The sequence below is a fragment of the Roseobacter weihaiensis genome, assembly GCF_020622345.1.
Taxonomy (GTDB): Bacteria; Pseudomonadota; Alphaproteobacteria; order Rhodobacterales; family Rhodobacteraceae; genus Roseobacter; species Roseobacter weihaiensis.
In genome coordinates, this window is sequence record NZ_JACNMO010000032.1 from 1 (window position 1) to 55,366 (window position 55,366).

General features: G+C 61.0%; 49 protein-coding genes and 2 pseudogenes. 26 read left to right on the forward strand and 25 right to left on the reverse strand.

Going from position 1 to position 55,366, the window contains the following annotated elements:
* Positions 1–13: 13 nt before the first annotated feature.
* A complete protein-coding gene (locus H7847_RS27270; RefSeq protein WP_227271952.1) occupies positions 14–112 on the forward strand; it encodes a transposase in 99 nt (32 codons plus the stop codon).
* A 216-nt stretch (positions 113–328) separates the two neighbouring features.
* The gene (locus H7847_RS23375; RefSeq protein ID WP_227271906.1) at positions 329–2,125 is read left to right on the forward strand and encodes a rhamnan synthesis F family protein; all 1,797 of its coding nucleotides are present in this window, start codon (positions 329–331) and stop codon (positions 2,123–2,125) included.
* Between the two features lie 15 nt (positions 2,126–2,140).
* On the opposite strand, the gene H7847_RS23380 is transcribed toward H7847_RS23375, so the two are convergent.
* A complete protein-coding gene (locus H7847_RS23380) occupies positions 2,141–3,076 on the reverse strand; it encodes a glycosyltransferase family 8 protein (RefSeq protein ID WP_227271907.1) in 936 nt (311 codons plus the stop codon).
* Positions 3,077–3,353: 277 nt separating this feature from the next.
* Here H7847_RS23380 and H7847_RS27275 point away from each other — a divergent pair.
* Positions 3,354–3,479 (forward strand): annotated as a pseudogene (locus H7847_RS27275) (transposase); the annotation flags it as partial.
* Between the two features lie 32 nt (positions 3,480–3,511).
* On the opposite strand, the gene H7847_RS23385 reads toward H7847_RS27275, so the two are convergent.
* Positions 3,512–4,231: a helix-turn-helix transcriptional regulator gene (locus tag H7847_RS23385; protein ID WP_227271908.1), complete on the reverse strand. Its 720-nt coding sequence runs from the start codon at positions 4,229–4,231 to the stop codon at positions 3,512–3,514.
* An 87-nt stretch (positions 4,232–4,318) separates the two neighbouring features.
* Between H7847_RS23385 and H7847_RS23390 the strand changes: the two genes are divergently transcribed.
* The 3 genes from H7847_RS23390 (at position 4,319) to H7847_RS23400 (ending at position 7,665) form a co-directional block, all read left to right on the forward strand.
* Positions 4,319–4,714 (forward strand): RidA family protein, encoded by a 396-nt coding sequence (locus H7847_RS23390; RefSeq protein ID WP_227271909.1) that lies wholly within the window; start codon positions 4,319–4,321, stop codon positions 4,712–4,714.
* 341 nt (positions 4,715–5,055) lie between these two features.
* Positions 5,056–6,777: an AMP-binding protein gene (locus H7847_RS23395; RefSeq protein ID WP_227271910.1), complete on the forward strand. Its 1,722-nt coding sequence runs from the start codon at positions 5,056–5,058 to the stop codon at positions 6,775–6,777.
* Positions 6,778–6,783: 6 nt separating this feature from the next.
* Positions 6,784–7,665, forward strand: coding sequence for a bile acid:sodium symporter family protein (locus tag H7847_RS23400; RefSeq protein ID WP_227271911.1), 882 nt, complete (start codon positions 6,784–6,786; stop codon positions 7,663–7,665).
* Between the two features lie 98 nt (positions 7,666–7,763).
* On the opposite strand, the gene H7847_RS23405 is transcribed toward H7847_RS23400, so the two are convergent.
* Genes H7847_RS23405 through H7847_RS23470 form a run of 14 tightly spaced genes read right to left on the reverse strand, consistent with a single transcriptional unit; the run spans position 7,764 to position 26,461 of the window.
* Positions 7,764–8,858 carry a polysaccharide biosynthesis/export family protein gene (locus H7847_RS23405; RefSeq protein WP_227271912.1) on the reverse strand — a complete coding sequence of 365 codons (1,095 nt, stop codon included), beginning with the start codon at positions 8,856–8,858 and terminating at the stop codon, positions 7,764–7,766.
* Positions 8,859–8,905: 47 nt separating this feature from the next.
* Positions 8,906–10,372, reverse strand: a complete 1,467-nt coding sequence (gene tagF, locus H7847_RS23410; RefSeq protein WP_227271913.1) for a type VI secretion system-associated protein TagF — start codon at positions 10,370–10,372, stop codon at positions 8,906–8,908.
* Between the two features lie 11 nt (positions 10,373–10,383).
* Positions 10,384–13,839 (reverse strand): type VI secretion system membrane subunit TssM, encoded by a 3,456-nt coding sequence (gene tssM, locus H7847_RS23415; protein ID WP_227271914.1) that lies wholly within the window; start codon positions 13,837–13,839, stop codon positions 10,384–10,386.
* Entirely contained in the window at positions 13,836–15,314 is a 1,479-nt protein-coding gene (icmH, locus tag H7847_RS23420) for a type IVB secretion system protein IcmH/DotU (RefSeq protein ID WP_227271915.1), read from the reverse strand. The genes tssM and icmH overlap by 4 nt, the downstream gene beginning before the upstream one ends.
* Entirely contained in the window at positions 15,311–16,645 is a 1,335-nt protein-coding gene (gene tssK / locus H7847_RS23425; protein ID WP_227271916.1) for a type VI secretion system baseplate subunit TssK, read from the reverse strand. The genes icmH and tssK overlap by 4 nt, the downstream gene beginning before the upstream one ends.
* Positions 16,642–17,892, reverse strand: coding sequence for a type VI secretion system-associated FHA domain protein (locus H7847_RS23430; protein WP_227271917.1), 1,251 nt, complete (start codon positions 17,890–17,892; stop codon positions 16,642–16,644). The genes tssK and H7847_RS23430 overlap by 4 nt, the downstream gene beginning before the upstream one ends.
* Positions 17,882–18,907 carry a type VI secretion system baseplate subunit TssG gene (tssG, locus tag H7847_RS23435; protein WP_227271918.1) on the reverse strand — a complete coding sequence of 342 codons (1,026 nt, stop codon included), beginning with the start codon at positions 18,905–18,907 and terminating at the stop codon, positions 17,882–17,884. Before tssG ends, H7847_RS23430 begins: the two co-directional genes overlap by 11 nt.
* Positions 18,904–20,679, reverse strand: a complete 1,776-nt coding sequence (gene tssF, locus H7847_RS23440) for a type VI secretion system baseplate subunit TssF (RefSeq protein ID WP_227271919.1) — start codon at positions 20,677–20,679, stop codon at positions 18,904–18,906. The genes tssG and tssF overlap by 4 nt, the downstream gene beginning before the upstream one ends.
* Positions 20,676–21,185 carry a type VI secretion system baseplate subunit TssE gene (gene tssE / locus H7847_RS23445; RefSeq protein WP_227271920.1) on the reverse strand — a complete coding sequence of 170 codons (510 nt, stop codon included), beginning with the start codon at positions 21,183–21,185 and terminating at the stop codon, positions 20,676–20,678. Before tssE ends, tssF begins: the two co-directional genes overlap by 4 nt.
* Positions 21,178–21,981, reverse strand: a complete 804-nt coding sequence (locus tag H7847_RS23450; protein ID WP_227271921.1) for a type VI secretion system accessory protein TagJ — start codon at positions 21,979–21,981, stop codon at positions 21,178–21,180. The genes tssE and H7847_RS23450 overlap by 8 nt, the downstream gene beginning before the upstream one ends.
* Positions 21,978–23,396, reverse strand: a complete 1,419-nt coding sequence (gene tssC, locus H7847_RS23455) for a type VI secretion system contractile sheath large subunit (protein ID WP_227271922.1) — start codon at positions 23,394–23,396, stop codon at positions 21,978–21,980. Before tssC (H7847_RS23455) ends, H7847_RS23450 begins: the two co-directional genes overlap by 4 nt.
* A gap of 1 nt (position 23,397) precedes the next feature.
* Positions 23,398–24,876, reverse strand: a complete 1,479-nt coding sequence (gene tssC, locus H7847_RS23460) for a type VI secretion system contractile sheath large subunit (protein WP_227271923.1) — start codon at positions 24,874–24,876, stop codon at positions 23,398–23,400.
* A complete protein-coding gene (gene tssB / locus H7847_RS23465; RefSeq protein ID WP_227271924.1) occupies positions 24,876–25,379 on the reverse strand; it encodes a type VI secretion system contractile sheath small subunit in 504 nt (167 codons plus the stop codon). The genes tssC (H7847_RS23460) and tssB overlap by 1 nt, the downstream gene beginning before the upstream one ends.
* A 47-nt stretch (positions 25,380–25,426) precedes the next feature.
* Positions 25,427–26,461, reverse strand: coding sequence for a type VI secretion system protein TssA (locus H7847_RS23470; RefSeq protein WP_227271925.1), 1,035 nt, complete (start codon positions 26,459–26,461; stop codon positions 25,427–25,429).
* A gap of 233 nt (positions 26,462–26,694) precedes the next feature.
* On the opposite strand from H7847_RS23470, the gene tssH reads away from it, so the two are divergent.
* The 11 genes from tssH to H7847_RS23525 all read left to right on the forward strand — a co-directional run bounded on the left by tssH (position 26,695) and on the right by H7847_RS23525 (position 38,385).
* Positions 26,695–29,283, forward strand: a complete 2,589-nt coding sequence (tssH, locus tag H7847_RS23475; RefSeq protein WP_227271953.1) for a type VI secretion system ATPase TssH — start codon at positions 26,695–26,697, stop codon at positions 29,281–29,283.
* A gap of 81 nt (positions 29,284–29,364) precedes the next feature.
* Entirely contained in the window at positions 29,365–29,841 is a 477-nt protein-coding gene (locus tag H7847_RS23480; RefSeq protein ID WP_227271926.1) for an Hcp family type VI secretion system effector, read from the forward strand.
* A gap of 43 nt (positions 29,842–29,884) precedes the next feature.
* The gene (locus tag H7847_RS23485; protein ID WP_227271927.1) at positions 29,885–30,685 is read left to right on the forward strand and encodes a hypothetical protein; all 801 of its coding nucleotides are present in this window, start codon (positions 29,885–29,887) and stop codon (positions 30,683–30,685) included.
* A gap of 97 nt (positions 30,686–30,782) precedes the next feature.
* Positions 30,783–31,382: a DUF4123 domain-containing protein gene (locus tag H7847_RS23490; RefSeq protein WP_227271928.1), complete on the forward strand. Its 600-nt coding sequence runs from the start codon at positions 30,783–30,785 to the stop codon at positions 31,380–31,382.
* Positions 31,382–32,203 carry a low molecular weight phosphatase family protein gene (locus H7847_RS23495; protein WP_227271929.1) on the forward strand — a complete coding sequence of 274 codons (822 nt, stop codon included), beginning with the start codon at positions 31,382–31,384 and terminating at the stop codon, positions 32,201–32,203. Before H7847_RS23490 ends, H7847_RS23495 begins: the two co-directional genes overlap by 1 nt.
* A gap of 1 nt (position 32,204) precedes the next feature.
* Complete coding sequence (locus tag H7847_RS23500; RefSeq protein ID WP_227271930.1) at positions 32,205–33,428, forward strand: HNH/endonuclease VII fold toxin-2 domain-containing protein; 1,224 nt, start codon at positions 32,205–32,207, stop codon at positions 33,426–33,428.
* 9 nt (positions 33,429–33,437) lie between these two features.
* A complete protein-coding gene (locus H7847_RS23505) occupies positions 33,438–34,535 on the forward strand; it encodes a hypothetical protein (RefSeq protein ID WP_227271931.1) in 1,098 nt (365 codons plus the stop codon).
* A gap of 31 nt (positions 34,536–34,566) precedes the next feature.
* Positions 34,567–36,906 (forward strand): type VI secretion system Vgr family protein, encoded by a 2,340-nt coding sequence (locus H7847_RS23510; protein WP_227271932.1) that lies wholly within the window; start codon positions 34,567–34,569, stop codon positions 36,904–36,906.
* Between the two features lie 52 nt (positions 36,907–36,958).
* Entirely contained in the window at positions 36,959–37,420 is a 462-nt protein-coding gene (locus tag H7847_RS23515) for a hypothetical protein (protein ID WP_227271933.1), read from the forward strand.
* 81 nt (positions 37,421–37,501) lie between these two features.
* Positions 37,502–37,786 carry a PAAR domain-containing protein gene (locus H7847_RS23520; RefSeq protein ID WP_227271934.1) on the forward strand — a complete coding sequence of 95 codons (285 nt, stop codon included), beginning with the start codon at positions 37,502–37,504 and terminating at the stop codon, positions 37,784–37,786.
* Positions 37,786–38,385: a DUF4123 domain-containing protein gene (locus H7847_RS23525; RefSeq protein WP_227271935.1), complete on the forward strand. Its 600-nt coding sequence runs from the start codon at positions 37,786–37,788 to the stop codon at positions 38,383–38,385. Before H7847_RS23520 ends, H7847_RS23525 begins: the two co-directional genes overlap by 1 nt.
* A gap of 80 nt (positions 38,386–38,465) precedes the next feature.
* On the opposite strand, the gene H7847_RS23530 is transcribed toward H7847_RS23525, so the two are convergent.
* The 6 genes and pseudogenes from H7847_RS23530 to H7847_RS23555 all read right to left on the reverse strand — a co-directional run bounded on the left by H7847_RS23530 (position 38,466) and on the right by H7847_RS23555 (position 43,555).
* Positions 38,466–38,723 (reverse strand): hypothetical protein, encoded by a 258-nt coding sequence (locus H7847_RS23530; RefSeq protein ID WP_227271936.1) that lies wholly within the window; start codon positions 38,721–38,723, stop codon positions 38,466–38,468.
* A gap of 2 nt (positions 38,724–38,725) precedes the next feature.
* Positions 38,726–39,097 carry a hypothetical protein gene (locus tag H7847_RS23535; RefSeq protein WP_227271937.1) on the reverse strand — a complete coding sequence of 124 codons (372 nt, stop codon included), beginning with the start codon at positions 39,095–39,097 and terminating at the stop codon, positions 38,726–38,728.
* Complete coding sequence (locus tag H7847_RS23540; RefSeq protein WP_227271938.1) at positions 39,084–39,635, reverse strand: hydrolase; 552 nt, start codon at positions 39,633–39,635, stop codon at positions 39,084–39,086. Before H7847_RS23540 ends, H7847_RS23535 begins: the two co-directional genes overlap by 14 nt.
* A 495-nt stretch (positions 39,636–40,130) precedes the next feature.
* A pseudogene (locus H7847_RS23545) lies at positions 40,131–41,280 on the reverse strand (GH36-type glycosyl hydrolase domain-containing protein).
* 759 nt (positions 41,281–42,039) lie between these two features.
* Positions 42,040–42,411, reverse strand: a complete 372-nt coding sequence (locus tag H7847_RS23550) for a hypothetical protein (protein WP_227271939.1) — start codon at positions 42,409–42,411, stop codon at positions 42,040–42,042.
* Positions 42,412–42,568: 157 nt separating this feature from the next.
* On the reverse strand, positions 42,569–43,555 hold the full coding sequence (locus tag H7847_RS23555; protein WP_227271940.1) for a universal stress protein: 987 nt from the start codon (positions 43,553–43,555) through the stop codon (positions 42,569–42,571).
* Between the two features lie 415 nt (positions 43,556–43,970).
* Here H7847_RS23555 and H7847_RS23560 point away from each other — a divergent pair, with 415 nt between their 5' ends.
* Positions 43,971–44,801 (forward strand): L,D-transpeptidase family protein, encoded by an 831-nt coding sequence (locus tag H7847_RS23560; RefSeq protein ID WP_227271941.1) that lies wholly within the window; start codon positions 43,971–43,973, stop codon positions 44,799–44,801.
* Between the two features lie 1,006 nt (positions 44,802–45,807).
* Here H7847_RS23560 and H7847_RS23565 read toward each other — a convergent pair.
* The gene (locus H7847_RS23565; protein WP_227271942.1) at positions 45,808–46,281 is read right to left on the reverse strand and encodes an RT0821/Lpp0805 family surface protein; all 474 of its coding nucleotides are present in this window, start codon (positions 46,279–46,281) and stop codon (positions 45,808–45,810) included.
* A gap of 91 nt (positions 46,282–46,372) precedes the next feature.
* Complete coding sequence (locus tag H7847_RS23570) at positions 46,373–47,233, reverse strand: helix-hairpin-helix domain-containing protein (RefSeq protein WP_227271943.1); 861 nt, start codon at positions 47,231–47,233, stop codon at positions 46,373–46,375.
* 146 nt (positions 47,234–47,379) lie between these two features.
* Between H7847_RS23570 and H7847_RS23575 the strand changes: the two genes are divergently transcribed.
* The 8 genes from H7847_RS23575 to H7847_RS23615 all read left to right on the forward strand — a co-directional run bounded on the left by H7847_RS23575 (position 47,380) and on the right by H7847_RS23615 (position 54,955).
* Complete coding sequence (locus tag H7847_RS23575; protein ID WP_227271944.1) at positions 47,380–47,865, forward strand: Hsp20/alpha crystallin family protein; 486 nt, start codon at positions 47,380–47,382, stop codon at positions 47,863–47,865.
* A 62-nt stretch (positions 47,866–47,927) separates the two neighbouring features.
* Positions 47,928–49,160 (forward strand): SAM-dependent methyltransferase, encoded by a 1,233-nt coding sequence (locus tag H7847_RS23580; RefSeq protein WP_227271945.1) that lies wholly within the window; start codon positions 47,928–47,930, stop codon positions 49,158–49,160.
* An 85-nt stretch (positions 49,161–49,245) separates the two neighbouring features.
* Positions 49,246–49,773, forward strand: a complete 528-nt coding sequence (locus H7847_RS23585; protein ID WP_227271946.1) for a universal stress protein — start codon at positions 49,246–49,248, stop codon at positions 49,771–49,773.
* Between the two features lie 96 nt (positions 49,774–49,869).
* Positions 49,870–50,856, forward strand: coding sequence for a zinc-dependent alcohol dehydrogenase family protein (locus tag H7847_RS23590; RefSeq protein WP_227271947.1), 987 nt, complete (start codon positions 49,870–49,872; stop codon positions 50,854–50,856).
* Between the two features lie 74 nt (positions 50,857–50,930).
* Positions 50,931–51,182, forward strand: coding sequence for an erythromycin esterase family protein (locus tag H7847_RS23595; RefSeq protein WP_227271948.1), 252 nt, complete (start codon positions 50,931–50,933; stop codon positions 51,180–51,182).
* 742 nt (positions 51,183–51,924) lie between these two features.
* Positions 51,925–52,485 carry a MarR family winged helix-turn-helix transcriptional regulator gene (locus tag H7847_RS23600; protein ID WP_227271949.1) on the forward strand — a complete coding sequence of 187 codons (561 nt, stop codon included), beginning with the start codon at positions 51,925–51,927 and terminating at the stop codon, positions 52,483–52,485.
* Between the two features lie 39 nt (positions 52,486–52,524).
* Positions 52,525–53,697, forward strand: a complete 1,173-nt coding sequence (locus tag H7847_RS27045; RefSeq protein WP_319799791.1) for a P-loop NTPase — start codon at positions 52,525–52,527, stop codon at positions 53,695–53,697.
* Positions 53,690–54,955, forward strand: coding sequence for a DUF6522 family protein (locus tag H7847_RS23615; protein ID WP_227271950.1), 1,266 nt, complete (start codon positions 53,690–53,692; stop codon positions 54,953–54,955). Before H7847_RS27045 ends, H7847_RS23615 begins: the two co-directional genes overlap by 8 nt.
* Positions 54,956–55,094: 139 nt before the next feature.
* Here the strand turns inward: H7847_RS23615 and H7847_RS23620 are convergent.
* Positions 55,095–55,366 (reverse strand): integrase core domain-containing protein (locus H7847_RS23620; protein ID WP_227271951.1); only part of this gene is annotated, 272 nt, incomplete at its 5' end.

Below are 55,366 nucleotides of genomic sequence, written 5' to 3' on the forward strand. Positions count from 1 at the left end.
GGCACAGATCGTCATCAATACATGGCTCAGACAGTACAATCGTGTTCGACCACATCAGGCCCTAAACATGCGCCCGCCCATCCCAGAAACCCTGCGCAAAAGTGGCCCATAGAAATGGGGCTGGACAGTTCCCGTGGCGTGCCCACATAGCATCTACAACGAAGAAAGACCGCATGCGCCATCAGGAACAACCCATCGATCTCGCTGATGAATGGCTCAGACATACAACAAGCACCCTGAGCCAAACACCCCGAAAATCTCTAGCCGGGTGGTCCAAACAAGGGGAGCAGCTCAGTCGGACGGATCACTAACACCTCAGTGGCCTGGAATGGGTGCTGCCCAAACTCATGTACAGCGACATCGCAAATCCGCAATTGTAACTTGCCCGCACCGCATTTATGGAAATGCTATGATTGAAAAGGTGTTTCTCAAAGCCCGATGCCGCTATCTATTGCAATCCCGAACATCCGCCCCGCAAGTCATCAAGATACAGCATCCTTGTAAGACCACTGACCACATTCTGGTTCCGACAGACGCCTTCAGCCGGTTTTGCCTTGCGCCTATGGATCATCCGGTTGAGATAGACGCCAAAGGTTTTGATATCCGCCGCATGCCCCCTGATCTGCTGGGCAGGCATAGGGACGGCCGTATTCTGAAAAAGGCACGTTTCGCCGCCCCTTTGCATTATGGCGGGTGCCTCTACACATTTCAGCGCCCTCAAAAAGGCGCGCCCCGGAAAAGTCTTGCAGACAACCGCGGTATGGACCTGGGCAGCGAAAGCCTTCTGACGATGCTCTGCTCAGAGATGATCCATGAAGATGTACCCCCGTTGCCACACACGGATGCACCGGCGCCCAAAAACAGCTTGGAAATCGGTATTGTGTTGCACCTTCACTACCCTGAACTCTGGCCAGAGTTTGCAACCTTCCTACAACACGCCAAGCTCGATTTCCGCCTCATCGTCACGCTGACAAGGCAGGATGAAGCGCTCATCTCGCAGATAAAAGCCAGCTACCCTGACGCGCGGGTTCTGGTTGACGACAACATCGGTCGCGATATTCGTCCTTTTATCAAAGTGTTACAATCTGCACACCTGCAAGGCCTCGACGTCATTTGCAAAATTCACGCCAAACGTTCTGTTTTCAGCGGCGTGCCCGACGCACGCTTTGGCCACCTGTGGCGCAGACGGGCATTGCTTGATCTGCTGGGGTCTCCGCTGCACGTGCAAAAAACGCTGGACCGGTTCGAAACCTCTCCCGACTTAGGCATGCTCGGTCCTGCCACGCTCCGTCTCAAGAACGGCAGTGGCATCGACCCCGGACACGAAGACAGCCTGCCCACGCGCCGTTATCTATCCGGGCTGTGTGGATTTGATCCTTCGCATATCAAGGAAGACTATTTTGCGGGGACCATGTTTTGGGTGCGTACCGCAGCCTTGGCCGCGTTGCAGGACGTGACACTTCCGGACGATGCTTTCACGGAAGAACCCGAGCAAACTGGCGAGCGGTTCGAACATGCTGTAGAGCGGTTTTTTTCAGATTGCGTGCGCGCGCAAGGCTACAGATTGGGTGATATTGAACCACTGGTGCTGGCCAGACCAGACATTCCCATCCGATCTTCCACAGGCCGGCTGCTTGCCCCCCACGCTCTTCTTGAGGCCACCCGCGCGTGGTACCGGTCTCGCTGGCAGCAGCCTTTTGAGCAAGATCTGTCAAATCATCGCGTCGCCCTTGTGGCCGCCCATGACGTCGAAGCCGCGGGCCCGCAAATTGAGGATCTGCAGCGTCAGGGATGGCTGGTATGCCTATGTTTGCGCGTCACATCCAAAAGCCTAGATACGCATGTCGCGACGCCGGCAGATGCTGTTTTCCTGCGCGAGCACGGCGGACAGGAGATCGACATCTGGGCCGCAGCGCTACGCGCCGACCCGCCAATCTGGGACGCAAAGACACTCAGCCTCCGGAGCACAGGTAATCCTGCTTTCCTCACTTTTGACAGAGGCCCCGAAAGCATGAAGATCCGCTCTCAACTTGAAAATGCGCTGGTTTGGAACAAGCCCAGCGAAACGCTGTTCAGGTCTCGGGCCCTGCTTGCCAAATTTTCAATGCAGCCGACAGACGACTAGGCTCAGCATTGCACACTACGTTTTGGCACGCGCTGCCCGGCGCGATTTGCTGAAACGATCCCTGATGGCATTTTTAAACCGCCGACCAAGACCTTGCAGCGCGGTCTCGCGCCACGGTGTCTGGTTGCGGAAGTGCCAGTAGAGGTCCCGCCGCGGGTGGTTGCACTTGGCGCTCCAAGGTTTGCGCTTGTCCGTGAAATGCAGAATGCCGGGGGCGGCTACTGCCTGTTGTGCTTCCCCGTCGGTGTATCCGGGTTCAAAATCGTTTGGTGTGTAGAGCCGCGTATTGGCGTTCCAACGCAGATGCAGCCGGTGCGTTTGCCCTGCAAACATCAGATTGAGAATATCCTGATCCTGCAACTCCAACCTGTCGAGATGAATGGACACCACCTCGTCTACGCGACGGTCAAAATCATCAGGGTCAATCCCGTCAAGATCGAAAATCAAAATACCTGCATTGAAATAAAAGCTCTGCGTCGAAAGCCCGAGTCGCGCGCCTTGCGTTTTCCCCCCCTCATCCGCTGCCGCGGCAATGGGCAGACCATGCATGTCCAGATCATACAAAACCGCAAGGTCATCGGTGACAACCGTATCGCAATCCAGATAGATGACGCGCGGCGTTACGCCTTTGAGCGTTGAGGGGATGGCAAGCCGCAGATAGGTGGCGCGGGATACGTGTTCTCTATTGTCGGGCAGTGTTTCGAACGTCTCTGCCGCGATCTCATGCCAGCGTAGTTCGATGTCGGGCACGGTCTTTTGCAACATGGACCGATCCGCTTCGCTGATGTCGCCTGTCTGAAGGATATGCGCCGTGATCCGCGTTGCTTTCGATGCTGCTTGCCGCGCGGACAGTAAGGTCACCGCGGCATGCGCAATAAAACCGCGATCAAAGGCCAGACAGAGATAGACCGGGTCCGCCGTCGCTTGCCGTGAAGAAACAGGTTTTGTCATGTTGATCTCACCCCGCCGTTTTTCGTTCCATAGTCATCGCAGGCCCTGGCCGCAACTCACGCGGGCCACTGTCGCTGCTAAAAAGGGGGCTGTTGCATGAACGCTCCCGAGCATAACTCGGGGCACGGCAGGTGACTCTATTCCGAGACACCAACAGCTCAAGCGGCGTCGCCCTGCCGTCGTTATCATCTTATGTGCCGGTCGGGTTGACCTTCGGCCCTGAAGGGTCCTGAATTGAGGTCAATCTGTTTTCCAAACGAGGAGACAGACTAAATAGAGAAGCTGTTTCAGTGAAGAACAGATCATTGGCATTCTGAAGGAGCACCAGGCCGGGCCAATCGCACAGGAGTTTTGTCGCAAATATGGGTTTAGCGATGCAACCTGCCGCCGGATCTGGTGGAGGCTGCGGTAGGAATGAATGTTGGCTTGCCGCACTCAGCGGGGAAGATCGTTAAACGGGCAGACATCCTCTTCGAATGGCACATGTCTTCGCCGGAACGGCGCGCCAGTGATACATTCTGGTTTGCTGATCCGGTCCATCCGGAAATGCCGAAAATCATCACGGCCAGGATCCCATGCCATCAGATACCACAGTGGTTGCAGGATGAGCATCGCTTGTGGTTCCACCATGCGGCGTGTCTTGGCACCTTTTGCGTCGCAGTACTCAAACTGGAGGGGGAGCTGCTGAAGAAACGCCGTCTCGAACGCGGGGAGCAATGCAGGATCAATCGGCCTCATATCTGATATATCCTGCTTTGGTGACAGTCGACCAATATGCAGACAGTCAAGAAAGCGGCGCAGATCGCGCACTTTGTCTGATGGCAGGGACTTTTCGATCTTGGCAAGACCGGCATCTGCAAGGTTCGAAAATGGCAAGCTTTGCCCCGCGCGCATCACTGCGACACTGATCAGAAGGGCAAAGACCTCAGCCACTGACAAACGTGCGGTTGTCTGAACCGATTGCGGATCAAGCTGCACCCCGCCTCCACGCCCACTTTCGGAGTGGATGACGAAACCTTCGTCGCGCAACGCGCAGATATCGCGCAGAACCGTTCTTCGTGACGCCCCGACTTCGCAGGCCAGATCATCAATCGTCGAGGTCCCTTTGCGGCGCAGGGTGCGCACGATGGTGTCATGCCGAAGGCGAATATCCATTTTTCCACTATAGCACTTTTGGTGACAAGATTTGGCACCATTTAAACCTAGTCAGCTTGCATAGATGTCAACAAGGAGAACTTGACGATGCAACGCACCCCCGTGAACCCTTGGGATTGGTCCTTGAAACTCGGCTACAATCAGGCCGAAATAATCGATGGTCCTTCGCGCCAGTTGATCTGTGCTGGCCAAACCGCCGTCGACGGCGAAGGCAATCCGCAACATCCCGGCGACATGCGCGGCCAGATCGCCCTGGCTTTGGACAATCTGGAGGTAGTCCTGGCGAGCGCGGATATGGGTTTGAGTAACATTATCCGGCTCGGTGTCTTTGCAACCGACGTAGATGAAGCGCTGAAAAACCTCGACCTGCTTGGTATGCGCTTTGGGCCGGTCCAATGCGCCCCGCCGATGACATTGCTTGGCGTAACCCGATTGGCAATCCCGGGCTTGCTGTTCGAAATCGAAGCCACTGCCGCGGCATAGCGAGACGCGCCAGATTTGAGCCGCCATTGGTCCAGAATTGCGTGACGTTTTTGGCCAAGATTACCTGACAGGCCCGATGGGCTGGTTTTCTGAAACCAGCCCATCGGTTCAAAGGCGCATGACTTTCGACACCGCCGGCCAAGACCGAAAGCGCGTCGGGCCCCCTGGGGCTGGCAGACGCCATGGACCCGCGCTTCGCAGGGTGCGCCGAGGGTCCGGGGTTGCGCGTGGACCTGTCGCGCGGTCATCAAGGCGATATTTTTCAACGCGCCCCACCGTCACATTCGACAACTCCCTGCATTCCGGGTACGGCTTTCAAAGAGGAAGAGGGGAGAGACCGAATGACTGCTGACAAGCGGCCATGGAAGGCGTTTTACGGCACCGACGTCCGGCCGGAGCTGGGCGCGGCGCCCTATCGCACGATTGGTGATCTGATCCGGTCGGTTGCCGAGACATATGGCGACGCCCCGGCCTTTACGGCCTGCATGCCCAACGGAATGAACGGCACGCTCAGCTTTGAACAGGTCGACCAGATGTCGGACGCCTTTGCAGTCTATCTGCGCGAGGTGGCAGGCCTTGCGCGGGGCGACCGGGTGGCGCTTCAGATGCCCAATTGCCTGAGCTTTCCGGTCGCGGCCTTTGGCATCCTCAAGGCGGGCTGCGTGCTGGTCAACGTCAACCCGCTCTATACCGCGGAGGAGATGTCAAAGCAGTTCATCGATGCCGAACCGCATGCGCTGGTCATCATCGATATGTTTGCCGATAAAATCCCCCAGGCCACGCGCGGGCATCCCATTCCCAACATCATCGTTACCCGCGTGGCGGAATTTTTACCTGCCATGCCGCGCAGCATCATTGGCTTGGTGCAAAAGCACTGGGACAAATCCGTCAAACCGATTGAGCTGGCCCATATCCGGCTGCCCGAGGCACTGGCCGCCGGCAAGGCGCATATGCAGGCCGAAAAGATCGAAGTGGACGCCTACCGCCAGTCCGTGCAGCCCGATGATGTGGCCTGCCTGCAGTACACCGGCGGCACGACTGGCGTCGCCAAAGGCGCGATGCTGACCCATGCCAATCTGATCCGGAACATGGAACAGACGATGGAGCTGATCTCGGGCGTGAAAAAGGGTGAGGAGGTCGCTCTGACGGCCTTGCCGATGTACCATGTCTTTGCCTTTACGGTGAACCTGCTGGGCTTTTACTGGCTCGGGTCACGCAACATCCTGATCCCCAACCCGCGCCCGCTGACAAACCTCAAACGCGCCTTCGAGAACTACAAGATCACCTGGATGAGCGGTGTGAACACGCTTTTCAACGGGCTGATGAACGAAGTCTGGTTTACCGACAGCCCGCCCAAACACCTCAAATTCGCCTCGGCGGGCGGCATGGCCCTGCAAGCCTCCGTGGCTGAGAAATGGCGCAAGATCACCGGCAAACCGGTGCTGCAAGGCTATGGGCTGACCGAGACCTCGCCGGTGCTGACCTTTGAACCCTTGGGCAAAGAGCGGGCGGGGACCATCGGTGTGCCGGTGCCCTCGACGCTTGTGGCCTGCCTCGATGAAGCAGGCAAGCCGGTGCCGGTCGGCCAATCGGGCGAGATCGCGGCCAAAGGCCCGCAGGTCATGGCCGGTTATTGGAACAAACCCATGGAAACCGCTGCCGTCATGAAAGACGGCTGGTTTCTGACCGGCGACATCGGTGTGATGGATGCGGATGGGTATTTCACCATCGTGGACCGCAAGAAGGACATGGTGGTCGTGTCGGGTTTCAACGTCTACCCCAATGAGATCGAAGACTGCCTGATGACCCATCCCGGCATTCTGGAGGCCGCCGTGATCGGTGTACCCGATGACGCCACCGGTGAGGCGGTCAAGGCGTTCATCGTTGCACGCGATACCAGCCTGACGGAGGCCGACATCCGCAGTCACTGCAAGGCGCATCTGACCGCTTATAAGATCCCCAAGCGGGTAGCGTTCCGGGATAGTCTGCCGAAATCCAACGTCGGCAAAATCCTCAGAAAAGACCTGCGCGCTGAAGAGCTGGCGCAGCACGCAGCGGAGTAACGCGTCATGATTGGAGCATTCGAGCAGGCGATCCTCGCCCTGATGATCTTTGCAATTATGCTGGGGATGGGTGCGTCGCTGACCCCGCGGGACTTCTATCTGGCGTTGCGGCGCCCCTACGGGTTGGCCATCGGCGTGGTGTCGCAATACGGGTTCATGCCCCTGATCGGGTTTCTGCTGGTCAGCCTGCTGACCGTGCCGGAGACCATCGCGGTCGGGATCCTCATCATGTCCTGCATGCCGGGGGGGACCACGTCGAATATCTTTACGTATTTCTCCAAAGGGAACCTCGCGCTGTCGGTGCTGATGACGGTCACCTCGACCGTGGCCGGTGTGGTGATGATCCCGATCGTGCTGGTGTTTTATGCCACCGCCCTTGATCTCGATATCCCGCGCGAGAACATCATCGCGACACTTGTACTGCTGCTGGTGCCTGTGGCCATTGGCATGGTCCTGCGCAAGATCAACGCCAATGTTGGGGCTGTGACTGAATTCTTTGGCTCTGCGCTGGCGCTGTTCTTTATCGCCTTTCTGGTCGTCAGCTGGATTCCGCGCAACTGGAAGTTCCTGCTGGAGACGACCTCGGCCACCTATATCGCTTCGATTGGGCTGGGGGTCTTCGGAATCACCATCGGCTATTTTTTCGCCCGTGCCTTACGTCTACACCCGCGCAACGCCCGCACCGTTGCGCTGGAGACCGGTATCCAGAACGGGCCGCTTGCTGTTGCGATCATCGTCTTTACCTTTGCAGGCACGGAGGCGCAGGCGGTGATGGCCGTGCCGGTGCTCTATTCTCTGTTCATCATCATTATCGCGACCCTGGTGACCTTCATCTTCCGCCGCGCAAATACGGCGGCAGAGCAGAAATTACCCGACAGCCTGCTCTAGAAGGCCTCATGGACCACGCTTGAAGGTGGCCGATCAAAATCACAGGCGCGCAACAGCCCTTTGGAGCGACAGTCAGCCGGCGCGCCCGAAAAGGGATGCTAGAGGCTGGGGGCCGCGGGCACTTCCGGCGGTGTGTTGAACACCTGGAAGTACTTGGAAAACTCTGCCAGAGCCGAGTTACCCACATAAAGCACATCCCCGTCCCGCAGGAAGAACTGTTGCGCAGTCAGCCGTTCGAGCGGATTGTCGAACTCTGCCTGAAAGATCACATCGCCATAGACATCCCGCACATTTCCCCCGATTTCCCGATAGCGGAAGAATTCACCCGGGGGCTGCCGACGAAAGACAAACACCGCACCGGGATTGGCGCGGGCACTTTGCAGACCGCCCGCCTTGGCAACAGCCTGCGCCATCGAGAGCTCGCCTTCGACGAAATCAAACTCCCCTGTCGAATTCAGCGCACCATCGGCGATGAATTTCGCGCCACCCTCGCCAACAATGACGGTGTCACCGGGTTGCAGAGGGATGTTCTGGTCAGGGTCGGACAGTAGTGTGGCATAGGTCTGTCGCCCCGACATGGTGCCACGTGTAACGGTGATGATCGTGCTTTCTGGGTCGGTTTGGGTGCCACCGGCGACGGCCACGGCATCCAGCACCCGCTCACCGCGTGCGGAAAGCGGAAAAAGCCCGCCCTGGGGGACATCCCCCTGCACGGTGAAAGAACTGTTGGGGCTGACCTGAATATTGACGGTTGCCTGCGGTTCAATCGCGGTTTCCCGCAGCCGTTCGGTGATCGTATTTTGAGCGGCAGCAATGGTGTTGCCCGCAACGCGGATATTGCCCACAAAGGGGATCGCGACGGTGCCTGCAGGGGACACCATGAATTCTCCCAGCTCCAGAGAAGCGGAGTTGATAACGGAGAACACCCCGTCATCGCCGGTTTCAAACACCCGCACCGCGATTACGTCGCCCGGCTGGATCGATCCGGGCGTAAAGGCGCGGGAGGTAAAACCGACGTATCCCTCAGGCGGCGTGGGCGTGCCAAGTGCCGCGATAACATCGGGGGCCAGCTCCAGGATCGGGACGTCGGCGGCACGGGCGTCGCGGCGTACTTCGCGGGGTGTGGGGCCATCGGACTGGACACAGGCGGCAAGGGTTATCACCAAGCACAACATCAACGCTTTGCGGAACATTTTTATCGGCCTTTTTGGCTATGATTATCGGGTATTACTGCTCTTTATTATCGCGTTTGAGCAAAAACGCTCAGAGCTGATGCGTCAAGGGTTGAACCCGCAATAAGTGCGTTCTGCGTCAGATGGGTCACAGCCTGGTGCGGATCGGTGGCAGTGGAGAGGACTTCACCGATTTCCTGCGGTCCGGTTGCATCATAAAGGCCTGGTGACGCCAGTAAAAAGCGATCTCCCGCCCGGACCTGGCCGATGGCGGTATCCGGCGACAGGTTGGGGCCTGCCCCCAGCGCGCGGGTCACCACATTGCGCAGGCGGGAATCCAGATGCGGTCGGTTTAGCAGCACTAATTCGCCGTCCCGCAACAGGAAGGCACGCGCGATACCGGCCCAGAGGACGGCATGGCGTTGCGCCTGAATAAGCAGCGTGACCACAGAAGCCCCACAGGTCTGACCGCTGCTGGCGGCCCGGGCGGTCAGGGTGGCATTGGCGCGACCCAGCTTGCCCTTTGCCTCGGCGATCAGATCATTCATGGCGAAAGGATGAGAGATGTCCTTGAGCAGGGGGGCGACGCTACCGATGGCGGCCGGCAGGCTGGGGTCCTGACCCAGACCCGAAATCAGCGTGAACGCCTGCCCGTCGGCTGAAGTCACGGCCACATCCGTATTGCTCGCGGACCTCTGGCCCTTGAGGCTGGCAGAGGCGGAGGTCAGCGTCAGCAGCGGCGCATGCGCGACAGGGCGCGGCATATCGGGTTGTGGATCGGGGCGTAACTCCAGCGCGGCCGGGACGGGCGGCAGCTCCTCCATCGGTGCGGTCGCCGGTCCATTCGCCTGCAGGGGCTGCGGCGTGGCTTGCGGCGGTGGCTCAGGGAGGCTCTCGTCGGGCGGAGATGCGGCAGCTGACGCCATGAAGACATCGGCAAAGGACTCCGGTGGGGGCAGACCGTCAAGCCAGTGGGGATCGTTTCCGGGGGTCCACCAGACAGTGGTTTCGCGCAAAGCGTCGGCAGCTTTGCGCTGCACTGCTGCAATCCGATCCGCATCCGGCAAGGGCAAGGCATCTATGGCCTGGTTGAACTGGCCAAGCGACAGGCTGGAATCGAGGATCGACAGGGCTGTGGCCTCGGCCCTGGGATAAAAACCACCCCCGTCCACGGCGTGTAGCGCCTGCATCATTGGCAGCGGGAAGGCGGCGGCAATGACCAAGGGAAAGTAGCGCCCCACGCGGTCCACGCTGGGCATCATCACGCCCAGCACACTCACGGGCCCGAAAGTGCCGGGCGGCGCGGCAAAATGCCAGACGGGCGTGACCAGAAACGCATCCAGCCACCCCCGACCCAGCTGGGCCTGGCTTGCCCGCATCGCGGCCCGCAGCCAGGTGTCCAGCGCATCCTCTACGGGACGGGGCAGGCCATGGCCGACAAAATCGCCGTGCACAGGCACCTTGCCGAAATACCCCGTGTGGATCTGCGTACCGGCAGAGGTGGGATGTGCGCCGCTATGTCCCATCGTACCCATGTCCTGCCCCCTCAAAACCCGGGGGGGCAGCGGAAGGCTGCAAGCGCGGGCAGTCGGAAGGGGTTCAACACCGACCCGGAGGTTACCCTGAGATCCACGGTGCGGGCATCCACGGTAAAGGTCACGTCGAACTGGTTGTCCGCCACAGGACGCGGATTGCCCTGGTCAAAGAGGCGAAACGGTGCCCAGGGGCCGGAGGTGACCAGCGCGGTACGTCGGTCTTGCGGCAGCAACAGAATACGCGCCTGGGCGGACCCTTCGTTGGGCCAGGCCAGTATCTTGTTATCTGACAGATCGCGGCGATGGGTAGTGCGCATATCACCCATGTCGATCACCACCACATTGGCCCCGTCCCCCAGCGACAAAAGGTCAATGTCCAGCTCAATGCGGGGTGATGTGGCGCCGTTGGGAAAGAACGCGCGCTGGATTTGATCGGCGCGCTGAAACTGCCGCAGCGCGCTGCCATCCGCATCGTCGAGACCGAGCCCGCCGCGCCAGGTCCAGACATCGCGGGAGGTGTCCACGAACCCCGCAAGATGGTTATCAAAGAACCCGTCAAAGAGGCCACCCGGCCCGAAGACGCGGGTGAAATCTGTCAGGGTCACATCAATGCTGGCGGCGCGCGAAAAGGGGTAACGGTCCTCGACCGCGGCGCGGCATACCTCGACGCCTTGCGCCTTCCAGAGCGCATCTGCGCTGACCCGCGCCTGGCCCACGGCTGCATCCGACACCCGCGCCGCAAGGCTGACAACCCAGGTGTCCACGGGGCGCGACAGCTGTCGGCCTTCTGCCACCAGCGCCTGCGACGCATCGCTGAGGGCTGTTTCAGAAGCCAGCATCTGGGCGGCCACCGGGTCACGCGTATCAAGCCGGGTCAGCTCCTGGTAGACCTGATCGAGGATCGGGGTCAGGGAGGCGAGTGGCGCGTCTTCCTCGGCGTCGCCTTCTTGGGCCATGGCGCGGCGCAGAGGGCCAAAGGGATCCGGGGCCGTTTCCGGATCAAAGGACAGGGAGGCCCGCGGCAAATCGGCTGGAAGGCTGACCAGATCGGCGCTCTCCGCGATGGATTTGGCCAGACGCGACAAAGGTCGCGCCTGGGCATTGACCTGCGAGACAAGCTCGGCGGCCTCGGCGAGGCTGTTGACCTTGCGTATCGTGATGTTGCTTATCGATCCACGCCAGGCAGCTGCATAGTCAGCCCAGTAAAGCTCAATCGCCTGCGAAGCGATCTCGGAAGGGGTCGCGGTGATCCGGCCTCCGGGCCCTCGGACCCAGCCTTCCTGAGATGCCGTTTCCGCCATGGTCATGATCTGGGGCAGCACAACGGTGGTATAACCGGTGCGCGTCAGCAACCCGTCGACGGGGGCTGCATCGCTGTCGAAGATTGCGCGCGCTGCAGGGCCAATAGCGGCTTGCACCGACCAGTCCGGCAGGGCGCGTGCAACCTCGCGAGCGGCCATCAGATCCAGTACCCGGCGCGCCGGGCTAAGCGTTTCGACCCGGGCGCGGGTCTGCGCCACGAGGGTTTCGTCAATCTGCAACACGGGCAGCGTGCCCCGGTCCAGCATGGCCGCCAGATGGTTCGTGAGCGCTGCGCGTGTCGGCGCCCGGCCCGCACCGGGATAGAGGCCCTCAAAGATCACATCGGCGTGCGCCAGTAGGCCATCGGGGTCAATCGGGCCAAGCCCGGCCAGCGACAGGTAGTGTTTGAGGCTTTCGAACGCCTGTGCTTCCGCCAGGTCTTCCTGGCGCAATTGATTTTGCAGAGCGACCATGTAGCGGGGCAACAGGTAGGCCCCCAACGCATCGGCGTAGGCCTGCGCGTGTTCCTCGGCGATCCGGGACGAGCGGTCCATGCCAAAGCCTGCGCGGTGCAGCGGCAGCGTCGCATCTGCATCCTCGAAGGCGGCAGGGCTTCGGGCCAGGAGGTCAAGCGCAGGCAGCACGCGCAGGAAATCGGTATCCGCCACGTCGCGCACGGGAATATTCTGCGCAAGGGTCGCGTAATCGGTCAAGGTGCTGTCGACGGAAGCGAGCGCGTTTCGGTTAAAGCTGTAGCCAGAGCTCCAGGTACCAATCAGAAAGAGCGTCAGACCGGCGGCAAGGCCATATCCCAGCCCGGTGGCGATGCGCTGGCGGCGACCGACCTGGACATCCCGCGACACCAGAGCTGCCTCTTTCAGGATCACGTCCGAGAACAGACGGTCGACAAAGTAGCTGCGGTTCATGGCGCTTGCGGGGATCGGAATACCGCTGGCGCTGCTCGGAGGCCGCAGAGTTTCATCCTGCGTGGCAGAGGCGAAGTAGACCCCCCGGATCAGCGGTTCCGCCACCCGGTTGGAGCCCGAGGCCAGTTCTTCGACGACCTCCCGCAGGGCGTCATGCAAGGCGGAGACCTGTGCGGGAAAACGGAAGATACGCCCGCGTTGGTCGATGTCGGTTTCCTGTTGCAGGCGTTCCACGAGCATGGCGTTGAGACGCGCCAGCAGGGCCTGGAACTCGCGCGAGAAGATGCCCGGCAGCGCGCCAGCGGTCTGTGCTTCCTCCAGCGGGAAGGTGATGCCCCAGACCTGCCCGCGCGCCTGCGCGCCGAGGCTGTCGAAGAACCGGGGGAACCCTGTCAGCTTGTCGGCCTTGGTCAGGACCAGATAGACGGGAACGCGGGCGCCGAGGCTGTCTTCGATCTCGGACAGGCGCTGACGGATGGCCCGCACCTCGCGCAGGCGGTCTTCGGGCGTCTGGGTCAGGATGTCGGTCAGCGAGAGCGTCAGGATCACGCCATTGATGGGCTGTTGCCGGCGGCTGCGGCGGAGCATCTTGAGAAACCCCAGGAACCCTTTGGCATCACGCTGCTGACCGGTGTCCTGCGTCGTGTAGCGGCCTGCGGTGTCGATCAGGATGGCCCGGTCAGTGAACCACCAGTTGCAATTGCGGGTCCCCCCGACGCCCTGCACAGGTTCGGCATGCATGGCATCGCCCAGAGGGAACTTCAGGCCCGAGTTGGTCAACAGCGTCGTTTTGCCAGCCCCCGGCGCCCCCATCATCAGGTACCAGGGAAATTCATAGGCGTAGCCAAAACGCCTGCGGGTGATCCGTCGCATGGTTTTCAGCGCATCTTTGAGACGGCTGCGCAGCTCGGTAATCTCGGCCTGGGTTTCGGCGGCCGCACGATCTTCGGCCGTGGTCTCCGTCACCGCATCGTCAAGCGCGCGCGCCGCGCGCCGGTTTCGGATCCAGGAAATTGCTGTCCACAGCAGATAGACGGTTATCACAAGCGCGATGACAATCAGGCGTGCACCCACACCCGCCAGCGGGGCGTAGCTGCCCAGGGACAGGCGGGGACCAAAGATCCAGATCACACCACAGATGGCGCAGATCCAGATGATGGCGATAAAGCGGCTTCCTGCGATGCCGGAGTAAGCTTGGACGGTGGAGCGGAACGATGTCCACATGCTCAGCGGGTTCATGGGGTGGCCTCCGTCTCGTTCGGGCCTTGGGTCAGCGCGCCTTGCGACAGCAGGCCGGGCGGAATGACATCGCCGGCCTCGCGCACCAGGATTTCGGTTCGGCGATTCGCTTCGCGGCCTTCGGGCGTGGTATTGGGCGCGATTGGGCGGGTGTCCGCAAGGCCGCGAATTTCTGCGCGGTCTGGAGTGATATAGCCCAGAAAGATATCCCGAACCGCGGCAGCGCGGGCTGTCGACAGGAATTCATTATTTGGATAGGGCGCTGAAATAATAGGGAGATTATCCGTATGGCCCAGGATCAAAACATCAAAGTCCTCAGCCACCAGCGCCTGACCGATACGGTCAAAAATCGGCACAAAATCAGCGTTGATCTCAGAGGTGCCCATTGCAAAGGCCCCGGCGTTGTTCACCCGCACCAGCACCGCATCCCCCTCCCGGAAGAGGCGCACCAATCCCTCGTCTACCTCGGGCTGCAGGAAGGCGATAAAGGTCTCAATCGCAGGGGTGCTGGGAGGTTCGGGGGCGGGCGGATCAGGTTCCACCAATACGGGTTCCGGCTCCGGTTCCGGCAAGGGTGTCGGGGGCGGCGGCGGGTCCGGCAGCGCCAGCGATGGCACCTCTCCAGGCGGCAGCGCGGCCAGCCGTTCCAGCGTCGCCTCGGCGCTGCGGTTCAACAACAGGCTGAGTGTCACAAAGAGCGCCAGCAGCACCAATACCGTCACGCCGGTGACCAGCCAGAACAGCATGCCGCGCCGGGTCTGCGTATGTTCGGCATCCTCACCCTGCCACTGTGGCGACAGATCGCGCTCGACAATATCGAATTCCGTGCGCAACACCCGAAAGAGATTCTCGCGCACTTGTGCCAGTTCGGTCGCCCCTCTGGGACTGACCCGTGCGCGCCCCTCAAATCCCAGCGAGAGGCACAGATAGATCAGCAGCAGAACATCGCGGTTGGCCCGCGGGGTTTTCTGGAAATGTCCCAAGAGGTCATAGACCCGCTCGCCGCCCTGCACATCGTGGTGAAAGGTCGACACAAGGCCATCCACCGCCCATTCCGCCCCCCAGTCGGTGTTGCGGATCACGTCATCCAAGGTGCCGCAGACCACATAATGCGCGGCGCGGGCCTGTTCGGGCAGAATGCCAGCGGTGGCCAGATCGGAGTTGTAGCGGCGCGCGGCTTCGGTCAGCTCGCGGCGCAGCGCGCCCACCTGGTCGGTATAATCATTCTGGCGCAGCGCATGGGCAAGATTCAACAGAGGTGCGGCCCGTGCCACCATCATCGGCAAGTCACCGGATTCAAACCGGAAACCCGCAAGGATATCCGCCACCGACAGCGATGGCAGCGGGCGCGGAGGATCGGTGGTCGCAACCGGCGCGGGGGGAACGTCCGGCTTCCGCCCCCCCGGTGTGGGCAGCACGATGCGCGGCAGGTCGTCCTCGTCATCGCGCGTGGGGCCGGCACCGCTACGGGTCATGCGCGCACACCCCACAACTCCATTTCAATCCCTGGAAACTCCGACGCCAGGTGGATCGCAACCGCCCCGCTGTCGGAGGTGGCGCGCCACAGATCATTCTGTGTATCCAGTTCGAAATACACCGTTGAGGCGCGGTAGGGCAGCTGCCGGGGCGCGACTGGCAGCGGGCGCACGGGTACCCCCGGCAGCGCCACATTCACCAGTTCGGAGATACGATCCACCGGTCCGACCTTGATCTGGTTCGGCAACGCACGCCGCAGTTGTTCCTGCGGAATATCTGCCCGGGCAGCCAGCACCATGCCCGCCTCCTGACGCAGGGCAGCATCGGCGATCATGCCAACCCGGACACCGTGGCGGCGTTCCTCCAGCGGGATCGGCGTGGCGGACTGGTCCAGCACCGCCGACAGGGAGCGCCGCAGCTCTTCCATGACGGGGGCAAAGGTCGCCTCCGGCGTCATGTGCACATAAGGTGCCAGATCGGGCGCCAGATTGTCCTCTGCGGTAAAGGTCGCCAGCTCCCCGGCGAGTTCGGCCAACATGCGGTAGACGGTTTCGGGGTGCAGCTGTGCTGCCTGCGCCTCCATGTGAGCGATCTGGGGTGTCGCACGGTTGAGCGCCTGCAGCATCATGTAGTCGCCAAATTCCGCACCCCCGCGAATGGACGGATCCCCCATGCGTCTGGCAATGGCGACGGAGCGGTGTTTCAAAAGGCCCAGCAGCTCTGTCAGGTAGGCGCGCAAGCGCGGGGCCGCACCAAAGGTCAGGACAGGCGGCACCATGTCGTCCTGAAGGATGACCGACAGATCGGCACGGGTTTCGGCCACACGCGCAATCGGCAGGCATTCAAACCCCTCGCGTTCATGCGTGTCGGTCTTCAGGCTCAAGGCCAGACGCCCCACGGTGATTGGCGCGGTGAAATCGGTGTCCGAGTTGCCGTCGGCAGCCTCATAATCCGTGCGCATGTGCCGTGCGGCCATGGGGCCGCCGGGGGGGCCGTATTCCGGCTGCCCGGCCTGTTGCATGGGGACGGCGAGGTAGACCGTGGTCGCCCCGGATCCTTCGGCAAGTTGGACCGGCGCGGGCAGATCGGCCTGATCCGGGGCGGCAAAAGGGGTGCCATCGGGCATGATGCCCGCCACCGCGGTCAGCGCCACGCGGCCAACACCCAAGGCCGCCCGGTCCAGCGATATCTGCGTCAGGCCCCAAGGGTAAGGCACCAGCGGATCGGTGCGGTCCCGGATCAGGCGCTCCGCCCAGCGATCCGCCTGCTGAAAGTGCTGGGGGCGAAGGAACATTCCTTCGGTCCAGGCGACGCGGTTATCGGTTTTCACCTTGGAAGCTCCTCTTTAACGTTAACGATGGGGGCGGGATCGCCGGCATCAGGCGCGGACGGCATCGCCTGTCGGATCGCCTGGGCCAGCGCGCGCTCCGACAGGGGAGTTGTGGCATAGCGGCTGCGGTAGGCGGCCCAGGCGGCCCCGGATTTGTTCAGGCGGGCGCCGACACCGCCTGCGACAGCAGTGGCCGCCTCGATCAGGTCTGGGTCAAGCGTGTCGCGGGCGGTCTTTGCAAACGCCTGTGTCCCGGACCAGAGCGCCTGTGTGCCCGCCTCAAGATCCGCGAGCCGGCTTTGCAGCGATTGCAGTGCAAGCTCAGGCGATCTGGACACGCTCAGCAGCGTCGCATCGGCCTGCCGTGCGGCGGCGTTGGGCAGAGGACGGGCAAGGTCAAGCTCCGCCTCGATCTGCGCCTGCGCCCCTTCCAGCCGGGCCACCGCATCCAACAGGCTGCGCAACATCCGGCCAAAGGCCTCCATCTGTGCAGGCACTGATCCTTGCAATTCTTCCGGCAGCAATCGCGCCCCTTTCAGGAAAGCATCCAGCGCTGGCGCCGGTTGCGCTGGCTCCGGGGTGTCGGTAGAGGACACCGCGCGGCCAATGCGCAGCGTGGCTTCGGCCAGGGGTGACTGTGCCATCCGGTTTGACCCCTCAGACGGTGCCGCATTCAGGTCCCAGTCAGGGGGCAAAAAAGTGCTGGACTGGGTGGCCAAGGGGCCGAGCGGATCGTCTGCGGTCTCTGGCTTTCCGGTTTTTTCGTAGCTGCCGAGGCTCTCCCATTCAGGGCGCTCGGCAGGGGAGGTGGTGAGCAGGCTGATCCAGTCTTCGCTCTGTGCTGCGGGGTTTTGCTGAGGGGCTGCGTGGGCCGCTTGCGCGGCATTCGACAGGATCGAAGAGATCGTCGGCTGCAGAGCGGTGGTGTCATTAACCAGTGTTTCCGCCACACCGCTCACCGCGCGCAACTGATGGCCCGCCACGGTCAGCACCGAGCCCGGCACCAGGGCGCGCGGCGTATCGGTTGTAAGCGCACGCTGGTCAAGATAAGCAGTGCCGTCTTGCAAAACGACCGTCAGCCCGTCCTGGGCCGGTGCGATGCGAACGGCCCCCGGCGCATCCTGCGTCAGTGGCAAGAGCCATGTCGCCCCTGCAGATGTGCCAATGATGAAAGCGGTCTGGGTTCCGCCTACCAGGCGCATCTCGCCTGCCGCAGGGCCGGTCATGAGCTCGATCTTAAGCTGCATGGGTCACCTCCTGCGCGATGGGGGGCGGGTTGGCGGCCAGCGCCCCGTCGATGACAACCTCGTCGCTGTCCTGGGCCGGTTCCGCCGTCAGCGCCCAGCAGTTCCAGCCCAGTTGAGCAACACTTCCAAGCTGGGTTTCGCGGACATCCCGGCGATCCAGCACGATCTGAATATCAAACTCCAGCACTGGCCCAAGATAGAGCTGTGTCAGTTGCGCCAGCGCTGTCAGCCGGGGCTGTCCCAAAGCGAGCGAGAGAAAATCCGCGTACCGGACCGGGCCCACGACAAGGCGCACCTGCCCGGTGCGGTTGGGCACATAGGCCCCCGCGACTGTGTTCTGGCCCAGATGGCCCAGACCATTGAGGCTGGTCTGATCCTCAAACGGCATCGGACGCCAGCGCCGGTGAAACTGTGCCACGCGCACGGGCAGGCCCAGTTCTGCCTCCGCCACGGCCTGCAGGCCCAGAGCAGAGCGGGTACGTTGCCCAAAAAGACCAGCATAACGCAGCGTTGCCTCCGGCCCCAGCGGCAGCCGCTCGGAGGTGGCAGAAGTGCCGCCCCCGATCACTGCGCGCAGGGCGTTCAACATTCGGTTCTCGGTCGGCGGCACCCACTGCAGAAGGTCTGGCAAGTTGTATTTGCTGGAGGCGGCCGCAAACAGCAGGGTCAGCCGACCGGCAAACAGATCAAAAAAGGCCCCCAAACCGCCGGCACCGCGGCGCCGGTCTGTTGCCGCCAGCTCGGTGTAGGCCAGAGGAAGCGGCGAAAGCGGCCCTGTCATGCCGGATAGAGCCGTATGGACCGTCACGGCGTCCGCATCCGCCGCCACACGTACTATCGCAACGGGGGCCAATCGCGCATCCGTCACAGCCCGGATATCCAACGGCACGGCGCGCGCCTGCGCCTCCTGCGCGGCAAGACGCAGCGCCACAATCGGGTCAAACCGATCAGGAGCCTCCACCAAATCTTCGAAAAGGCCGGGCGCAGTCTGGTCCACGGGCTGCATCTTTGTCATATCAACGCCTCCTCGCCCGCGCGGGCCTCGAACCGGGCCAGCGTGTCGGTGCGGTTCTTCATCCGCAGCGTGAGGCGGGTGAAGGTGTTTATTGTCGTGTAACAGCCCAGAAACCGGTCGATGACAGCGCCAAAAAACACCGCCTGCGCGGCGCTGATACGGCTGTCATCGAAGGTCAGCAAGACATCCGTGCCCGTGACGGTCACACCGTCCACACGCCCAAGCCCGCTGTTCGTCTCAAGCACATCAATGGCATCGATCATCTGCGCCATCTCCGGCCCGTCGCCGGGATCATAGAGCCGCAGGATATCCCGCAAAGCGGGCGCACCCGCCGCATCCAGCGACAGATGGTTCAACGACAGATGCGAGATCAGCGACCACGCACGGTCCGCATCCGCTGCCGGGCCGCGATGGGTAGTCGGCGCGCGCAGACAGGCAATCCCCGCGACCGCATCCAGCGCGGAAACCAGGGAAAGCCGGGGTTGCCCCCCGCCAAAGGGAAGACGGCCTGCCAGGGTCCCATTGGTTGCCAACACCTCGACACTTGCCGTGCTGTCGCGCCGCACGGTGGCCCTGTTGCGGTGATCGACAAAGGCGATGGAAGTTGCGCCCGGCGCATGGCCCTCCGCTTCCGACGTCCGCTGGAGCTGCCAGAACACGCCATCGCTGCGGTGATCCGTCAGACGGTGGAAAAACGGTGGGCAGACCTCGTCAGTGCCATCGGCGTGGGTCAGTGTCACCCGGCGCACCGAATGCACCAACCGTGTCCGCGGTCGCCGCGCATCCGCCTGAAGCGGGTAGGCAGTGCGGGTCCCATCAAAGGGCACAGGTTCGGTGCGGGTCGGAAAAAGGTTGATGGCAGGCGTCGCGTGCAGGGTCAGTGCTTCGACCCCGATGCCGCGCAAGGTCTCATCCGCAGGGGCATCGAAATAGAGAAAGAGCTCCGCCGCGGGGCGCGTCGGAAGCGGCGGCAGCGCAAGATCAAAATACAGGAATTTTTCCGGCAGCACCGCAAACTCCGTCAGCATCCGGTAGCCGCGAAAAGTCCCCTTGGGATAGGGCAAAAGCGCAGTGTCAGGGTCGAATCCGATCGGCCACAGGGCGGTTGGGGCTATTTCCAACGGGTCCGGATCATCCGCGTGCTGCGCCAATGCGCTGCCCAGATGGTGCTGCAGCAACAGCCGCGCCAGGGCGGGGGCCTCCTGCCCCGGTCCGGAGAGGTAAAGGCGCAGGGTCTTGAGGTCGATATCCTGCAGGGACGCGCCGTTTGTCGTCCGCAGGCTGATCCGCAGGCAGGCGCGCGCCGCTTTGGGCCCGGGCGGCGCGTCAAAGGGGCGGGCCATCATGCGCAGACCCTCGATCCGCAGCGGCGCAAGCGGCACGTCCTGCGTCGTGGCAAACCGCACCCGGTCATTGTCGATTGTCTCGGAGGCGACCTCTGTTCCGCGTGGTACGGTGGTGGCCACATCGAGCCCGGCATCGGGGGTAAAGGCCAGCACGGTCATGGCGGGCGTCGGGGCCAGATAATGCGGATAGAGGGTCTCGAGCAGACTGTCCGTGAGTTCCGGCAGACTGTCGTCGAGTTTCTGCCGGACCCGTGCGGCGGTATAGGCAAAGCTCTGGATGAGCCGTTCCACATGCGGGTCATCCGCCGTGTCGGGGGCCAGCCGCAGCCGCCCGGCCAGTTTTGGATAGCTCGCGGCGAACCTCCCGGCCCGGCGACGCAGCGCGGTCAGTTCGGCATTGTAGAAATCATGAAACCGCCCGCTCATCCCGCGCCCCCTTTGCTGGTGGTGACGGCAAACCGGCCCGCAACCGGGTCCATCGCGGTCTCGAACACCATCGGCGGCAAGCCGGGCCGGGCGGTATAGCGGCCTGAAATACGCAGGCGCAGTGTACGGCGCGAGGGCACCGGGTCGCCGACGAGCGACACCTCGACACCCTCAAGACGCGGTTCGCAGCGGACGATGCGGGATCGCAGGCTCTCGGCAAAAGCAGCGCGCTGGCCGAGTGTGGTCAAGCTGGCGGAAAAGAAATCCTCAACCCCGTAGGTCAGCAGGCTGTCACTCAGCGCCTCATACGCCTTGGGCGGTGTCTGGGGCACACGGCGGGTGTTCAACAGCCACTCAAGATCGCGGCGCAGCGCCGCCCGAATACCGTCAAGCGTCTCGGCCTGGGTCACGGGGCGATCCTCCTGCCAATCGGGATCGGTATCGATCAGCCGGTCGATCAGCGACGGCCGCAGGCGGTCCGGTCGAGGGGCGCGGGCGTTATCCATGGCTCAGGGTCAGTGTTTCAATATCATGCAAGGCGATGACCTCTTCCCCCGCAAGAAAGGCACGCTGGCCATAGGCACGGGTCAGCCCGCCCGGCAGCGCGGCGAAATCCGTTGTGCGGGCAAGGGTCTCTTGCGCCGTGCGCGGGGCGTCGTATGTCGCGGGCAGGCGCAGATCGGCCGCGGAGCCATCGGTGAGTGTCACACGCGCCGGACGGGCGACGAGATCCAGCATCAGGATTAGCGGTGCGCAGGCGACTTCGACCACTTTGGTCAGATCAAGCCAGAGATAGTGCCCCCCTGGTGTCAACGCCTCCAGCGCATGGGGCAGGCGGTCGTCCAGATCGCGCAACCCGTCAAAAGATGCGCCGTTCAGGGTCCCTTTCACAGGGACCAATAGGGTATCGAGCGCCTCTGCTGCGGATCGGATCTCCGCCTCCTGGTCCCCGCCAAGAGCGATGTTCAACTGCAGTACTGCGCGGTCCGCCACAGTCGGACCCAACGGCATGTCGGGCACCGCGCCTGTGTCCCACCATTTCGCGCGGGCGTCCATGGCCCGCAGGTACTGCCGCAGCTGCGCCACCTCCACCGCCGCCTTGGGGGCCAGTTGCTGCGCCATCCGGGCGTGGGTCTCGGCCCGTTCAAGATCCCCGGTGATCGCCAGAAGGTGGGCCAGTACGACACGGGCCTCGGCCGATTTCGGATCGGCCTTTACCTCTGCGACAGCCCGCGTGCGCGCCGCGTCCAGACGGTCCTCGTTGATGAGATCGGCCAGGGGTTGGGTGTCAGTCACGCTCATGCATAGGTCCTCTTAGGGCCGGTCTGCCCGGTGGTTTCGGAAATCAGGTGAAAGCTGGTCGAGACATCATCGAGCTGGAAATGCGGCTGCAGCCGCACCGTGGCGGCATAAACACCCGGGCGCCCAGACACCGGCGAGACGCTGACCGATCCGTCGCGCAGCGGGTAGGCCGCCTTGAGATCCTGATCGGCGTCATCATTGCCCAGGCAATAGCCGCGCAGCCACTCCGACAGGTCATTTTCGATCGTCCTGGCATCGGCCACGGTCCCCACCGCATCGCGCATCATGACCTTGAGGTAGTGGGCAAACCGGGAGGCGCAGAGCACATATTGCAGCATCGCCCCGATCCGCGCATTTTCGTTGGCCACGGGGCTGTCATAGCTCTCGGGGCGATGCAGCGACGGGTTGGCAGTAAAGACAGCTTCGGGTTCCAGATAAAGAGCCGTCAGCGGCACAATCCCGCGGGCGATCAGCGCGTCCTCCTGCGCGGAGGTGAACCGGGTTTGCACAGGCGGCTGTGCCGACAGGCGATGGCGGTCTGTCCCGAAATCATAGGCGCCAAAGCCGGGCACGCGCCCGCCACCGCTCTCATCCTGGAACGCGCCGCGGATCGCGGCATACCATCCAGTGTCATGAAACGCTGCGATCACGGTTGAGGCAAAAGCAAAGGCACCCGATACGAAAAGCGGGCGGCTGGCGGCCTCATCAAAGGTAAAACCATCGGTGCGCGTGACCTCATACCGACGGTAGGCCCGGCGCAGCGCGACGCGCGGGGCGACCAGGCCGATAAAGCGTGTGTCATCCCTTTGCCGCAGGGCATCCCAGCGGATCGCATCCCCCTGCGACTGGCGACCCACCCGCGGCTCCGTAAGATCGGCATAGGGCGGGATATCGGCAAAATCATCGACTCCCAACAAATCCGGAGCCGCCCCGAGGATCACCGGGCAAAACGATGCTGCGGCCACCCCGGAAAGCCGCCCCAGACCCTCAACCTGATCGCCGCGCGTGCGGTCTGTCGCGGCACTCACCTCGTAATCCCCCACGATGAGACCGAAGGGCAAGCCGCCCGGCATGCCGAACTCACCGTCATAGATCAGCTGATAGATGTGGCTCTGATCGAAATCCACCGCGCGTTCCAGATCGCGCAGCAGCGCAGACCAGCTGACGTTGAGCACCCGGATCAACACCCGTTCTGGCCCGCTCTGGGCTTGATCCACAAGCCGGTCGAGCGCCCGCCACCGGGCTTCCATGGCGCGGAAATCCGGGTGGTGAAGGATCATATTGACCTGGCGGGTCAGGGCGGCGTCAAGGGCAACAATCAACCGATCAATCCGCGCAGCGAGGGCCCGATGTGCGGGGCCCTCGCCAAATTCGCGGTCAATCACCGCCCCGATATCGCGTACCGGGGCGGTCATGTCAGGACTTCTCTGGAATGCGCGCGACCATCCTCAAAGAGGTGGTCAGCTCTTCCATCTGCAGCCATGGGCGCAACCACGCCACAGCGTTGTAGCTGCCCGGCCGTCCCGGAATTTCCTCAACTTTGACCCGCGCGTCCCGCAGCGGATATTTCGCCCGGTTCTCCGCCCCGGCGGCATCGTTTGCGTTGACGTAGTTGTTGATCCATCGGTTCAGCCAATCTTCGCAATCCTCCGGCTCCATGAAGGATCCGATTTTGTCCCGCCCGATGACCTTGAGGTAATGGGCAAACCGGGAGGTCGCCATGATATAGGGTAACCGCGCGGAAATCGCCGCATTGGCCGTGGCCTCGGGTCGGTCATACTTGGCAGGCTTATGGGTGCTTTGAGCGCCGAAGAACACAGCGTAATCGTGGTTCTTGTAGTAGCACAGCGGCAGGAACCCCATCTTGCCAAGCTCCGCATCGCGGCGGTCGGTGATGGCAATCTCGGTCGGGCATTTGATGTCCGTATCGCCTTCGTCCGTGGAAAAGAGATGCATGGGCAGCCCCTCCACCTTGCCGCCATTCTCCGCCCCGCGGATCGCGGTGCACCAGCCGGTCGCCGAAAATGCCTCGGTCAGCCGGGTGCCCATGACATAGGCCGCATTCATCCAGCAGTAGTTGTTATGGGGAATGCGGTCGCCGTCATAGGCAATGGCCTCGTTATAGTCGAACTCGTCGATTGTGCGGGTCGTGGGGCCATAGGGCATCCGGGCCAGCACACGTGGCATGGTCAGGTTGACGAATTTGGAATCTTCGCTCTCCCGGAAGCCGCGCCATTTCGCGTATTCCGTCGCATCAAAGATCTTGGACAGATCGCGCGGCTTGCTCAGCTCCGTATAGTCGTCAAAGCCGAAGAGTTTGGGCGATGCCGCCGAGATGAACGGCGCAAAGGCCGCCGCGGCAACATGGCTGAGGTTGGTCAGACATTCGAGGTCTTCAAAGCTGTTGTTGAATTCGAAATCACCGATCAATGTACCGATGGGTTCGCCGCCCGGCGTGCCGAATTCATCCTCGTAGATCGCCTTGAACAGCCGCGACTGATCAAACTCGACCGCCTTGGACAGATCGCGCCCGATCTCTTTCTTGGACGCGTTCAGCACCCTGATCTTCAGGTTGGAAGAGGTGTTGGAGTTATAGATCAGATGCTGCAAGCCGCGCCAGGACCCTTCAAGGGCACTGAATTCTGGTGACTGCATAATCTCGGCCAGTTGCGCGCTGAGCCGTGCGTCGATCTCTTCGATGGCCTTGGTCAGTGTAATTGTCAGGTTGCGCGAGTAGCTGACCGTGCCGTCCAATGCGGCATCCGTCAGGGTTTTCAGCAACTCCTTGGTGCGGTCCGGCTCGGTCTGGCGCGTGGCACCGATGACCTGATCCAGCAGGCTTTCGTCCTGTTCCGTTTTTGTGGCGACGGCGGCGCCCTGTGTTCCAGCAGCCATTATTTGCCCTCCTCGGTGCCAAGTTCATCCATCAGCTCTTTGAGCGCATCATTGTCCTGCAGCATCTTCTCCAGCAGCACTTCGAGCTCTTCCGAGCGGTCCGCCTTGCTCAGCAGGTCGCGCAGTTGATTGCGGCTCTCCAGCAACTTCTTCAGGGCGGGGACCTGATCCACGACCCGTGCAGGCTCAAAATCCTCCATGGATTTGAACGCCAAATTGACGCGCATGTTCTCATCCTCGTCGGACAGGGTATTGTTGACCTGTAGCGACAGGCCGGGTGTCATCCGCTCCAGCACGTCGTCGAAATTGTCCTTGTCGATCTGCACAAAACCGCGTTCCGAGAACGGCTTGAGCTCCTGCGTGGGCGTGCCGGAAAAATCACCGAGCACGCCGACGACAAAGGGCAATTCCTTTTCCACCATCGCGCCTTCGGTTTCGACTTCGTATTTAATATGGACCCGTGGCTTTCGAACCTGGTCCAATTTGTCGTGAATGCTTGCCATTTAACTTTCTCCTGTTGAAATTTCGGTGCGGGAGGACCGGGTACAGCTTAGTTTGCACCGGTATTGCCAGGTTTGGTCTTGCCAATTCCGGCTGAGGTCATGACAGCCTGACGGGCATTGGGATCAGGGATCAGTTCCTCGATCAGGGTCAGAAAATCCATCCGCCCGCGCCGCACCAGCGTCTCAAGCGTATCGGCAATGGGCGAGTGAGGTTCTGCATGGCGGAAAAACCGCGCAATGCGCAGAAGATGCTCGAAGGCGTCCTCGCGGCTGCGGATCGCGCCAGCGGATGTCTGGGCGGTGACCTCGGACGGTGTCTCGACGACCGGGCTTTCGGATGCGGGTTCAGCTTCCTCAGGCGCTTCACCCAGATCGGCCAAACGTCTCAGAACCGCCTCTGAATCCTCCAGAATTTCCTGAATTTGCGAGAACGGGGGCGCCTCGCGACCCAGTAGTTCCGTCAGGGCCTTGTCACAGGCCTCGATCGCGGTCTGAGCCGCCAAAATATCACTCAGTTTCTCCCGCACTGCGTCCGGTCCCGCCGACGCAAGAGCAGCTGCGGTCTCGGCTTCGGCGCCCGCCTGTGTCGACCACAAACAGGCCTCTCCGTAAGGCACATCAGGGACCAGCGGAAGAAGTCGCAAAGGCTGGATCAATGTCCCCTCTCGACCAGCGCCATTGAGCGATGAAATCATATCAAAAGGACGGTCATCGGCATCCTCGGAATGCGGGTGCAGCATGCGACCGTATACCGTCACCATATCAGTCAAAAGAGCAACCGCGTTAACCATTCCGGCATGACCATTAAGACGTGTTTCAGCTTCGATGAGCCAGATGGCGACCTCGATATCCTTCCCTATTTCACGGATCAGTTTTGTTGCCAGCTCAGCAATTTCTGTCCATTGCGGAGCAACACGCAGATGACGGTCCGAGCGATCTTGTACCTCTTGTTTACGCTCGTCGTCACGCGCGGCAGACCGCAGATCCCTCAACCGACGGTAATCCGCCTGTCCGGCCTGCGAAATGCGCGGATTGTCGCCGACCTCAGACCCGGCGCACCGAATTTCTGATTGGAAAGACACGTTATTATACCCCCAAAGGTAGAACGATGAAATCGTTCATAAACAAATAGTTACGCAACAGACAGCTCCGATTCGCGTTTTCAGACTACACGAACTGCTCCGGTTTGCAGATGAAATTAGTCCTTGAACTACATTCGTCGAGTTGCATGTTTTAAGGCAAGTTAACTGTGGGGAATCGTGGGTGCCGGGACAACCGGCAGCTGATTTTTTGTATCTATGTCTTGCCTGTGTCAGTGATTGATTTGCATAGTCTCATCCGGCGATTGGCGCCGGAGTTGTCGCGCGCTCTCGAAAGCGCAGCGTCACTGGCAGTCCGTAACGGACACAGTTCGATCGAGTTGGAACATTGGATCTTTGCGCTGTCTGAGTCCGAAGCGAAACACGTGATCGAAGCCGCATGCGTTAACCCTTCTCAGGTGCGGGCGGAGGCGTCAAAGTCAATCGAAATGCTGCGCCGCAGCGAGCCCTGCACACCGACCATGTCGCCGCAGATCACCGATCTTGCCCGCGAGGCTTGGGTGGCGACATCGCTGCGTTTTTCGCAGGCTCAAATCAGCGCTGAAATCCTGCTTTTGACACTCAGTTCCGATACGGCGCTGCGCAGTCATTTGCGCCGTGTTGCACCCGCCCTTCTAAAGCTCAATCTCAGTCAGCTGGAACATGTAGCCCAAACCGCCGAAACCACCGGCCAGAGCGATACAATCGCGATGCCCTCTTCGCCGGTTGCGGGCTCGGAAAGTTTTCTTGAGACCTACGCACATGACCTCACCGCGCAAGCCCGCGCCGGTGACGTCGACCGCATCGTGGGACGGGACGCAGAGCTGCGCCAGATGGTGGATATCCTGCTGCGCCGGCGGCAGAACAACCCCATCCTTCTGGGGGAGGCCGGTGTGGGCAAAACCGCGGTGGTTGAAGCATTTGCTGTCATGATTGCGGAAAAGCGCGCACCCGGATCATTGGCCGATGTCACGCTCTACACCCTTGATATGAACCTGTTGCAGGCCGGTGCCGGTGTGAAGGGCGAGTTCGAGCGCCGCCTGACCGGTGTGCTGGATGAGGTCCGCGCCAGCCCCACACCGATCATCCTTTTCATCGACGAGGCGCACAGCCTGATTGGCGCTGGTGGACAGGCGGGGCAGGGAGATGCTGCAAACATCCTCAAACCCGCGCTGGCCCGTGGTGAGCTGCGGACCATCGCGGCAACCACCTGGAGCGAGTACAAAAAGCACTTTGAGAAAGATCCGGCACTCACCCGCCGCTTTCAACCGGTCAAAGTGGATGAGCCCGACATTGATACCGCCATCCGCATGCTGCGGGCGGTTGTGAAACGCTTCGAAGATCATCACGGCATCGCGATCAGAGAAAGCGCCCTGCGCGCTGCAGTGGAACTTTCCGCGCGCTATCTGCCTGAACGCCAGCTGCCTGACAAGGCCGTCAGCGTGATCGACACTGCCGCTGCCGCCGTCAGGTTGAGCCGCGACGTGGATCCTGACGCGCTGCAGGCCCACCAGATCGAAGCGGATCATCTGCGCGCTGAACTGGACCGCTTGCAATCCGAACCGCCAACCGCTGGTGCGCCGCGCGACATCACCCGATTGACCCAACGTCTGGCCCGCGCCCAGCAGGCCGCAGAGGTGATCGCTGCCGAATTGGCGGAACAACGTGCACTGGCTGATGCCGCCGATCACGCCGCTGCCAGCGGCGCAGCCGATGCGCTGACGCAGCTTGGGACCCTTGAAAAGCAGCTACAGAAAGCGGGCGGGGAAAACCCGCTGGTCAGTCGGGTTGTGGATGCCGAAGCAATTGCCCAGGTGATTGGCCGCTGGACCGGTGTGCCCACAGGTCGGCTGTTGCGCAGCCAGATCGCCGCCGTCGGCACCCTTGCGGACCGCGTGAAAACCCGCGTGATTGGGCAGGATGCCGCCATTGACACGCTCAGCGAGGCGATGCGCGTGGCGCGGGCGGGTCTCAACGATGCGCGCCGTCCACAGGGTGTTTTCCTGATGGTCGGGACATCCGGTGTGGGCAAGACGGAAACCGCGCTGGCTCTGGCGGATGAGCTTTACGGCGGCCCCCAGGGGCTGACCGTCATCAACATGTCGGAGTTCAAGGAAGAGCACAAAGTCTCACTTCTGATGGGCTCGCCTCCGGGCTACGTCGGATATGGTGAGGGGGGCGTGCTGACCGAAGCGGTGCGTCGTCGGCCCTATGGTGTGTTGCTGCTGGATGAGATCGACAAGGCACATCCGGGCGTGCAGGATATCTTCTATCAGGTGTTCGACAAGGGCAGCCTGCGCGACGGCGAAGGACGTGATGTTGATTTCCGGAACACCACGATCCTGATGACCGCCAATAGCGGGACAGAAACCCTGGCCACACTGGCCGAAGACCCTGAGACACTACCAGAAGCCCATCACATCCCCGATCTGTTGAAGCCGGAACTTCTGGAGCAGTTTAAACCGGCGTTTCTGGGCCGGTTGACCTTAGTGCCCTTTTTGCCGCTGGACGCAGGGACGATGGCCAAGATCGTCGACCTGCAACTGGCCAAGATCGCCGACCGCGTCCAGGGCAACTATCAAGCCCGTACGGAGGTGACCCGGGCCGCCCGCGCACGTCTTGCAGCGCTCGCGCAGAGCGGTGACACGGGTGCCCGTGCAATTGAAACCATGCTGGCGCGCGATGTTTTGCCGCGCATTGCCGACCTTTTCCTGAATTCGGTGGCGGGTGGGTTTGTCCCGCGCGCCATCGAGATTGGCGTCGCCCCAGACGGAACCGGGTTCACCGTTTCCGCCCTCGGCAAGAGGAGGCGCCTTGCAAGCTGAAAGGAAGGCCGCCCTTGGTCTCCCTTTCCTTCTCATCCTCGACTTTCACGACCGAATTTCAATGTATTAAGGAGCAAGATCATGCCGATTTATCTGCAAATGGATGGAATTTCCGGTGATGCAACCCATGAGACGCATCGTGCCTGGATGGACATCGAAACCATGCACTGGAACGTGACGCGCAACATGACTACGCAGGCCGGCTCGACCGCGAACCGCGAGGCGTCAGAACCTACAGTGTCCGAAGTTGTTCTCACCAAGGTGACCGACAGCTCCTCTACCCGTCTCTTTGGAGAGGCCTGCTCGGGCTGTACGGGCAAAACCGTCACCATCCATTTGGTCACGACCGGGAATCCCGGTGACACCTATGTGGAGTACATTCTGACCAACACGCTGGTTTCGAACTACTCCGTCGACACCTCCGGTGACCGCCCGATTGAAACCATCCGGCTGAACTTTACCAAGATGGAAGTGAAGTACACACCACATGATGAAAACCACAGCCCGCAGTCGCCCATGATCGCATCCTACGATCTGACAACGACACGCGCGGCCTGAGCCAGCAACAAGGGACCAGACGTTCCCGGCAGGGGGCTGTCTGGTGCCTGTTTCCAACATTTGTGGTGGCCGCCTGACCGGTTATCTGGCGGGCGGCCCCGCTCCTTCAGCGACCTTACCCAACGGACTGCAAGGAATGAAACAAATGCCAGACTGCAACCACGCGCCAAAGATCGCCCGCAGCCCCGCTGTGAAAAACCTTTCCGCCGTCGCGCGCGCGCGACGGGACGCCTTTTGGGACCGGCGGGAAAGCACGCGTGCCGCGCGCGACTGGACAAACTATACCGATGGCGGACATTGGATGGGGTCAGGAAAGGACCCCAGCCTGCTGAGCAAGCAGGAATTGTCGGCAAGGTCTACCAACGCGCTTCATCTGTCGTGGCCCACGAACGGCTATCTGCAGAAGTCCCGCAAGCAGACCAGTGAAATCAATTTCAAAATGAGCGTCATGGCCGGGATCATCTCGGCGATTGGAACCCGCGGTGCCCGGCTTGGAAAAAGTATCGGTGTCAGCATCGGCACAAACTGGCTGCTGGATCAAGCGGGCGGTATTCGCGTCCGTCGCGGCTGGCCCTACGCCCTCGAGTTCGGTTGGCCTTCCGCCATCACCAGTCGGCCATCTTGCCGTGAACCTATTGTAAATCTTTCGTTCGACCGCCATGAGACGCTGCGCGATAAGAACGGCACGGCACAATACTTCAAGACGTACAGCCATAAAGAAGATCGCGCCTCGGAGTGGTCGCCCGACATGCTTTGGACGTTTGTATCGGCCGTCACCGGGACCACGGATGGCAAGACGCGCATTGTTTGTCCGGATGGGGGTGTGCTGGTGCATTCTGACTGATCCTAACCGCAGGATTTCAACAAGGCAGTAGGTATATGGTATTTTGCAGCACAATACGGATGACAGATTTACAGTGTTGCGCGAAAGGCGGCCCTGGATGACGGCCTTTGTCCATCCTTTGGCGCGCAGCCTGCATGTCGCGGCGGCCCTTGGTGATGCGATCGTATTCCTGTGTCCGCGCCGGGGTCTGACCTTTGATGCACCCGGTGCGGCGTTGTCACAGGCGCTCTTTGCTACCCCTTCACAAACCCGCGCCCTCTTGGTCGATGGCGCCCGTGGGGCGGCGGTACTGGAAGCGGCGCACGCTCGCGGTCTGCGCATGCTGCCCCTTTACCCCGATGATGTGGAGCCTGAGCTTTTGGCCGTGGCACCAAGGTTGATCCCTGTGACCGATCGGCACGATCTCGACGCGCTGTTTCCGCTTTTTTGGGAACAGGGTCTGGCGAGCGCCGTGTTGGCGCAAAGCGATATCGGCACCCTGCGCGCGCATCTGTCCCGGCAGATTTATGCGGAAACGCCTGAGGGCGAAATCTGTGTGCTGCGGTTTCACGATCCAAGGGTGTTGCGCCGCCTGAGAGCCGTGCTGGATCAGGATCAATCCGATCAGCTCTTTGGCGACATCATCGACAGCTTCGTGTTTGAGGATGGCACCGGAGCGCTGGCCCGCTATGTCCATGCGCCGGAAAGTGACGCGTGATGATCCGCCTCACCCCCGAACAGGTGCTCGCCCTGCAAAACGAAGCGCTGCACAGCTTTGCCACCCGCGTGGTGGAGGAACTGCCCGGCTACCGGGGGCCGATGACCGCCGGGCGATCCCAGAAGACATTGTTTCGCGCAACGACCGCCGCCATCGACCGGGCGCAAACTTTCGAAATCGAAACCGAGCGTGCGCTGTTTCTCTATGTGAATATCGCCATGTCTCTGGGCGCTGCATTTGACAGCGACCCGGCCGTTCCTTGGGCGCATGATATCCTGACCGACAAGGCCTACATCGGTGGTCGTGAAAGGATCGATGACCTCTGGAATACCTACATCGACTACTGCGATGCGGTGATGGTGGCGGAGGGCGCCGAAGAGGTCCCGCTTTTCCCGGTGGAAGCGTACCGCGCCTTTGCCGATCTGCCGCCACCCCCCGCAGACGACGGGACACTGGCACCTATTCTGGCCGATTTTCGCCGGATTTGGCCCGAAAAAGCGGATCTGATGTCTCGCGATGACCTGCGCATTATGGTGCGTGAGATGGGCGCGCGGGCGACGGATCTGGGCTTGACCGACACCTCGGCCAAATGGCGGTTCGGTCGGATCGGGTTTCTGCTAGGCTACGCCTGGGACGCGGACCCGCTGCACGACTGGGCCTGGCCTATTCTGCGCGACGCGGGCCGCGGCATGAAGGATGCCGAGGTGATGAACCACATTGAAACCGGGTTACATGAGAATGTTCTGAAGCCCGCGTTGGAATGGATCGACGAAAATGATCGTGACGATTTGAATCCGGTGGACCAAAGGGAGACCGCTTGACATGGCCCGTCGCCCGCCCTTTGACGCCGATAACGCCATCGGCTTTTGCGAGACCTGCCCCGGCAGACCACCCTCGAACTGCCGCGATGAACGCGGCGCAATCGAAAGCCGCTGCGAAGTGGGCCGCCGGGAAAGCAACCGTTTCTTTGATGGGCGTCAGCGGTTCAACAACCGACGCAGCCGACCCGGACGCCGCAACCGCACCGTGCAGGCCCGCCGGATGACGTGGAAAGACAAGCACTGCGGCGTGGCGCTTTTTCAACTGGGCGGGCCAAATGTGCGGGATCGGATTGATGATCTGACGAGACAGGTGGATGCCTACTTCGAAGATATCATAGAATATGCTGAAGAGCTGGGCGCAAACATCGCCGGCGATGCTGTGACCCGCTATGGTGCTGCCGCAACTGGGCGCTACGTGGGGTCGGCGTTCTGTGGTCCGGCCGTCAAGGTCTGCGCCGGGGCCATGACCGTTGTCAACGCAGTCCACGGGGTCTGGAGCATTTTTTCAACCGGCATCACACTTGCCCAAGCGACCACGCAAATCAACGACACGATCAACCGCCTCTCTGCCATTCGCGGCAACGCGGAGGTAATCCTGCGCGCCGCTCAGAACCCCGGAGAGTTGCCGGAGATTCAGCGCGAGCTCTCCGAACAGATGTCGGCTCTTGCCCAGGCAGACCCCTGTCTGAATGCGCGGCGGTGTTACATGGTGCCCTACACCAGCCAAGGGCGGCAGGGTCCGGGTGCCGAGCTGGACATGGGCAGCGCCGCCCTCTCGCCCGGCGGCAGCCCGGGGCTTTTTGATGCGGGCATGCTGGATTTGTCAGACAGCCGGGGGTGTTGCCCGGGCCAGACCGGTCACCACCTGCTGCCCCGCGCGATGGTTGCCCACTGCCCGGGCTACAATCACGGGGCCGCTCCCACGGTCTGCGTCGAAGGGGCAACGCAGCGCATGGGCAGCCATGGGCGGGTTCATGATGCGACAGATGAATTACTAAAAGAAAATCACGGCGACGGGCAGCCCATGACAATGAGCAGCGCAATAAACCTTGTCACGGATGCTTATGCAGATAGCGAGGTTGGCGACCATTGCGATCCCGATTGCATCAAGCAGCAATTGCAGGACTACTACAATGACCTGGGCTGCACCCCAATGCCGCGCGACAGCAACGGGAATCTGGTCGGGCCTTCTGAAGAAACAGACGACGAAAACGATCTCGATTAAGGAGAAACCATGGAGAATTGGCGAAAGGCATTGGACGGCATGGTGATCACGAAAGCCGCGATCGTGGATAACACCACCTTTGCGTTCGTGGCTGATTGGAACGAGACCATACCGGGCAACACACCTCGCGCACGTCTGATCAGCGCCAACCTCAAAACCGGGAATTGGGGGTACAAGGGGTATCGCGGCGGGTCGATGCACATGGCGCGGGTGGCGGGAGGCCGGAACCAGAATGGCAACCGCCATACCCTTTTTGTAACCGCTGGTGGTGAAGTGTCGTCTTTTGAATACAAGGACGGCCCCAACGGGCTCGAGGAAAAAATGCCGCAAGGTGGCGCGCGCGCGGTAAAGTTCTTTGGCCAGCACTTTTATGCCGCGGGCGGCGGGCGTGGATTTTTTCGCCGAAAAGGCCCAGGTGACTGGGATGTGATCAGTCATACGCCTCATACCGACCGCGCGACCGATCCGGGTCCCTTCAGCGCCATGGACGGCTACGCAGAGGACGACATCTACCTTTGGTATAGGGGTCCATATGATAAGAACGCAACCGACCGTCGCAGAGGCCTTGAGCATTGGAACGGGTCCGAGTTCACGCAAATCCCGCTGCCCAAGGAGGTGTTCGAAAACGTCCCCTGGGCCCCGTTCAGCGCGTATGACATCTGCTGCGCACCGGAGGGCAAGGTGTTTCTGTCCGGCGGGAAAGGCGAATTGCTGATGGGCGGTCGCGACGGGTTTGTGGTCCTTCTGGAACAGCGCGAACGAGCTTGGCCCGTCACGAATATCCAATGGTTCAAGGGCACGCTCTACGGGGCCACAGATGCCGCGCTCCATGTTTTCGATTTCGACAAGCGCGCATGGCGTCCGGCGCTCTTTCCCGGGGATGAGGGCGCGCCGACCGCGTTTCCCTATATCGACGCCAACGAAGACGTGATGCTGGTGGCGGGCGGCTTTGGCGCGTCGATCTATGACGGAGAGACATGGACCCGTATCGCCGGTGATGTGACCCCGCTCGACGTCACGCGCCTGCAACTGATGGAACGTCAGGCTCAGGACGTCAAAGAACTGCGCGATATTCTGCACGACAAGGTTCAGGAACAGAACCGATAACCCCTTTTCACCCCGCCTACGGGAGATTGCCATGAACGCTCCGAATTACATTCAAGCCGACCGCATCCTGCGCATCGAAGGGCTTTTGGGCTCGGATCAGCTATTGGCGGAACGCCTCGATCTGCGCGAGGAAGTCAGTGCCCTCTTCGAAGGGGTGGTGCAGGTTCGCTCCAAGCTCAATGACCTCGCCCCAGATCAGGTCGTGGGCCACACCACCGACATCTCGCTGGAACTGGGGCAAGGGGAGCGGCGCGCGTGGAATGTGCTGATCACCGATATGGCCGTGGGCCCCAAGGTCACGCGCGGGCTTCAAAGCTACCGGCTGACGCTGCGCCCGCAGATGTGGCTGCTCAGCCAGAAGAGCGATTGTCGCATCTGGCTCGACAAGACCGCGATCGAGGTCTGCGAGACGCTGCTGTCCGAACATGGCCTGCCCGCGCCAGACACCTCGGGCGTGGTGGAAGCACCGCAACCGCAGCACTACTCCGTCCAGTACAATGAAACCGATCTGGCCTATCTGACGCGGCGGTTGGAGGAGGACGGGATTTTCTACTGGTTCACACATCAGCCCGGCCAGCATGTGCTGCACATCGCCTCTCACACGGCCGGTTATACAGGGGGCGAAGACGTGCGCTTTGCCCATGGCTCGACCGACCGCAACCACATCAACCACTTTGAGACGCGGTTCCGCTATACCCCCGGTGTGCGCACGGCCCGCGACTGGAATTTCAAGACCCCCGGCACCGTGCCAGAGGGGACAGCGCCGTCAACGGTCGCCCTGCCCTCCAACGGCAATTACGAGCTGTTCGAGTACCCGATGATTGGCGGCTACGGCACGGGCAAAGCGTCTGACGCGATCGAGGCCGCCCGGATCGAAACCCAGGCCAAGCTGCGCATGCAGGCCTCCGAAGTGGAGCATCGGCAGGTCGATGGCGCCTCCAACCAACGCACGCTCGCCCCGGCGGCCAAATTTACGCCCTTTGATGTGGCCAACCCCGAAAACACCTTTGACGAACACGTCATTCTGGCCATGGAACATACGGTTGTCGATTCCAGCTATGAAACCGGCGGACGTGACCCCGACTACCAGAACCGCTTTGTCGCGTTGCCCGCTGCAGTGCCTGCCACGCCGCACCGCACCACGCCCCGTCCGCGCATCGACGGCACCCAGGTTGCGGTGGTTGCGGGCCCCGCAGGCGAGGAAATTCACCCCGATGAATACGGCCGTATCAAACTGTGGTTTCCCTGGGATCGGCGCGCGGCCAGGGACGGCTCTGACACCTGCTGGGTGCGCGCAATGCAGAACTGGGCGGGGGCGGGTTACGGCGGCCAGGTCATTCCCCGCATCGGGATGGAGGTGATGGTCACCTACCTTGAGGGTGACCCGGACCGTCCCGTCGTCACCGGCGTCGTCCCCAACGAACGTCAGGCTGTTCCCTACGACCTGCCAGGCAACAAGACCCGGACCGTGCTGCGCTCCAACACCCACAAGGGCGATGGCTTCAACGAGATTTCCTTTGAAGATGAAAACGGTCAGGAAGACCTGTTCCTGCATGCGCAAAAGGACATGACGCAAAAGATCCTCAACAACCAATCCGCCAATATCGGGGCCAACCGGGTCGAAACCGTCGGCCAGAGCCAAACCCTGCAAGTCGGCGATAATATGGTGGAGCGCATCGGGCGCAACCGCAACGTGACCGTCGGGGGCCGCGCGATTCAGATGCTCACGTTTCTCAGCCCGCTCTTGCAGGCCGGGGGGCGCATGTTTCAACGCGCAGGCCAGCGCACCGGCGCGGATGCCATCACCGATGTGGCGGGGGATTTTACCGGTGATGTCAACATCGCCAATGAGGCCGCGATGCTGTTGGGGACCGGTGGCTTTCAGCAATCGGGCGCGCACCGGCAGGGCCAGGGCACCGCGCAGGCCAGCCAGGCCGCGTCGCTTGCGGGCCGTGCTGCGGGGCTGATCGCGGGATCCGGCCTGCTCAACAGCTTTGTCGAACGCATCCGCACCGACACCGTGGGCGTCGCCCGTACCGAGCACATCGGCGTGGCGAAAAACACCGTTGTCGGCAACATGCAGTCCACCTCCGTCGGCAAGACCAAGAAACTCGCGGTCGGTGAAACCTATGACTACGAGGCGCGCCAGTCGATCTTTGGCCGAACCGTCAACCACACGCTCTCGGCCACCGACACATTCCGCATCTCCGGTCCCGGCGGGACACTCATCATCGACAGCTCCGGGGTGACCATCAAGACCAGCCACTTCAAGGTCAAATCCCCCAGCGTCGATTTCACCTCCGGCTCGCCCGATCAGGTAGAGGCGCTGCAGTCGGATAAACCCTTTGTTCAGGAGTGCAAGGAAAGCTGACCGATGCGCATGCCGTCCGATCAGATGGCCCTTTGGAGTGAGATGTGTGAGAATGGGAATAACCAACGATGAAACGCACTACCTGCGCTGCATCTTCAGGGCCGGCAAGCCCGATGATCTGGCTGTGCTTGCGACAGCTTTGGACATGCGGGAGGGATATGTCGAACCCGAGAGACCAGACGAACGCTGTGACGACCTTGAAGGAAAGCAAAACGGCGGCAGTTACTTTCTGACGAAGGGGGATTTCAGCGTCATGCTGAGCGCAAACATCTGGAATTGGACGTCGGATCAGATCGACACTGCCTTGCTAACGGCATCCACCAGAGGCATCGCAGTTGCCGTGCCCGATGACGAAGGTGATGTTCCGGATTTCCCCGTCTATATCAGTGGGCGTCGCATCCGGGCCGTGCTGGAACATGATGAAGTATTCGACGACCATCTACTGATACGTCCGAAATCGGAGCGGCAGAACCTGCCGCGTCCTGATAAATCCGAGGATATCAAAAATGTGTAAGACGATATTGCCCAAACCCCGTCGCAACCCGCTGAAAATGGCTGCGGCTTCCCCTGTTCATTCCGTCGAGGAGTTGTTCTGATGTCCTCCAAACCTGTCGCCCTTCTGGGCCATTTGCATGTCTGCCCCAAAATGCGTGGGGGCGGGCCGATCACCTTTGCGGGGCAATCCCACGTACGTGTCAACGGCATTCCCGTGGCCGTTCAGGGTGGTATATGCCTCTGCGATGGCACCCCGGGCCCCGACGCGCTGGTCCAGGGGTCGACCAAGGTCCGCATCAATGGCATGGGTGTCATGCGCGTTGGTGATAAGACCGGCCACGATGGGCAAATCGTCGTGGGCGTGCCGAACACGAAGTTCTGCTGATGTCCAACGATCTGGCGTCCCTGTTTCCGCATGATCCGATCAAAGCGCAGCGCGAGGACAGGCTGCGCACCCTTTTGTTTGATCTGCCCGACAATGCAGACGGCGAACCGGTCCGCAGCTACCTGTTGCTCGATGCCGCGGCCGCACCCGAGATTGCGACCTATGCCGAGGCTTTCCCGGAGCCCGCTCAATGTCTTTTTGATGGCGCGGCCTTTGACGATTTAGCCGAAGTCGCCCCATGGCTGATCCAAGTTGAATCCTTCGGGGACGCTCTGGACTGGTATCTCGATAAAGGCTGGGGCCAGAACTGGGGGGTGTTCGTTCAGACCGCCCTGCCCCTTGCGCGGCTCAAGACCCGTCTGAAAAGCCATCTCTTTGTCTCCAGTGAGCCACAGGGAAAGATGTTCTTCAAGTTCTATCGCCCGCGTACTCTGAGGGATTACCTGCCCGCCTTCGAGGCTGACCAACTCAAAAACTTCTTTTTCAAGCTGGAGGCCTATGTGATCGAAGGCACAGAGGTGAACGATGCCATCCGGCTTGCCTGTGACGCGGAAGGCGCCCTGGTGCGGGATCTAGTCGATCTGCAAGCCGAGGGATGACAACCGCACCGTCACTCTAGTACCAGCTGGCACCGACTGTGTATCACGGCATGGTAGACCAACTGCATGATCCAAAGCACTCAGGGCAAGCGCGCCGCAAATACTGCCACAGGCAGATGCGGCAAGGGTGTCCCGGGGGATTTGGGGAAACGAACGCGACCGATGCTGACCGCCCTTGATGCAACCGTCGTGGTAGAAGATTTACGCTTCCCCCCGGCAGCCGTCTGGAAGAACTCAACGAGCTTTACCTTGATCCGCTGGAGATGGGTGCGATTGCCTTTGCCCGCCGCTTGAAAGCCCCCCGTACCCAAAATCATCAACGCAACAAAGCCGCTCAAGGTCAGTCTTTTTTGAGGATCATCGCCAGCCGAATGGTTGCGGCGAGGATCGCCTGCGACAGAACCGGCGAGCGACCTGATCCGATCGCGGCATCGTTGTCGCGCCTGTCGTTTTCCCGCAAAGTGCAGTGCCAGTGGCCGTCCTTGTCATTGGCGCGTCCATGGATGTGCACCGCCCAATTCGGAAAAGCCTGATCCGCAATGTGGATGGCTGTATCTGTGACGCTAATGCGCTCGGCCAGATTGTGTTCTGACGCTGTCGCCTCAGGCAGCAGAAACGCAAGGCCCCCGGCCACGCCGCCGAAATCCGCTACCGTCAGATCTGAGCGTGTTTCCAGCTCATCGATCAAGATGTCCAGTTCAGGATCCTTCATCCTTCATTCTCCCTCGCTTTTCGGGGTCCATGTCAATTTCCGCGACACCGACCACATAGTTCTTTCCATAGGCGCGCGCGCATCTCGGGCAGGTGGTATAGAACATGAAAATACGTCCAACCTCGTGCCCCATTACCTGCGCCGCAATCCCCATTTCATGCACCCAGTCGGGGGACTTGCGATAGGGCCCCTCGAAAACGCGCGTTATGAGATCCCCGGACAGTGTAGTCATTTCTTCCTCTGGAACCGTTGTCGTGACCGCGAATAAGTGTTCTCCCTCTGATGCAGAGAGATCGCGGCTCAGAACAAGGGTTCCGTCAGGATCCTGCGCACCTGAGTCTTCGATGTGTCCCTGAACCCGTGTGAAAACCCGGCCCATATTGATCGGCACATGCAACAGGCTGCGTGTTGTGGCGCAGACAAACAATTTGTTCTGAAAATGCAGATGGCGACCTTCCCACCCCGTCGGATCAAAGCGCGGGCAGCATCCCGTTTGGGGTGCGGAAATCTCCATCTTTGGCAGCGCATTGGTTTGCATGAGACACTCTTCCATCGGTCAGCAATCTACATTCTTTCCCGTTTCGAAGGGGCCGGATTGATATTCGTCATGCTGTGGCATGATTTCGAAAATCTCTTTCGTGCCCGACCAGAGTGTCAGTGCCGCGCAAGGTGCCACGTACCGATATACATGCCGCATTTCCGGGGACCTATCCGCCTCGCTTGGGACGGCCCTTGGTTGGTGTTGCACGCTCCTCTCCTTCGACAGCGACACGACGAGCTTGACCCGCACCCGGAAACGGCACCGTTGCTGACGGCCAGCGCTGACCATCCACAGTAATGGGTTGCGCGCCCGCCGGGTTTTGTTCTGGCCAAAGATACTGATCTCGAGGCGACCCTGCGGTCCGTTCAATATCACCTTGGCACTGTCCCACCCCTTTGGCAGGCATGGTTCAATGCAAGTCGCGCCCGCCTTGGGCTTCAAGCCCAATATGCCCGCAAAGGCCAACTGCCAGTTCCAGCCTGCAGCACCCGTCTACCAGGACCGCGCGCCCTGCCTGCTACGCGCCCCGGCCCCTGACACATCGCCTGTCAGAACGTAAGGTTCTCTGCGATAATGATCGGCGCCTTCTGTATCGGCGGCGCGACGTATCGGGTTGATGATGTCAAAGACCTGGTAGGCACGGTCACCATCCCCGACCGCGGCATAGGCCACCCCAAGCCAGGTCGCCGCATGGGTATACTGGCCCCCGTTTTCCCGGATGCCCGGTGGATAGGCTTGAATATAGCCTGGATCGCGATCCGTTTGGTCAAAAGGCGGCGTAAGAAGCCGTATCAGCCGCGCCTCTTTATCCACCAACTGATCCTGTGTCGATTGCAAGGCCTGATACGCGCGATCCTCAACCGGGTCGCCTGCCAGCACAGACCAGGCTTGCGCAATCAGGTCGATCCGACATTCATCGTTCTCGCTGGCTCCCCAGGGCACACCCTCATCGTCAAAGGCCCGGACGTCCCATGCACCGTCCCATGCATGTTGCGTCAAGGCCCGGCCCAGCCTGCCAGCATGCTCCCGCCAGCGGTCGGCGTCATCGCCATGTCCGGCCTGCTCGGCCAGCGGCGCAAACAGCCCCACGGTGGCGATCTGAAACCAGGCGAGCCAGACACTTTCGCCCGGACCGCCGTCACCGATCCGGTCCATGCCGTCGTTCCAGCCGACCGCGCCCATCAAGGGAAGCCCGTGCGATCCAGTCGCCATCATGCGGTTCAGGACGCGCGCGCAGTGATCATAGAGCGGTGCACTTTCGCCTGTGTCGAACAAGGCATAGCTGTCGTTTTCCTCGGGGCGCAACTCCGGTGCGGAGAGAACCGAAACCACCGCGTTGAGGATATCTGCATCCGCCGTTGCATCCACGTAGCGTGCAGTCACAAACACCAGCCAAAGATAGTCGTCCGTGCAGCGGGTACGTACGCCGCGACCTGCGGGCGGATGCCACCAGTGCAGCACATCGCCCTCTTCAAATTGGTGGCGCGCGGCCAAGAGGATCTGGTGCCGAATCGCTGTGCAGCAGCGCCAGAACATCCTGCAATTGATCCCTGAAACCGAAAGCCCCGCCAGCCTGATAAAATCCCGCGCGCGCCATGATGCGGCAGGATCGGTTCTGATAAGGCAGCCACCTGTTGACCATGAGATCAAAGACCGGATCCGGGGTTTTCACCTGAACGGCACCAAGGCGGTCATTCCAGGTCTGCTTCAGCCGTTGGTGCGACGCTTCAAATTCGGACGGGCTTTTCCACTTCCGCACCGCCGCGGGCAGGCTGGTGTCCTCCGCAACCTCTCCCAGGGCAAAGACCACCTCGGCGGTTTGGAGAAATCCATTTCGGGTAGGGGCTCGGGGCTGGTCATTTTTGTGATGATCCAGTGTACGGCCCAGACGCCGAAGACCGAGGCCGGCACCAGCGAAATCAGGAGACCGGAAACCCGCTGAAGCAGTGTTGCATCATGGAACCCGAGATAAGCCAGCGGTACCAGCAACGCGGCAAAGACACCCAGAACCAGGCTCAATGCATAAGACTGATCGCGCCCAGCGCTCAGCCAGCGACGCAGACGAGACAGAGGCGCTACCCGACAGCCAAACTCTGTCTCCAGCAACACAAAACCATCGCCGATCAGCCAGTGACCAACATGGGAACGAAGGGATCCGGCATCCTGCAGTCGACATTTTTTGAAAGCTTGCCGCGCAACCTCCTGCTCTGAGAAGTCACAGCGCTGTGCCAGCCTTTCGACAGCGGTCCGATATCTGTCCCGCGTCTCAAAGGTCATGTTCCGATAGATATCCGCCGGGTCCCTGCGAAGTTCCGCTTCGATGCGACTGGTCTCGTCTACAAAATCGGCCCATGTCATCGTATTGACCACGATCAGGTTGGTGATGGCCTGCGCGGTCCGGTCAACAGGGTCGGAGATGTCTGCGTTTTCCGTGCCGCGGTAAGACGTATCTGTGGGCCAGATCCGCTTCAATTGCGCTGAACGCAAAAAACAGTCGCTCGATGCAAACAAGCCGCAGCATTGACGGCAATGCCCATAACTCGGCATTGGTCAGGCTGGATGTCCGTTGATAGGCCTGAATGAAACTGGTCAGGTCGGCCAGGGTAAGTTGTGGTCGCAGGGCATCGAAGATTTCCTGCGATAGCTCGAACACGCGTGGGAGACGCGCGCCCTGGGGATCATCCAACGTCAACAGTTTTCGATAGAAGGCCGGTGGCATGTCCTCCTTGAGACCAAGAAAAGCGCGGGCGATCTGGTAGTCGTTATCCAGCAACCAATCTGCTGCCCGATCTTATTCCGGCGGGGGGTCTGCGCAATAGCCGCAGATCTTATCAAGCCAGCCCGTCAAAGACACCACCGCGCCAAGCCTGTCGATCATCGCCGGAGGTCCTACGACGATTCTGTGACGCGCTGCCAAAGCGCCTGGGCAATCAACCTCGCTTTGCGCTTCTGCCGTCGCGGTCATGCCGGACCATCAACACCGGAACCTCGGCCCGATCAAGAATGAAATGGGCAACGTCTCCAACCGGCACGTCACTGTGTTCGCCCTGCCCATGGGTTGCCATGACCACGAGATCTACGCCTTCCTTTTCTCCCATTGCAAGGAGCACGCGTCTGGCATCGCCACTCGGCACAATGCGGGTTGAAATCTGCAAGTTGTGATGCGCCAGTCTATTCGTGATCCTGTTCAGATGAGCCCTGCCGGCGCGCGTGTTTCTCTTTATAACCGCCTCATTCAGTTCCACCGCTCTGCTGTCGATGACACCAAATTCGGTCAGGCCCGGTTCTGGCGCGACATAGAACAACAGGAGTGCCGCATTTTCTGCTTTGGCCAGCGTGACGGCCTGCCCCAGCGCCCTTTCCGAACGGGTCGAGCCGTCAATTGGAACCAAAATACGCCGGATCCCCTGCCTCGCTGACCATTCGGAACTGTCGGGGATCATCAGAATGGCCGCACTCTGCGAATTCAATACACCGAGGATGGTATCATCAAACTGCCAGCACCCCTGGTCGCGGGACCGCAGCGCAGCGGCGATATCTCCTTTTCTGGCTTCCACGCAGGCCGATATCTGATCGAATAGTCGTCCCTCAAAAAGATGTGGTTCGGCTTTCTCCTCTTTTCGATCCAGAGGTTCCGCCAGACGTGCCGGACACTTCAACGCGGTTCGTTTCTTGATGTCCCATTCCACTGGATCGATCAAGCTGCTGTTGTCGGCGGGGGGTGTCATAACCCGCAAAAGCACAACATGCCCGCCGAATGCCTGTGCCACCATCTGCGCGTGCCAGAGCGCTGCCACGTTCTTTTGATCCGGCCCGATGAAAACCAAGACGTTGGACCTATCGGCCCTCTCGGGGTCTTCCCGGTGCGTGGATGCTGTCGCCGTGCGGGGCCGTGGTATCTTTGATCCTACTGCCATTGTCGCAATCTCCCTTTGAACTGGATCGCTCCGGCGCTGACCGCCAGAGTAAGATCAATGAGATACGGACATTCGGCACCTGTCCGATCCGAACAGCGTCAGGCAAGCGGACTGCCGTTTCCGCGGGGCGGCAGCAGATGGTCTTTTTCAGCAAGTTAGGTGTTGGGGAGGCCAGCCTATTGAGCCAGATCAAAGCTCCGCCCGGTTAGTCGATTGTGTTTGGCGGCCTGTCTTGCCATGCAGCCCTGCTGCGGTGCGGATCGCCAAAGAAGGAGATGGTGCGAAGGGGGTGCCAGATACTTTTCGCAAACTGCTGGCACTTGACCTATCTCAAATTCCCGGCCCCGGCGCGTGATATCCGGCAACCGTGGCGGATCAGGATAAGGAACCCATGCTCATTTTTTGCACCCAAACCATGCGCATCGGTTTTTGGTCCCGCCGGTCTCGCGGGGGTATCGGCGCCGGAACGGCAGATCTCATCTCCAAGACTTGTCGGCTTTTGCAAATCTGGGTCTGCGCCCTTGCCGTCATCGGAACCCTTGGCGCTGCCTCCGAGACCCCGGTGCCAAAAGGCAGCTCTGAATTTCAGGGCGCCCTTGACCGTCTCGGTGTCCCGTATCAGGTGCCACGAAGGGGCAAGGCGATCCTCGTCAATATTCCCGCTTTCGAATTGATTGCCTTTGAAGATGGCCTGCCTACATTGCGAAGCCGGGTTATCGTGGGCACATCCTGGAACCCGACGCCATTGCTGGAAACGACGACGAAAACGGTTCGTTTTCGCCCGACCTGGCGCCCAACCCGATCAATGATCGCAAGTGGCGAATACCGCGACAGGATATGGCCGCCCGGTCCGCAAAACCCTCTGGGGCTCGCGGCGATCAGGTTCGCGGCACAGATACCCATCTATCTACATGACACGAACCGCCGCGATCTTTTTGACCGCGAGGTGCGGGCTCTTTCCCATGGATGCATACGGGTGGAACGATGGGACATTCTTGTTGCCTGGACGCTCGACATGGATCTTTCGGAGGTGCACCGGCTTGCCAACGGACCGGCAACGCTGGATGTCGCAACGCCGGCCATCCCGGTGCGTGTCGGCTATTTCCTGACTTTCCCGGATGCGACCGGTGCGCCGGTCACCTATGACGATGTGTATGGGCGCGGTGTTGGTCAAACGTCCGGGGGGTCGGATCTGCCCCGTGCGCAGTTTGCCTGCAGCGCCCATGACGAACGTGACGTGAGATAGCCGGTCTCCGCATCCCTGTACCGACAGAACGGGTTTGTGCAGACCCCCACCGGCGCGCCACCCCGGCTAGAGCACTGATTCCGCCCTTCAAGACCGCGCTACTGCGGGGACCCGCCGCCGCCAATGCCGCAAGACACTCAGGGGGAAACCTGGGATGGTTTCTCTTCAAAAAACAGTCGGACGGCACCGCGCACATGTGAGAGCCCGTCGTAGTGGCGCGCAACATCTGAACTGCACTGCGTGGCAACAAACCCTTGTTTTGCATGGGCCGGACTGCAGCCCAGCGCAACGCCCAGAATTGCCGAGTTCAAAATCTTCATCTGATTTCCCTTCCCGCTTTGGAGCCTGCATACCCTGGTCCATCGGCATACTACACTTGACGGATAGACGATTTGATGGGTGGCAAATTGATAAGGGTCAATTGCAGCGAATGCTGCCCGGCGGTGGAGTTTCGCAGCGCTTACGTTCAACTTGGGCAAACCTTTGTGCAGTTGGCTGGTCAGAAATTGCGAGATTGGGCGTGATACAAACCACCCGCTTACTTTGGTGATCCACGAAAAGTCCGCCAAGATTGAGAACCGTATTTCGAACCACACAACGCGCGATCTGCAGCGCTGTAGCGGCATCCACAACTGAAGCCGCACCCACGAGAATGCGCATTTTGATACAGAAACAGAACGCATGCCGAACCACCCCGTGCCCGATCAACACAGGCGACATCTGCAACCAGTCTGCGCACGCGGCGTCCCTCAAATCGCGCTGCAGCAAAGGTTGTTCACATTGAAAGGCGCGGTCAGTCCACCCTGATCGCCGGTAAGACGGTCGTAAAAAGGCATACGCCTAGGCGCCGGAGTGACGAAGATGAGTTTGGTGCGGGCCAAAGTCCGGGGCGTTGCGGGGAGATGCTGTTGGCCAGGATGTCAACGCCGCGGCGCGCATCCCTGTTGACTTTGTCAACAAACGATCAGGCCCACAAAAGGTTGCACCGCACACAAACCCGTTCGGACTAGCTGACAAGCCGCCAGGTACCATTGGGCTGGCGACAGGCAATTCCGGTTCCCGTGCCGCGGCGACCATCAACCGATATGGTCTGACGATACTCGCGGCAGTACTGTCCGCTGCTCGATGTACCGTCCCGCAGTGCCGTCACCGTGCCAAGGTTTCCCGTGCCGGGATTGTTCCAGCGGATCGTCTCGCCAAGCTCTGCCCCATGCGCACGTCTGACGGCCTCATTCGCACGCAGCCTGTCGGTATCGTCCATGGAACGACCGATCTCGCTGCCTAGAAGCGTGCCGATCAGCACGCCGGCACCAGTTGCGGCCAGCCGGCCATCACCGCGTCCGAACTGCGCGCCGAGCATGCCACCAAGCGCTGCACCCGTCAGACCCCCCGTTGTTTCGCGTGGCCCGTAGTCAGCCGGTGTACACCCGGCAAGCGAAACAACAGACAACGCGCAAATCACACTTCTGAGAACAATCATATCTCGGAACTCCTCCAAAGAACCTAAGAACGAATATGAGGTCGATCGCTGTTTCGCCGTTGATCAATGTCAACGCAACACGCCACCCCGGTCACGCCATCCCAACCCCGTAGTGGCGCGCGCAGGCTGTTTCATGGCCGCGGATCACGCGTTTGCCGGCGAGGGGGCCCTTGAACTCGGTCACAACCGTACATCTGTGGCTGCCTTCGCCGTCCCTTTCATAGGTGATGACGACCCAATCCCGTTCGCGGTGCAGCCGATGCGCACGGGGTGAATTCGAATAAAGCGCGGTGAAGTGCCAGTCGCCTCTTTCAGTGTGCAGCACAGGCAACCGCGCGCGCTGATCGGCGCTAAAACGTCTTGGGGCGATCAACGGCAATGTGCCCGCATCTGCGGCAAGCCGGTATTGCCGGTCAACATCCAGCGTCTCAGAAACCGGTGGGGTCGGGATGATCCGGGCGCCACCCAAGGGCCGGTGTCCTTTCAAAATCTCCGCCAGCGCGTATTGAATGCCCCTGATCCTGCGGGGTCCGAACCCGGCAAGCGCGGCAAGCCGGCCATCATGGGCCGCCATCTCCAGCGCCTCGAGGCTGTCGATCCCAAGACCGTCGTGAATCGTGGCGGCCAGATGCGGCCCGATCTGGGGCACGGTCTGGAACAGCTTTTCTGGATCTATCTCACCCCTCAACGTCTCGAGCAGGCGCAGATGCCCGGTCTGCAATATCTCGACGATGGCAGCAGCAATCGACGGACCAATGGTCGGCAGCGCTTCGAGGTCACGGACATCATCAGATCCCAGATACTTCCGGATCGGAACCGTCAGGCTTTGAATGTAGGCGGCGGCCTGCCTGTAAGCCCGGACGCGAAACGGGTTCGCTCGCTGGTGTTCCAGCAAGTCTGCAACCTCGGCCAGCTTTTCGGCCAGCAGAGCATTTTCTTTGGCGCCGGACATCCTCGTGTGCCGCATCACAGAACCCCTTCGTCAATCGGGCCCAGACTACGGACAGTCATGACGGCGGCATTTGACATTGCTCAATATCCGGCACGCGCCACCCGTTAGCCTGTGGGCCGACTCAACACATTCACAGGAGGATTATGATGTCTTATCAGGATTATCTGCCAACGAACTGGATGAAAGACAGGCGCGAGGAGGATCATCCTCTGGTCAGTCTTCGCAAGCAGGTCGACAGCCTGTTCGATGATTTTGGCAACGGGTTTTTCAGCGGTGGTGACGATATCGGCGTGCGATCCAACTTCAGCGAAACGGACAAGGAATTCTGCATCACCGCAGAACTGCCGGGCATGACCGAAGCTGATGTCGATGTCTCGGTCAGCGGTGATCGTATCGTGATCAAGGGTGAGAAAAAGTCCGAAAAAGATGAAAAAGGCGGCGAGAAGGGGCGGGAATTTCACCGTGTTGAGCGCCGATCCGGCGCGTTTCAACGGATGATGACTTTGCCGTTCAGCATCGACCCCGAAACAGTGGAGGCCGTCGTGAAAGACGGTGTGCTTACCGTCACGATCACCAAACCACCTGAAGCCGTGGCCAAGACCACCAAGATCAAGATCGCGCAGGCGAAATAGCGCTGCTGATCGTGCCGCGCATCCGGATGCAGATTGCGGCACGATCAGCAAAGGAGAACCGTATGTGGCAAAACGCTTTGAACCGGATGCTGCGCCATATGCTGCGGTCAGGAACGTTGACCGTGGTCATGCCAGACGGGGTCCGTCATACCTATGGCGACGGCACGGGCGATCCGCTTACGGTGCGCCTGCGAGATGTGGCGACGGTGCGCCACTTGGTTCTGAACCCAGAACTGGCCTTGGGCGAAGCCTATATGAACGGGTCGCTGACGATAGACGGAGACCGATTGCACGACCTGCTTGCCCTGGTGGTTCAGAGCCAGTGTGACGCAAACCGGATCTGGTGGCAAAAACCGCTTCTGAAACTGCGCGATGCCCTGCGCAGATGGACACAGAACAACAAGGCCACGAGAGCCCGACGCCATGTGGCGCATCACTACGACCTGTCCGGCGCGCTCTACGATCTGTTTCTGGATAGCGACCGGCAGTATTCCTGTGGGTATTTTCAGGCGCCCGACGACACCCTTGAAGACGCGCAGGCTCAGAAGAAGGACCACATCGGCCGCAAACTGATGATCCGACCCGGCATGCGGGTGCTCGACATTGGCTGCGGTTGGGGTGGGATGGCGCTGACCCTCGCACGGGATCACGGCGCGCGGGTGCTGGGCGTCACCCTGTCAACGGAACAACATGCGATGGCGACACGACGTGCGGCGAGCGCCGGATTGTCCGACCGCGTTACATTTCGCCTTTGCGACTATCGCGAGGTCGAGGGCAGCTTTGACCGGATCGTGTCCGTTGGTATGTTCGAACATGTCGGCCTGCCGCATTACGACGAGTATTTCCGTACCGTTCGGGATCGCCTGTCGCCCGAGGGGATCGCCTTGATCCATACGATTGGCTGGACAGCGCCGCCCCACGCCACAAATCCATGGCTGGCAAAATACATCTTCCCCGGCGGCTATGTCCCGACACTTTCCGAAATCAGCAAAGCGGTCGAAAATTCCATGCTGTGGTCGGCAGACATTGAATGCTGGCGGCTGCACTACGCCTATACCCTAAGGCATTGGTTTAATCGCTTCAGCGCAAACGAAGACGCCGTGCGCGCGCTTTACGACGCGCGCTTCGTCCGCATGTGGCGGTTCTATCTGGCCGCCTGCGAGCAGACGTTCCGGCATGGGCGGCAGACCGTTTTTCAGCTCCAGCTTTCGCGCAGCATTGATGCGGTCCCCCTGACGCGGGACTACCTGTACCGACCGCCGTTGGATTCCGCCCTCGGCCGGGCTGCGGAATAGAAACCCACCACTGCAATTGACCCATATTAGCCCGCCAAAGGATCGCACGCGTAGGATGACCGCGGCAACCTCAGGGAGAAAGACAATGATCGGCAGAATTCTTGTAGCCTATGATGGATCGGACCCTGCGCGCCGCGCTCTCGATCTGGCTGCCGAGTTTTGCACGAAGTTTGGTGCGGAAGTGTCTATTGTACCGGTGCTGATGCATGGCCGACCGGCAAAGGAACTGGTGCGTATGGCAGAGATCGAGCATATGGTCGAGCATGTGCACAAGGAACACCTGCCCGATATGGCCTGTGTCGCGGGACGCGCCTATGATGCGCTCAGCGCCGCGGCACCCGGGAACCGAAGCGCGCGTATCGCATCGGCCCTGGGAAACCGGCTCATGGCCATGGCGCGCAGCCGATGCGCAGAGCTTGGTGTGGAGGTGGCGCAAACGTCCGTGTGGACAGGAGATTACAGCGATGAAATCCTCGACGCAGCCTCGGAGATGGGATCTGACATGATTGCCCTCGGCGCGCGTGGCCTTGGTTCCGTCAAAGCCGCGGTTCCGGGCCGTGTAACGCAGAAAACGCTGCATCACGCAGCACAGACAGTGGTCGTGGTAAAATAGGCCCGCGCCGGTCCTGTTGCCGTGATCGTCGCCACGGCAGCGTCTGGTTGGTCCTGTGGCCATGGACCCAAAAACGGAAGGGATATGATGCGCGCGATGGTACTTCACAAAGGGGCGCACCGGCTGCAGTTCGAGCAGGTCGACAGCCCCCGCCCGGACGCGGGCCAGCTGCGCCTAAAGATCGAAGCCTGCGGGGTCTGCCGGACAGATCTGCACATCATCGACGGCGATCTGACCCACCCGTCCTTGCCGCTGATCCCCGGTCACGAGATCGTTGGAACGGTTGCCCAGATCGGCGAGGCCGCTGGCGGGTTTGCGCTGGGCCAGCGGGTTGGGGTCCCCTGGTTGGGGCATACCTGCGGCACCTGCCGGTACTGTGTGAACAATCGCGAGAACCTCTGCGACGATCCGGGTTTTACCGGCTATACGCTGAACGGCGGGTATGCGGAAGAATGCGTCGCGGATGCGCGTTATGTCTTTGCGCTGGACGGGCATGACGACCCGGCGGCACTGGCGCCACTGCTTTGCGCCGGGCTGATCGGGTTTCGCAGCCTTCGGCTGGCCGGTGATGCGCAGCGGCTGGGCTTTTACGGTTTCGGGGCGGCGGCACATATCCTTGCCCAGATCGCCGTCTGGCAGGGCCGCGAGATCTATGCCTTCACCCGACCAGGCGATACGGCGGCGCAGGCCTTTGCGCGCGAAACCGGCGCTGTCTGGGCCGGCGGTTCGGATGAAACCTCACCGGTGTTGCTCGATGCCGCTCTGATTTTCGCACCCGTCGGCGCTTTGGTCCCGAAAGCGCTGAAGGATCTGGTGAAGGGCGGTCGCGTGGTCTGTGGCGGCATTCACATGAGTGACATCCCGTCCTTTGCCTATGATGATCTCTGGCACGAACGCCAGATCCTTTCCGTGGCCAACCTGACCCGGGAAGACGGAGAGACGTTTTTTCCCTTGGCTCGACGGGCCGGTGTCCGCACCCAGATCACCCCCTACCGGCTGGAGCGCGCCAACGAGGCGTTGGATGATCTGAGACAGGGTCGCCTGCAGGGCGCGGCCGTCCTGCTGCCCTCTCAAAACGCATAAAGACCCGGTGTGGCTTAAGCCCATCAGTTGCGATTTATCAATCTCAAGCAGGGGTATGCCGGCAGATTGAGGGCATGGACAATGTGGTTGTCGGATTTGCTGATCGGACCGAAGCGGGTCAACACCTCGCCAATGAACTTGCAGCCGGGGGTCTGGACCCCCCTCTTGTCTACCGGCCCGAGACGGAGAGACCGATCCACTGCAGTACTGCCGTTCTACCCGATCAGTATGACGCCTTTGTCTGGTTTGATAAAACCAACGCCGTCACAGCCCTTGCGACCCTTGCCGCTGAGGGCGAAGACGAAACCTATCCCTTTGGGCTGTGACCTTTGAAACGGCACAATTCCGACGCGAACCCAAAGGCTTTGAACTCGGCTTGCGAACCCGATCGTTCCGGAAATGGCGCCAGCGGCCTCCTGCAACCATGTGGTCCCCACGTTCACCGCGATACTTCGATCCTGGCCTGCTCCTTTGTGACCAGACCTGATGTCATCATGCTCTGGCGAAGCAGTTTTTGTGGTTTGAAAGATTTTGGAGTGTTTTTCGGAGCTGCGATTACAACAGGTCCACAAGCTGAGCCTGGGGGTTTTCGGTATATCTTTGAGCCCTTCAGATCGCATCCGCCCGTGTCAAAGGAGCCTAATGGTAAACTGAAGACCCCAGTTCCGTGACTGCCTGACGAGCGGCTGCAAGAATGCTCGCGGGTACTTTCATGGCGGGCTTGCTCTTCCGTTCCCCCCCTTTGGTCGGGTTTCGCGTTTTGGTGGTCGCTGAGGATTCTCGTCCGGAAACGAATGAACGGTAGTGCTCGCAACCACCAGCCCGACGCAAAGTCAGTCCGCCAGAAAGACAGCGATGTGCGAAAGCCCAATCCGGCACTGTTGCATGGGCGTGGATGAAACGGGTTTCCTTACCGGCTTCCGACAGTTTATGGCCTGAAATCCGAAACCGGCATTTGGTTTCCGATCAAGTCCTTGTTCGTCAGGAAACACCATATTTGGTTTTGAACCGAAATTAAATTGGCTTTCATTACTTGTCAAAATAGTTTCGAATCGATATCAAATGAACATGACCGAGTCTCTTGCAGCGACAGACAGGATCGCCGAGCTGCTGATCCATATCGGCCGGGCCTCGCGGAGCGAAGATGCCCGTTCAGAACTCACGGCTGCGCAATGGACCTGCCTGCGCTTTTTCTCCCGGGCCAACCAAAGCACGCGCACGCCCTCCGCCTTTGCCGATTTCCAGGCGACAACGCGCGGCACCGCCTCGCAGATCGTCAAATCGATGGAGCAGCGTGGGTTGATAGCACGCAAGAAGTCGCACACGGATGGCCGCAGTACCCGCTTCGATCTGACCGATGCGGGCTGGCGCGCGCTCGAAAATGACCCGCTTGGCGTTCTGATCGCGGCGCTTGATGAATTGGGCGTTGCTCAGCGCAAGGCGCTGCTGGCCTCTCTCTCGCAGATTTCTTCGGTGTTGGCGGATCGCAAGGGCCTGCGCGCCTTCGGAACCTGTAGCGATTGCACCCATTTCTCGCTCACCAACGACAGCGGCTACTGCGCCTGTATGGCCGCCGAACTGACAGAAGCAGACCTCGGTAAACTATGCGCAAGCTACACTGGCGGCTAAACGCCAGCGCCAATGCAGACCGGAAGGAGACCAACACCAATGGCAACCCAAGACAGCACAGGCCATGATCGCAAGATGATTGCAATCAGCAGCGGCAAAGGGGGTGTCGGCAAATCGACCGTCACTGCCAATATCGCGGTTGCCATGGCAGAGGCCGGGCTGCGTGTCGGCATCGTTGACGCCGATATCTACGGACCTTCCATCCCCGGCATGCTCGGCATCGCCGCCGATGCAAAGCCCGCCATGACACCGGATCAGAAAGTTGTCCCCTCCGAGGCTTTCGGGGTGAAAGTAATCTCGATGGCCATGCTATCGCCCGACGATGAACCGGCGATCCTGCGCGGGCCGATGGTCGGCAAGTATCTCAGGATGTTCGTGCAGCAGGTGGACTGGGGCGCGCTGGACGTGCTCCTGCTTGACCTGCCGCCCGGCACCGGCGACATCCAGCTTACCCTGGCGCAAGCCTTTCCACTGACCGGCGCCGTAGTGGTCAGCACACCGCAGGATGTCAGCCTCAAAATCGCGCGCCGCGGCTTGCGGATGATGGAGCAGGTCAATGTTCCGATCCTCGGGGTTGTCGAGAACATGAGCGGCTTCACCTGCCCCTCTTGCGGAGAGGTCACGCATATCTTTCATCAGGGTGGCGGTGAAAGGATTGCCGAGGATATCGGCGTGCCGTTCCTCGGTTCCGTGCCGCTCGATCCCGACGTGGTGGAATCGGGGGATGCTGGTACCCCGCTTGTCACGGCAGCGCCCGACAGCCCCGCCGCCGCCGCTTACAGGCAGATCGCTGAAACGCTCAGCGGCGGGAAAATCACCACCCGCGGGATTAGCACACCCTTCATCTGGACCCTGACGGACGGGTCCGGCAAGCCGGACCCTTCCGCGCCCACGCCGGGGGGGGCGGCCAATCTGCTTGTTGCACTTGACCAGAGCGACATCGGGTTCGCGCTGACATGGGCTGACGGGCATGAGCAGCACCTCACCCCATTGGATTTGCGGTTGGCATGCTGCTGCGCCGCCTGCCGGGATGAGATAACCGGTGCTGATTTGCTGGACGCCAGCAGCGTGCCACTGGATATCGGACTGACCCGAATCTGGAGCATCGGGAACTACGCGCTCGGCCTGGCCTTCAGCGATGGCCACAGCACGGGCATTTACACCTTCAAGGCGCTGCGCGAGATACAGGGTACGGAGCTTGAGGATGTCTGACAGCCAGGTTCGCCGCCGCATCCGCGCGCAAAGCACACCTTCAGACGCAAACGCGCTCGGCTTCGTGCTGGATGCGCCACTGCAGGCAGGTGCCGCACAGGGGCACGCACCGCTCGATCACGATGCCCCGCTGGCGCGGGCGCTCTTGGCCATCGATGGCGTGGACCAAGTCCATGTCGCGGGCGCGGCGATTTGGGTGCGCAAGCAAGTTGAAGCGGAATGGGTCGCGCTGAAGCCCATCATCGCCGAGGCGATCCGCACGGTTCTTGATCAGACCGACGCACCGCTTGGCGGAAACACCACCGTCGACGATCCCGATATGTCGATGTTCACCGCGGTAGAGACGCTGCTGGAACAGCAGGTGAACCCATCCGTCGCGGGCCATGGCGGTCACATTGCGGTGGACCGGGTCGAAAACGCGACAGTCTACCTGCGCATGTCCGGTGGATGCCAAGGCTGCGCGGCATCCTCGGCCACTCTGCGGCAAGGGGTGGAGCGCATGCTGCGCGCAGCCCTGCCCGGCATTCGCGATATCATTGACGTGACCGACCATGCCGCCGGGGCCAATCCTTTCTACGCCAGCGATGGAGGACAATCGCCGGTTCTGAACCGCGCCATTCCACCGGACGTCATTGGCTGGAACGATGACCAGATCACTGTCGCGCCCGAATACCTGGCATCGCGGCTGGGGCTGACCCCGGAGGCGCTGCGCGATGGCATGCGCAATGGCGATGTGGTCGGGGTCACTGAAACCGGGGTGGGTGAGCACAGGGGCAACATCCGCATCGTCGTGCGCAGCGACACGCGGGCCTGGGCTGCAGAAGTCATGGCCGATGGAAGCGCCCGCGAAATCCCGCCACCCAAGTTGATCAAAGCAGCCAGTCAGGAAGAGCAGGATCTTGCGGATCGTGTCCGGCAGTATCTCGAAGAACTCTCTTCGTCCTCAGAAACTGTGACCTATGGGGCGCTGGCCCGCGCGCTTGGTCTCTGGGCACCGGGATCGGTGCGCAAGGTGACCCGCGCGCTCGAAGCGACGATGCGCCGTGACGCCCGCGATGGTCAGCCCTTTATCGCGGCCCGAGCTGTCAGTCGCGCAGGAGGAGGACTTCCTGCCCGGGGCTTCTTCGATCTTGCCCGCGCTTTGTCGCGTGGGCCGGCGGCAGGGGAAACCGAAAACGAATTCCACGCCCGAGAAATTGCGGGACTGAACAGGCAGCTTTCACAAAGGGATGAAGCAACCAGAAACCCAGTGCGGTAAACCAAGATCTGGTGCCGGATGATATCCTATAAAGCTGGTCTGCCCCACTTAAGTGGTCCGGTTTGATTGTTAGTGCATTGTCGGCTGAGCTGCTCCCCTTGTTTGGACCCCCCGGCTGGAGATTTTCGGGGGGTTTGGCTCAGGGTGCTTGTTGCATGTCTGAGCCATTCATCCGCGAGATCGGTGGGTTGTTCCCGATCGCGCTTTGGGGTCTTTCTTCGTTGTAGCCCCTACGCCACTCTTCCATCTTTGCCCGGGCATCGTCAAGACTCATGAAGTTGCCGTTGGAGCGCCATTGGTCTGAGCGATAATGGCGACGCCTGTTCAGGCATTCGGCCCGGAACTTGGAGTTGAACGCTTCGATGAAGGCATTGTCCGTCGGTTTACCCGGCCGCGAGAAGTCGAGTGTGA

Coding starts and splice junctions, on each gene's coding strand:
- H7847_RS23375 (WP_227271906.1), top strand. CDS start 329: ATGGGTGCTGCCCAAACTCATGTACAGCGACATCGCAAATCCGCAATT.
- H7847_RS23380 (WP_227271907.1), bottom strand. CDS start 3,076: ATGACAAAACCTGTTTCTTCACGGCAAGCGACGGCGGACCCGGTCTAT.
- H7847_RS23385 (WP_227271908.1), bottom strand. CDS start 4,231: ATGGATATTCGCCTTCGGCATGACACCATCGTGCGCACCCTGCGCCGC.
- H7847_RS23390 (WP_227271909.1), top strand. CDS start 4,319: ATGCAACGCACCCCCGTGAACCCTTGGGATTGGTCCTTGAAACTCGGC.
- H7847_RS23395 (WP_227271910.1), top strand. CDS start 5,056: ATGACTGCTGACAAGCGGCCATGGAAGGCGTTTTACGGCACCGACGTC.
- H7847_RS23400 (WP_227271911.1), top strand. CDS start 6,784: ATGATTGGAGCATTCGAGCAGGCGATCCTCGCCCTGATGATCTTTGCA.
- H7847_RS23405 (WP_227271912.1), bottom strand. CDS start 8,858: ATGTTCCGCAAAGCGTTGATGTTGTGCTTGGTGATAACCCTTGCCGCC.
- tagF (WP_227271913.1), bottom strand. CDS start 10,372: ATGGGTACGATGGGACATAGCGGCGCACATCCCACCTCTGCCGGTACG.
- tssM (WP_227271914.1), bottom strand. CDS start 13,839: ATGAACCCGCTGAGCATGTGGACATCGTTCCGCTCCACCGTCCAAGCT.
- icmH (WP_227271915.1), bottom strand. CDS start 15,314: ATGACCCGTAGCGGTGCCGGCCCCACGCGCGATGACGAGGACGACCTG.
- H7847_RS23430 (WP_227271917.1), bottom strand. CDS start 17,892: ATGCAGCTTAAGATCGAGCTCATGACCGGCCCTGCGGCAGGCGAGATG.
- tssG (WP_227271918.1), bottom strand. CDS start 18,907: ATGACAAAGATGCAGCCCGTGGACCAGACTGCGCCCGGCCTTTTCGAA.
- tssF (WP_227271919.1), bottom strand. CDS start 20,679: ATGAGCGGGCGGTTTCATGATTTCTACAATGCCGAACTGACCGCGCTG.
- tssE (WP_227271920.1), bottom strand. CDS start 21,185: ATGGATAACGCCCGCGCCCCTCGACCGGACCGCCTGCGGCCGTCGCTG.
- H7847_RS23450 (WP_227271921.1), bottom strand. CDS start 21,981: ATGAGCGTGACTGACACCCAACCCCTGGCCGATCTCATCAACGAGGAC.
- tssC (WP_227271922.1), bottom strand. CDS start 23,396: ATGACCGCCCCGGTACGCGATATCGGGGCGGTGATTGACCGCGAATTT.
- tssC (WP_227271923.1), bottom strand. CDS start 24,876: ATGGCTGCTGGAACACAGGGCGCCGCCGTCGCCACAAAAACGGAACAG.
- tssB (WP_227271924.1), bottom strand. CDS start 25,379: ATGGCAAGCATTCACGACAAATTGGACCAGGTTCGAAAGCCACGGGTC.
- H7847_RS23480 (WP_227271926.1), top strand. CDS start 29,365: ATGCCGATTTATCTGCAAATGGATGGAATTTCCGGTGATGCAACCCAT.
- H7847_RS23490 (WP_227271928.1), top strand. CDS start 30,783: ATGACGGCCTTTGTCCATCCTTTGGCGCGCAGCCTGCATGTCGCGGCG.
- H7847_RS23495 (WP_227271929.1), top strand. CDS start 31,382: ATGATCCGCCTCACCCCCGAACAGGTGCTCGCCCTGCAAAACGAAGCG.
- H7847_RS23500 (WP_227271930.1), top strand. CDS start 32,205: ATGGCCCGTCGCCCGCCCTTTGACGCCGATAACGCCATCGGCTTTTGC.
- H7847_RS23505 (WP_227271931.1), top strand. CDS start 33,438: ATGGAGAATTGGCGAAAGGCATTGGACGGCATGGTGATCACGAAAGCC.
- H7847_RS23510 (WP_227271932.1), top strand. CDS start 34,567: ATGAACGCTCCGAATTACATTCAAGCCGACCGCATCCTGCGCATCGAA.
- H7847_RS23515 (WP_227271933.1), top strand. CDS start 36,959: ATGGGAATAACCAACGATGAAACGCACTACCTGCGCTGCATCTTCAGG.
- H7847_RS23520 (WP_227271934.1), top strand. CDS start 37,502: ATGTCCTCCAAACCTGTCGCCCTTCTGGGCCATTTGCATGTCTGCCCC.
- H7847_RS23525 (WP_227271935.1), top strand. CDS start 37,786: ATGTCCAACGATCTGGCGTCCCTGTTTCCGCATGATCCGATCAAAGCG.
- H7847_RS23535 (WP_227271937.1), bottom strand. CDS start 39,097: ATGAAGGATCCTGAACTGGACATCTTGATCGATGAGCTGGAAACACGC.
- H7847_RS23540 (WP_227271938.1), bottom strand. CDS start 39,635: ATGCAAACCAATGCGCTGCCAAAGATGGAGATTTCCGCACCCCAAACG.
- H7847_RS23555 (WP_227271940.1), bottom strand. CDS start 43,555: ATGGCAGTAGGATCAAAGATACCACGGCCCCGCACGGCGACAGCATCC.
- H7847_RS23560 (WP_227271941.1), top strand. CDS start 43,971: ATGCGCATCGGTTTTTGGTCCCGCCGGTCTCGCGGGGGTATCGGCGCC.
- H7847_RS23565 (WP_227271942.1), bottom strand. CDS start 46,281: ATGATTGTTCTCAGAAGTGTGATTTGCGCGTTGTCTGTTGTTTCGCTT.
- H7847_RS23570 (WP_227271943.1), bottom strand. CDS start 47,233: ATGTCCGGCGCCAAAGAAAATGCTCTGCTGGCCGAAAAGCTGGCCGAG.
- H7847_RS23575 (WP_227271944.1), top strand. CDS start 47,380: ATGTCTTATCAGGATTATCTGCCAACGAACTGGATGAAAGACAGGCGC.
- H7847_RS23580 (WP_227271945.1), top strand. CDS start 47,928: ATGTGGCAAAACGCTTTGAACCGGATGCTGCGCCATATGCTGCGGTCA.
- H7847_RS23585 (WP_227271946.1), top strand. CDS start 49,246: ATGATCGGCAGAATTCTTGTAGCCTATGATGGATCGGACCCTGCGCGC.
- H7847_RS23590 (WP_227271947.1), top strand. CDS start 49,870: ATGGTACTTCACAAAGGGGCGCACCGGCTGCAGTTCGAGCAGGTCGAC.
- H7847_RS23595 (WP_227271948.1), top strand. CDS start 50,931: ATGGACAATGTGGTTGTCGGATTTGCTGATCGGACCGAAGCGGGTCAA.
- H7847_RS23600 (WP_227271949.1), top strand. CDS start 51,925: ATGACCGAGTCTCTTGCAGCGACAGACAGGATCGCCGAGCTGCTGATC.
- H7847_RS27045 (WP_319799791.1), top strand. CDS start 52,525: ATGGCAACCCAAGACAGCACAGGCCATGATCGCAAGATGATTGCAATC.
- H7847_RS23615 (WP_227271950.1), top strand. CDS start 53,690: ATGTCTGACAGCCAGGTTCGCCGCCGCATCCGCGCGCAAAGCACACCT.